56 protein-coding genes (1 of these 56 cut by a window edge) are annotated in these 56,548 nt (G+C 71.9%); 45 read left to right on the plus strand and 11 right to left on the minus strand.

Annotated features, from left to right (window positions below):
• Positions 1-299: 299 nt before the first annotated feature.
• Positions 300-1,529 carry a DUF349 domain-containing protein gene (locus tag VMF51_RS04790; RefSeq protein WP_325473262.1) on the minus strand — a complete coding sequence of 410 codons (1,230 nt, stop codon included), beginning with the start codon at positions 1,527-1,529 and terminating at the stop codon, positions 300-302.
• Between the two features lie 143 nt (positions 1,530-1,672).
• On the opposite strand from VMF51_RS04790, the gene VMF51_RS04795 reads away from it, so the two are divergent.
• The 30 genes from VMF51_RS04795 to VMF51_RS04940 all read left to right on the plus strand — a co-directional run bounded on the left by VMF51_RS04795 (position 1,673) and on the right by VMF51_RS04940 (position 32,363).
• Positions 1,673-2,383 carry an MBL fold metallo-hydrolase gene (locus VMF51_RS04795; protein ID WP_325473263.1) on the plus strand — a complete coding sequence of 237 codons (711 nt, stop codon included), beginning with the start codon at positions 1,673-1,675 and terminating at the stop codon, positions 2,381-2,383.
• Between the two features lies 1 nt (position 2,384).
• Positions 2,385-3,758, plus strand: a complete 1,374-nt coding sequence (gene hisS, locus VMF51_RS04800) for a histidine--tRNA ligase (protein WP_325473264.1) — start codon at positions 2,385-2,387, stop codon at positions 3,756-3,758.
• Complete coding sequence (aspS, locus tag VMF51_RS04805; protein ID WP_325473265.1) at positions 3,755-5,527, plus strand: aspartate--tRNA ligase; 1,773 nt, start codon at positions 3,755-3,757, stop codon at positions 5,525-5,527. Before hisS ends, aspS begins: the two co-directional genes overlap by 4 nt.
• Positions 5,528-5,677: 150 nt before the next feature.
• Entirely contained in the window at positions 5,678-6,703 is a 1,026-nt protein-coding gene (locus VMF51_RS04810; protein WP_325473266.1) for an ABC transporter permease, read from the plus strand.
• A 76-nt stretch (positions 6,704-6,779) separates the two neighbouring features.
• Entirely contained in the window at positions 6,780-8,528 is a 1,749-nt protein-coding gene (locus tag VMF51_RS04815; protein WP_325473267.1) for an ABC transporter substrate-binding protein, read from the plus strand.
• Between the two features lie 106 nt (positions 8,529-8,634).
• Positions 8,635-9,642, plus strand: a complete 1,008-nt coding sequence (locus VMF51_RS04820) for an ABC transporter permease (RefSeq protein WP_325473268.1) — start codon at positions 8,635-8,637, stop codon at positions 9,640-9,642.
• 47 nt (positions 9,643-9,689) lie between these two features.
• A complete protein-coding gene (locus VMF51_RS04825; RefSeq protein WP_325473269.1) occupies positions 9,690-10,748 on the plus strand; it encodes an ABC transporter ATP-binding protein in 1,059 nt (352 codons plus the stop codon).
• A 44-nt stretch (positions 10,749-10,792) separates the two neighbouring features.
• Positions 10,793-11,983, plus strand: coding sequence for a dipeptide ABC transporter ATP-binding protein (locus tag VMF51_RS04830; RefSeq protein WP_325473321.1), 1,191 nt, complete (start codon positions 10,793-10,795; stop codon positions 11,981-11,983).
• A gap of 377 nt (positions 11,984-12,360) precedes the next feature.
• On the plus strand, positions 12,361-13,722 hold the full coding sequence (locus tag VMF51_RS04835) for a replication-associated recombination protein A (protein WP_325473270.1): 1,362 nt from the start codon (positions 12,361-12,363) through the stop codon (positions 13,720-13,722).
• An 80-nt stretch (positions 13,723-13,802) separates the two neighbouring features.
• Positions 13,803-14,060 (plus strand): hypothetical protein, encoded by a 258-nt coding sequence (locus VMF51_RS04840; protein WP_325473271.1) that lies wholly within the window; start codon positions 13,803-13,805, stop codon positions 14,058-14,060.
• 25 nt (positions 14,061-14,085) lie between these two features.
• The gene (locus VMF51_RS04845) at positions 14,086-14,565 is read left to right on the plus strand and encodes a hypothetical protein (protein WP_325473272.1); all 480 of its coding nucleotides are present in this window, start codon (positions 14,086-14,088) and stop codon (positions 14,563-14,565) included.
• Positions 14,562-14,852: a DUF6167 family protein gene (locus VMF51_RS04850; RefSeq protein WP_325473273.1), complete on the plus strand. Its 291-nt coding sequence runs from the start codon at positions 14,562-14,564 to the stop codon at positions 14,850-14,852. The genes VMF51_RS04845 and VMF51_RS04850 overlap by 4 nt, the downstream gene beginning before the upstream one ends.
• A complete protein-coding gene (gene alaS / locus VMF51_RS04855; RefSeq protein ID WP_325473274.1) occupies positions 14,852-17,527 on the plus strand; it encodes an alanine--tRNA ligase in 2,676 nt (891 codons plus the stop codon). Before VMF51_RS04850 ends, alaS begins: the two co-directional genes overlap by 1 nt.
• A gap of 5 nt (positions 17,528-17,532) precedes the next feature.
• The gene (gene ruvX, locus VMF51_RS04860; RefSeq protein WP_325473275.1) at positions 17,533-17,991 is read left to right on the plus strand and encodes a Holliday junction resolvase RuvX; all 459 of its coding nucleotides are present in this window, start codon (positions 17,533-17,535) and stop codon (positions 17,989-17,991) included.
• The gene (mltG, locus tag VMF51_RS04865) at positions 17,988-19,199 is read left to right on the plus strand and encodes an endolytic transglycosylase MltG (protein ID WP_325473276.1); all 1,212 of its coding nucleotides are present in this window, start codon (positions 17,988-17,990) and stop codon (positions 19,197-19,199) included. The genes ruvX and mltG overlap by 4 nt, the downstream gene beginning before the upstream one ends.
• Before the next feature lie 5 nt (positions 19,200-19,204).
• Positions 19,205-20,017: a shikimate dehydrogenase gene (locus VMF51_RS04870; RefSeq protein ID WP_325473277.1), complete on the plus strand. Its 813-nt coding sequence runs from the start codon at positions 19,205-19,207 to the stop codon at positions 20,015-20,017.
• Positions 20,014-20,730 (plus strand): A24 family peptidase, encoded by a 717-nt coding sequence (locus tag VMF51_RS04875; RefSeq protein ID WP_325473278.1) that lies wholly within the window; start codon positions 20,014-20,016, stop codon positions 20,728-20,730. The genes VMF51_RS04870 and VMF51_RS04875 overlap by 4 nt, the downstream gene beginning before the upstream one ends.
• 40 nt (positions 20,731-20,770) lie before the next feature.
• The gene (gene aroC / locus VMF51_RS04880) at positions 20,771-21,949 is read left to right on the plus strand and encodes a chorismate synthase (protein WP_325473279.1); all 1,179 of its coding nucleotides are present in this window, start codon (positions 20,771-20,773) and stop codon (positions 21,947-21,949) included.
• Between the two features lie 38 nt (positions 21,950-21,987).
• Positions 21,988-22,458 carry a shikimate kinase gene (locus tag VMF51_RS04885; protein ID WP_414689442.1) on the plus strand — a complete coding sequence of 157 codons (471 nt, stop codon included), beginning with the start codon at positions 21,988-21,990 and terminating at the stop codon, positions 22,456-22,458.
• Positions 22,455-23,573: a 3-dehydroquinate synthase gene (gene aroB / locus VMF51_RS04890; RefSeq protein ID WP_325473281.1), complete on the plus strand. Its 1,119-nt coding sequence runs from the start codon at positions 22,455-22,457 to the stop codon at positions 23,571-23,573. The genes VMF51_RS04885 and aroB overlap by 4 nt, the downstream gene beginning before the upstream one ends.
• Positions 23,570-24,013: a type II 3-dehydroquinate dehydratase gene (locus VMF51_RS04895; RefSeq protein WP_325473282.1), complete on the plus strand. Its 444-nt coding sequence runs from the start codon at positions 23,570-23,572 to the stop codon at positions 24,011-24,013. Before aroB ends, VMF51_RS04895 begins: the two co-directional genes overlap by 4 nt.
• A 72-nt stretch (positions 24,014-24,085) precedes the next feature.
• Positions 24,086-24,649, plus strand: a complete 564-nt coding sequence (gene efp, locus VMF51_RS04900; protein WP_325473283.1) for an elongation factor P — start codon at positions 24,086-24,088, stop codon at positions 24,647-24,649.
• Positions 24,649-25,053 (plus strand): transcription antitermination factor NusB, encoded by a 405-nt coding sequence (nusB, locus tag VMF51_RS04905; RefSeq protein ID WP_325473284.1) that lies wholly within the window; start codon positions 24,649-24,651, stop codon positions 25,051-25,053. Before efp ends, nusB begins: the two co-directional genes overlap by 1 nt.
• Positions 25,054-25,086: 33 nt before the next feature.
• The gene (locus VMF51_RS04910) at positions 25,087-25,875 is read left to right on the plus strand and encodes a DUF1206 domain-containing protein (protein ID WP_325473285.1); all 789 of its coding nucleotides are present in this window, start codon (positions 25,087-25,089) and stop codon (positions 25,873-25,875) included.
• Positions 25,876-25,891: 16 nt separating this feature from the next.
• Positions 25,892-27,253 (plus strand): NAD(P)/FAD-dependent oxidoreductase, encoded by a 1,362-nt coding sequence (locus VMF51_RS04915; RefSeq protein WP_325473286.1) that lies wholly within the window; start codon positions 25,892-25,894, stop codon positions 27,251-27,253.
• Positions 27,254-27,313: 60 nt separating this feature from the next.
• On the plus strand, positions 27,314-28,477 hold the full coding sequence (locus tag VMF51_RS04920) for a hypothetical protein (protein WP_325473287.1): 1,164 nt from the start codon (positions 27,314-27,316) through the stop codon (positions 28,475-28,477).
• A gap of 104 nt (positions 28,478-28,581) precedes the next feature.
• Positions 28,582-29,598 carry an NADPH:quinone reductase gene (locus VMF51_RS04925; RefSeq protein WP_325473288.1) on the plus strand — a complete coding sequence of 339 codons (1,017 nt, stop codon included), beginning with the start codon at positions 28,582-28,584 and terminating at the stop codon, positions 29,596-29,598.
• Positions 29,599-29,718: 120 nt separating this feature from the next.
• Positions 29,719-30,369, plus strand: a complete 651-nt coding sequence (locus VMF51_RS04930; RefSeq protein WP_325473289.1) for a SatD family protein — start codon at positions 29,719-29,721, stop codon at positions 30,367-30,369.
• Positions 30,366-31,109, plus strand: a complete 744-nt coding sequence (locus VMF51_RS04935) for a hypothetical protein (protein WP_325473290.1) — start codon at positions 30,366-30,368, stop codon at positions 31,107-31,109. The genes VMF51_RS04930 and VMF51_RS04935 overlap by 4 nt, the downstream gene beginning before the upstream one ends.
• A 39-nt stretch (positions 31,110-31,148) precedes the next feature.
• The gene (locus VMF51_RS04940) at positions 31,149-32,363 is read left to right on the plus strand and encodes a DUF480 domain-containing protein (RefSeq protein ID WP_325473291.1); all 1,215 of its coding nucleotides are present in this window, start codon (positions 31,149-31,151) and stop codon (positions 32,361-32,363) included.
• A gap of 13 nt (positions 32,364-32,376) precedes the next feature.
• Here VMF51_RS04940 and VMF51_RS04945 read toward each other — a convergent pair whose 3' ends face one another.
• Positions 32,377-33,225 carry a MaoC family dehydratase gene (locus tag VMF51_RS04945; protein WP_325473292.1) on the minus strand — a complete coding sequence of 283 codons (849 nt, stop codon included), beginning with the start codon at positions 33,223-33,225 and terminating at the stop codon, positions 32,377-32,379.
• On the minus strand, positions 33,225-34,892 hold the full coding sequence (gene kstD / locus VMF51_RS04950; RefSeq protein WP_325473293.1) for a 3-oxosteroid 1-dehydrogenase: 1,668 nt from the start codon (positions 34,890-34,892) through the stop codon (positions 33,225-33,227). The genes VMF51_RS04945 and kstD overlap by 1 nt, the downstream gene beginning before the upstream one ends.
• Before the next feature lie 34 nt (positions 34,893-34,926).
• Between kstD and VMF51_RS04955 the strand changes: the two genes are divergently transcribed.
• The 9 genes from VMF51_RS04955 (at position 34,927) to VMF51_RS04995 (ending at position 42,987) form a co-directional block, all read left to right on the plus strand.
• The gene (locus tag VMF51_RS04955; RefSeq protein WP_325473294.1) at positions 34,927-35,736 is read left to right on the plus strand and encodes a 2-keto-4-pentenoate hydratase; all 810 of its coding nucleotides are present in this window, start codon (positions 34,927-34,929) and stop codon (positions 35,734-35,736) included.
• Between the two features lie 4 nt (positions 35,737-35,740).
• Positions 35,741-36,655 (plus strand): acetaldehyde dehydrogenase (acetylating), encoded by a 915-nt coding sequence (locus VMF51_RS04960; RefSeq protein WP_325473295.1) that lies wholly within the window; start codon positions 35,741-35,743, stop codon positions 36,653-36,655.
• Position 36,656: 1 nt separating this feature from the next.
• Positions 36,657-37,739 carry a 4-hydroxy-2-oxovalerate aldolase gene (gene dmpG, locus VMF51_RS04965; RefSeq protein WP_325473296.1) on the plus strand — a complete coding sequence of 361 codons (1,083 nt, stop codon included), beginning with the start codon at positions 36,657-36,659 and terminating at the stop codon, positions 37,737-37,739.
• Positions 37,740-37,860: 121 nt separating this feature from the next.
• Positions 37,861-38,538 carry an IclR family transcriptional regulator gene (locus VMF51_RS04970; RefSeq protein ID WP_325473297.1) on the plus strand — a complete coding sequence of 226 codons (678 nt, stop codon included), beginning with the start codon at positions 37,861-37,863 and terminating at the stop codon, positions 38,536-38,538.
• A 131-nt stretch (positions 38,539-38,669) separates the two neighbouring features.
• Complete coding sequence (hsaA, locus tag VMF51_RS04975; protein ID WP_325473298.1) at positions 38,670-39,836, plus strand: 3-hydroxy-9,10-secoandrosta-1,3,5(10)-triene-9,17-dione monooxygenase oxygenase subunit; 1,167 nt, start codon at positions 38,670-38,672, stop codon at positions 39,834-39,836.
• Positions 39,836-40,744, plus strand: coding sequence for a 4,5:9,10-diseco-3-hydroxy-5,9,17-trioxoandrosta-1(10),2-diene-4-oate hydrolase (gene hsaD, locus VMF51_RS04980; RefSeq protein ID WP_325473299.1), 909 nt, complete (start codon positions 39,836-39,838; stop codon positions 40,742-40,744). The genes hsaA and hsaD overlap by 1 nt, the downstream gene beginning before the upstream one ends.
• Positions 40,741-41,640, plus strand: a complete 900-nt coding sequence (gene hsaC / locus VMF51_RS04985; RefSeq protein WP_325473300.1) for an iron-dependent extradiol dioxygenase HsaC — start codon at positions 40,741-40,743, stop codon at positions 41,638-41,640. Before hsaD ends, hsaC begins: the two co-directional genes overlap by 4 nt.
• 11 nt (positions 41,641-41,651) lie before the next feature.
• Positions 41,652-42,323 carry a flavin reductase family protein gene (locus VMF51_RS04990; protein WP_325473301.1) on the plus strand — a complete coding sequence of 224 codons (672 nt, stop codon included), beginning with the start codon at positions 41,652-41,654 and terminating at the stop codon, positions 42,321-42,323.
• A gap of 55 nt (positions 42,324-42,378) precedes the next feature.
• A complete protein-coding gene (locus tag VMF51_RS04995) occupies positions 42,379-42,987 on the plus strand; it encodes a GrpB family protein (RefSeq protein ID WP_325473302.1) in 609 nt (202 codons plus the stop codon).
• A gap of 66 nt (positions 42,988-43,053) precedes the next feature.
• Here VMF51_RS04995 and VMF51_RS05000 read toward each other — a convergent pair whose 3' ends face one another.
• The gene (locus tag VMF51_RS05000) at positions 43,054-44,187 is read right to left on the minus strand and encodes an NAD(P)/FAD-dependent oxidoreductase (RefSeq protein WP_325473303.1); all 1,134 of its coding nucleotides are present in this window, start codon (positions 44,185-44,187) and stop codon (positions 43,054-43,056) included.
• Positions 44,188-44,505: 318 nt separating this feature from the next.
• The gene (locus tag VMF51_RS05005; protein ID WP_325473304.1) at positions 44,506-45,528 is read right to left on the minus strand and encodes an alcohol dehydrogenase catalytic domain-containing protein; all 1,023 of its coding nucleotides are present in this window, start codon (positions 45,526-45,528) and stop codon (positions 44,506-44,508) included.
• A 53-nt stretch (positions 45,529-45,581) separates the two neighbouring features.
• Here VMF51_RS05005 and VMF51_RS05010 point away from each other — a divergent pair, with 53 nt between their 5' ends.
• From VMF51_RS05010 to VMF51_RS05020, 3 genes are read left to right on the plus strand one after another with little or no spacing between them, the layout of a single operon-like run.
• Positions 45,582-47,513 (plus strand): NAD(P)/FAD-dependent oxidoreductase, encoded by a 1,932-nt coding sequence (locus tag VMF51_RS05010; RefSeq protein ID WP_325473305.1) that lies wholly within the window; start codon positions 45,582-45,584, stop codon positions 47,511-47,513.
• Positions 47,510-48,079, plus strand: coding sequence for a TetR/AcrR family transcriptional regulator (locus VMF51_RS05015; protein WP_325473306.1), 570 nt, complete (start codon positions 47,510-47,512; stop codon positions 48,077-48,079). The genes VMF51_RS05010 and VMF51_RS05015 overlap by 4 nt, the downstream gene beginning before the upstream one ends.
• Before the next feature lie 17 nt (positions 48,080-48,096).
• Positions 48,097-49,032: an alpha/beta hydrolase gene (locus VMF51_RS05020; protein ID WP_325473307.1), complete on the plus strand. Its 936-nt coding sequence runs from the start codon at positions 48,097-48,099 to the stop codon at positions 49,030-49,032.
• Here VMF51_RS05020 and VMF51_RS05025 read toward each other — a convergent pair.
• A complete protein-coding gene (locus tag VMF51_RS05025) occupies positions 49,023-49,373 on the minus strand; it encodes a hypothetical protein (RefSeq protein ID WP_325473308.1) in 351 nt (116 codons plus the stop codon). The genes VMF51_RS05020 and VMF51_RS05025 overlap by 10 nt on opposite strands.
• Positions 49,374-49,478: 105 nt before the next feature.
• Here VMF51_RS05025 and VMF51_RS05030 point away from each other — a divergent pair, with 105 nt between their 5' ends.
• A complete protein-coding gene (locus VMF51_RS05030) occupies positions 49,479-50,465 on the plus strand; it encodes a GNAT family N-acetyltransferase (protein ID WP_325473309.1) in 987 nt (328 codons plus the stop codon).
• A gap of 8 nt (positions 50,466-50,473) precedes the next feature.
• On the opposite strand, the gene VMF51_RS05035 is transcribed toward VMF51_RS05030, so the two are convergent.
• From VMF51_RS05035 to VMF51_RS05050, 4 genes are read right to left on the minus strand one after another with little or no spacing between them, the layout of a single operon-like run.
• Positions 50,474-51,556 (minus strand): NAD(P)H-dependent flavin oxidoreductase, encoded by a 1,083-nt coding sequence (locus VMF51_RS05035; protein ID WP_325473310.1) that lies wholly within the window; start codon positions 51,554-51,556, stop codon positions 50,474-50,476.
• On the minus strand, positions 51,553-52,323 hold the full coding sequence (locus VMF51_RS05040; RefSeq protein ID WP_325473311.1) for a CoA-transferase: 771 nt from the start codon (positions 52,321-52,323) through the stop codon (positions 51,553-51,555). Before VMF51_RS05040 ends, VMF51_RS05035 begins: the two co-directional genes overlap by 4 nt.
• Positions 52,320-53,213, minus strand: a complete 894-nt coding sequence (locus VMF51_RS05045; RefSeq protein ID WP_325473312.1) for a CoA transferase subunit A — start codon at positions 53,211-53,213, stop codon at positions 52,320-52,322. Before VMF51_RS05045 ends, VMF51_RS05040 begins: the two co-directional genes overlap by 4 nt.
• Positions 53,210-53,977, minus strand: a complete 768-nt coding sequence (locus tag VMF51_RS05050) for an enoyl-CoA hydratase family protein (RefSeq protein WP_325473313.1) — start codon at positions 53,975-53,977, stop codon at positions 53,210-53,212. The genes VMF51_RS05045 and VMF51_RS05050 overlap by 4 nt, the downstream gene beginning before the upstream one ends.
• A gap of 275 nt (positions 53,978-54,252) precedes the next feature.
• On the opposite strand from VMF51_RS05050, the gene VMF51_RS05055 reads away from it, so the two are divergent.
• Positions 54,253-55,134: an SDR family oxidoreductase gene (locus VMF51_RS05055; RefSeq protein WP_325473314.1), complete on the plus strand. Its 882-nt coding sequence runs from the start codon at positions 54,253-54,255 to the stop codon at positions 55,132-55,134.
• 29 nt (positions 55,135-55,163) lie between these two features.
• On the opposite strand, the gene VMF51_RS05060 is transcribed toward VMF51_RS05055, so the two are convergent.
• Entirely contained in the window at positions 55,164-56,327 is a 1,164-nt protein-coding gene (locus VMF51_RS05060) for a steroid 3-ketoacyl-CoA thiolase (RefSeq protein WP_325473315.1), read from the minus strand.
• 179 nt (positions 56,328-56,506) lie between these two features.
• Here VMF51_RS05060 and VMF51_RS05065 point away from each other — a divergent pair, with 179 nt between their 5' ends.
• On the plus strand, positions 56,507-56,548 hold the 5' portion of the coding sequence (locus tag VMF51_RS05065; RefSeq protein WP_325473322.1) for a cytochrome P450. Its footprint extends 1,140 nt past the window's final position; the window shows 42 of its 1,182 coding nt (coding positions 1-42); its start codon is at positions 56,507-56,509; its stop codon lies beyond the right edge, outside the window.

Here is a 56,548-nt window from a genome sequence, read left to right on the forward strand (position 1 = left end):
GGATGCTCGAACGAGTCGCGATCGAAATGAACAACCGACCCCGCAAAACCCTCGGCTGGAAGAACCCAGCCGAAGCCCTCGACGAACTACTCTCCCAACACGACATCAACCCCGGTGTTGCACCGACCGGTTGAATCCGCCTGGCGCGCCTCACACCTCAACCAGCGTGGGTGAAGCGGACGCTGGTTGAGGTGCGAAGGACGGAGTCCTGAGCCTCGAAACCCGGTGAGTGGAGAGTCGGCCCTGGTCGGGCTCGGCGTTGGCGCGCCTGGCGCCTCGACCAGCGTCGAGGCGGCGTCTCAGCCCGAGAAGTCCGCCGAGGCGCGCTTGGCCATCTCGAGGAAGGACCGGCGGGACTCGAGGTTCTCCTCGAGCTCGCGGACCTTCTTGTCGTTCCCGGCGGCGCGGGCCTTCTCGAGATCGGCCTCGACCTTGGCGATGGCCTGCTCGAGTTTGGTGACCATGTCGTCGGCGCGGGCGGACTTCTCGGGGTCCGACTTGCGCCAGGCCTCCTCCTCGACCTCGCGGATGGCCTGCTCGACCTTGCGGATGCGGCCCTCGAGCTCCTTCATCCGGTCGCGCGGGACCTTGCCGGCGGCGTCCCAACGGTCGGCGAGGTCGCGGAAGGCGCGCTTGGCGGCCTCGACGTCCTGGACGGGCAGCAGAGCCTCGGCCTCGACGAGGAGCGCCTCCTTGACCTCGGCGTTCGCGGCGAACTCCTGGTCGAGAGCGGCGTTGGCGGCGTCGCGCGCGCCGAAGAAGGCGTCCTGGGCACCGCGGAACCGCTTCCACAGGGCGTCGTCGACGTCCTTCGGAGCGGGGCCGGCGGCCTTCCACTGCTTCATCAGATCGCGGTAGCGGCCCGCGGTGGGACCCCACTCCGTGGAGTCCGCGAGGCCCTCGGCCTCGGTGGCGAGACGCTCCTTGACCGCCCGGGCACCCTCGCGCTGCTCGTTGAGCTCGGCGAAGTGCGCCTTGCGGTGCCGCGTGTACGCCGTACGCGCGGTCGAGAACCGCCGCCACAGGGCGTCGTCCGAGGCGCGGTCGATGCGGGGGAGCGCCTTCCACTGGTCGAGCAGGTCGCGCAGCTTGTTGGCGCCGTGGCGCCAGTCGGTGCCCTCGGCGATCTTCTCGGCCTGGGCGACCAGGTCCTCCTTGGCGGCCTTGGCCTCCGCGGAGCGCTGGGCGCGCTCCTCGCGGCGGGCGTCGCGCTGCCGGGCGATGATCGGGCCGAGCGCGTCGAGCCGGCCGGCGAGCGAGACCAGGTCACCGACGGCGTTCGCGTCGACGACCTGGGCCTTCACCGTCTTCACGGACTCGGCCGCCTCCTCGGGGGAGAGCACGCCCGAGTTGATGCGCTGCTCGAGCAGCTCCACCTCGAACGCGAGCGCGGCGTACCGCTCGGTGAAGAAGGCGAGGGCCTCGTCGGGAGTCCCCTCGGGGTACTGGCCGACCGGGCGCTCACCGTCGGCGGTTCGGACGTAGACGGTGCCGTCGTCGTCGACGCGGCCCCACTCATGGCTCGTCACTTGCTGATCCCTCTTCGCATTCGGGTCGCACGGGGCGGTAGGTGCAGGCGCCCACTCTAGTCACGGCATCGCCCGGAGGAGAGCAGGAATGCCCGCCGGGAACCGATGCGACACCCCGACGCGCTGCTCGGTAGTGTGGCCGGGTGTTGATCGCCGGCTTCCCCGCGGGTCCCTGGGGCACCAACTGCTACGTCGTCGCCACCGGCGCCGGGAGCGAGTGCGTGGTCGTCGACCCCGGCAAGGACAGCGCCGAGGGCGTGGCGCAGGTCGTCGCCGAGCACCGGCTCAAGCCGGTCTCCGTGCTGGTCACCCACGGTCACGTCGACCACATGTGGTGCGTGGCCCCGGTGGCCGGGACGTACGACGCCACCGCGTGGATCCACCCCAGCGACCGGCACCTGCTCTCCGACCCGATGGCGGGCATGTCCCGGGAGACGACCCAGATGATGCTGGGCGGCGACTACCGGTGGGCCGAGCCCGACGACGTCCGTGAGCTGGGCGACGACCAGGTGCTCGAGCTGGCAGGCCTGCGGTTCGTGGTCGACCACACCCCGGGCCATACCGAGGGGTCGGTCACCTTCCGCACGCCGTACGCCCAGGCCGACGTCAGCGAGGTCATGTTCTCCGGCGACCTCCTGTTCGCGGGCTCGATCGGGCGCACGGACCTGCCGGGCGGTGACCACGCCACGATGCTGCGCAGCCTCACCACCAAGGTGCTGCCCCTCGCCGACGACATCGTGGTGCTCCCCGGCCACGGCGAGCAGACGTCCATCGGTCGCGAGCGCGCGACCAACCCCTACCTGCTCGACCTCCTCGACCGAGGCGACGCAGGTCGAGTGACCCGAGGTCTCTGAGTTGAGCAAGCCCACCCCGCTGAGCGGGTTCCCCGAGCTGCTGCCCGAACAGCGGTTCGTCGAGCAGCAGGTCGTCGACACGCTGCGCCGTACCTTCGAGCTGCACGGCTTCGCGGGCATCGAGACCCGCGCGGTGGAGCCGCTCGACCAGCTGCTGCGCAAGGGGGACACCTCCAAGGAGGTCTACCTCCTGCGTCGCCTGCACGAGGAGTCGGCCGAGGGACACGCCGGCCTCGGGCTGCACTTCGACCTCACGGTGCCGTTCGCCCGCTACGTGCTGGAGAACGCCGGCAAGCTGGAGTTCCCCTTCCGCCGCTACCAGATCCAGAAGGTCTGGCGGGGCGAGCGTCCCCAGGAGGGCCGCTACCGCGAGTTCACCCAGGCCGACATCGACATCGTCGGTCGTGACGTGCTGCCGTTCCACCACGACGTCGAGGTCACCCGGGTCATGGTCGACGCGCTGTCGCGCCTGACCTTCCTGCCGGGCTTCCGGCTGCAGGTCAACAACCGCAAGCTGATCCAGGGCTTCTACGCCGGCCTCGGCATCGCGAGCGGCGACGCCACGGACGAGGTGATGCGCGTCGTCGACAAGCTCGACAAGCTCCCGGTCGATCGGGTCCGGTCGATGCTGGTCGAGGAGGCGGGCGTCGACGAGAAGACCGCCGACCGCGTGCTGTCGCTGGCCACCATCCGCGCCGCGGACGACTCCTTCGTCGAGGCCGTCCGCGCCCTCGGGGTCGAGCACGAGCTGCTCGACGAGGGTCTGGCCGAGCTCGCCGAGCTCGTCACGGCGTGCGCCGGCCTGGTGACCGACCGGGTGCGCGTCGAGGCCGACCTGTCGATCGCCCGCGGCCTGGACTACTACACCGGCACCGTGTTCGAGACCCGGCTCGACGGCTACGAGTCCCTGGGCTCCATCTGCTCCGGCGGCCGGTACGACGCCCTCGCCTCGGACGGGAGGACGACGTACCCGGGCGTGGGCATCTCGCTCGGCCTCAGCCGGGTCCTGGTGACGCTGGCGAGCCGCACCGGCCTGGCCGCCGACCGGAAGGTCCCGAGCGCCGTGCTGGTCGCGGTGACCGACGAGGCGTCCCGGTCCGACAGCGAGGCGGTCGCGACCGCGCTGCGCGAGCGCGGCATCCCCTGCGAGGTCTCGGCGAACGCCCAGAAGTTCGGCAAGCAGATCCGGTACGCCGAGCGCCGGGGCATCCCGTTCGTCTGGTTCGCCCAGGAGGATGGCACCCACCAGGCCAAGGACATCCGATCAGGAGAGCAGGTGGCCGCGGACCCGGCCGCCTGGAGCCCGCCCGAGGAGGACCTGCGCCCGCGGGTCCTCCGGAGCTCCACCACCGACGTACAGGAGAAGAAGCAGTGATCCGCACCCACGACGCCGGCACCCTGCGTGCCGAGCACGTCGGCCAGACCGTCACCCTCGCCGGCTGGGTGGCCAACCGGCGTGACCACGGCGGCGTGGCCTTCATCGACCTGCGCGAGGCCAGCGGCATCGTGCAGGTCGTCATCCGCGACGAGGAGGTCGCCCACCACCTGCGCGCGGAGTACTGCCTCCAGGTCACCGGCGAGGTGACCGCGCGCAAGGAGGGCAACGAGAACCCCAACCTCGCGACCGGCGCGATCGAGGTCGTGGCCACGGACGTCGAGGTGCTCAGCGCCGCCGCGCCCCTGCCGTTCCCGATCAGCGACCACGTGGACGTGGGGGAGGAGGCGCGACTGCGGCACCGCTACCTCGACCTGCGCCGCTCCGGCCCCAACGAGGCGATCCGGCTGCGCAGCAAGGTCAACAAGGCGGCGCGCGACGTCCTCGACCGCCACGACTTCGTCGAGATCGAGACGCCGACGCTGACCCGCAGCACGCCCGAGGGCGCGCGTGACTTCCTGGTGCCCGCCCGGCTGCAGCCGGGCAGCTGGTACGCCCTCCCGCAGAGCCCCCAGCTGTTCAAGCAGCTGCTGATGGTGGCCGGCATGGAGCGCTACTTCCAGATCGCCCGCTGCTACCGCGACGAGGACTTCCGCGCCGACCGGCAGCCGGAGTTCACCCAGCTCGACATCGAGATGAGCTTCGTCGAGCAGGACGACGTCATCGCGGTCGCCGAGGAGATCCTCACCGCCCTGTGGAAGCTCGTCGGGTACGACGTCCCCACGCCGCTGCCGCGGATGACGTACGCCGAGTCGATGGCCCGCTACGGCTCCGACAAGCCCGACCTGCGGATGGGTCAGGAGCTCGTCGACTGCACGGCGTACTTCCAGGACACGCCGTTCCGGGTCTTCCAGGCGCCGTACGTCGGCGCCGTGGTCATGCCCGGGGGAGCGGGCCAGCCGCGCAAGCAGCTCGACGCGTGGCAGGAGTGGGCCAAGCAGCGCGGCGCCCGCGGCCTGGCGTACGTCCTCGTCCAGGAGGACGGCGAGCTGACCGGCCCGGTGGCCAAGAACATCACCGACGAGGAGAAGGCCGGCCTGGCCGCCCACGTCGGCGCGAAGCCCGGCGACTGCGTCTTCTTCGGCGCCGGCCTGCCCAAGCCCAGCCGGGCGCTGCTGGGCGCCGCGCGCCTGGAGATCGGCCGTCGCTGCGGCCTGATCGACGAGGACGCCTGGAGCTTCCTGTGGGTCGTCGACGCGCCGCTCTTCGAGCCCGCCGACGACGCGACCGCCGCGGGCGACGTGGCGGTCGGCAGCGGCGCCTGGACGGCCGTGCACCACGCGTTCACCAGCCCCCAGGACCTCGACGCCTTCGACTCCGACCCCGGCAACGCGATCGCCTGGGCCTACGACATCGTCTGCAACGGCAACGAGATCGGAGGCGGGTCGATCCGTATCCACAACGAGGACGTGCAGAAGCGCGTCTTCGACGTGATGGGCATCGGCGCGGACGAGGCGGAGGAGAAGTTCGGCTTCCTCCTGGAGGCCTTCAAGTTCGGCGCGCCCCCGCACGGCGGCATCGCCTTCGGGTGGGACCGGATCGTCGCGCTGCTCGCCGGCACGGACTCGATCAGGGACGTCATCGCGTTCCCGAAGTCCGGTGGGGGCTTCGACCCGCTGACGGCCGCTCCTGCGCCCATCACGCCCCAGCAGCGCAAGGAGGCCGGGGTCGACGCCGTACCGGCGAAGGAAGTCCCGGCAGAGAACTGATCGACCGGACGGGTCGCCCCAGCCCGTCGAGACCAGATCGTTACTCGCGGGTGATCGCCCGGTCTGGTCCTGGTCACATAGAGTCGCGGGCGGCGCGCTCCCGGGGCGCGCCGCCGAAGCGATTCGGCACCACCACCTGATGGGGAGAGCATGTCGCTGCCGCCGGTTTCCGCTGAGACGCTCGGACACCTGAGCGACGAGGCCCCCGAGGTGGAGCAGGACTCGTCCGGCAAGGGTCCGGTCAAGAGCCAGTCCCCGCTCCGGATCGCACTCGGCCGCCTGCGGCGCGACAAGCTGGCGATGGTCTGCCTGGCCATCGTGCTCGTCTTCGTGCTGATCGCGATCTTCGCCGACCTGATCGCCAAGGCCTTCGGCGTCGAGACCGGCCCGGGCAACCCGGCCAAGCAGCTGGACTACCTCAACGGCGGGATGCCGTTCAAGGGTCCGCCGGACGGCCCCTTCGACCCCGAGCACCCGTTCGGCGTCGCGCCGAAGACCGCCGAGGACAACCTCGCGGTGTGGCTCTACGGCTGCCGCACCTCGCTGATGATCGCCTCGATCTCCACGATCGTCGCGGGTCTGCTCGGCATCGTGCTCGGCCTGCTGGCCGGCTTCGTCGGCGGCACGGTCGACAAGATCATCTCGTTCTTCACCGACGCGTTCCTGACGCTCCCGTACGTCCTGATCGGCCTGATCATCGCCCCGATCCTCAACGAGCGGTTCGCCCTCGAGCCGGATCGCTACGCCACCATGCAGGTCGTCTCGCTGGTCTTCATCCTGGCCGGCTTCGGCTGGATGTCGATGGCGCGCCTGGTGCGCGGTGAGGTGCTCTCGCTGCGCGAGCGCGAGTTCGTGCAGTCCGCCGAGGTGATCGGGATGCCCACGCACCGGATCATGTTCCGCGAGCTGCTGCCCAACCTGGTGGCCCCGATCGTCGTGGCGCTCTCGCTGATGCTGCCCGCGTTCATCGCCGCCGAGGCCGCGCTGGCGTTCCTCGGCGTCGGCATCACCCAGGGGGAGTCGTGGGGCCAGACGATCGGCCAGGCCACGGCGTACTTCGAGCTCTACCCCCAGTTCCTGTGGCAGCCGCTGCTCGGCATCGTGATCCTCGTCGTGAGCCTCAACCTGCTCGGCGACGCGATCCGCGACGCGGTGGACCCGAAGACCCGACGCTGAGGTCCCGGTCCCCATTCCCTAGATGTGGTCGCGAGCTTCGGGTTCGTGGCACGGATGAAGAGGAAGGCTAGACACGATGAAGCGAAGCAAGTCGCTTGCAGCGGTCGCCTGCGTTGCTCTCGTCTCGACGCTCGCCGCCTGCGGCGGCGACGACGACGGCGGGAACAACGAGTCGAGCGACCGCAATTTCCAGGAGGCCGGCTCCGGCTTCGGGAAGGTCCCGGACGCCACGGGTCCGGCCCCCGAGGTCGAGGGCGCCGCGACCGGAGGGGACATCACCGTCCTCATCCCGAGCGACATCGGCCCCCAGGATCTCGATCCGGCCAACGGCTGGTCCGTGCTGGGCAACTCGATCCAGCAGGCCCTGACCAACCGCTCCCTGACGCAGTACCGCCGCAACGCGGACGGTGACATGGAGCTGGTCCCCGACCTCGCCACCGACCTCGGCCGCCCGAACGACGACTTCACCGAGTGGACCTTCACGCTGCGCGACGACGTGAAGTGGGAGACCGGCGATCCGGTCACCGCGGAGGAGCTCAAGTACGGCATCGAGCGCACCTTCGACTCCGAGACCTTCACCGGCGGCCCCGGCCAGGTCTACTCGGTCGAGAACATCGACTGCGGTGAGGGCTACGCCGGCCCGACCAAGTCGGGCGACTGCCCCGGCATCACGGTCGACGGCCAGGACATCACCATCAAGATGACCCAGCCGTTCCCGGACATGGACTTCTGGGGCGCGTTCATGGCGATGGGCCCGATCCCGCTCGAGAACTCCGAGTTCCCGGCGTACGGCCGCAAGCCGCTCTCGACCGGTCCCTACATGATCGAGGAGTTCCGCCCCAGCGAGTCGCTGACCCTGGTCAAGAACCCCAACTGGGACCCGGCCACCGACCCGGCGCGTCACCAGTACGCCGACTCCTGGACCTTCAAGTTCGACCAGGACCAGGAGAAGGTCGACCAGATCCTCATGAGCGACAGCGCTGAGGGCCAGACCACGGTCTCCAACGGTCTCGGCGCCACCAACGTGACGAAGCTCGAGCAGGCCCTGGGCGACAACTTCATCCAGCAGACCGGTCAGTGCGTCAGCTACAAGAACCCGGACTACACCCAGATCACGGACATGGACGTCCGCAAGGCGATCGCCTACTCCTACGACTTCGACAACATCGTGCTGGCCGGCGGTCAGGTCCCGGGCGTCACCCGGATCCCCGCGAGCACGATCATGCCTCCCGGCATGTCGGGCCGGAAGGAGTACTTCCCGGACGGTGAGCAGTTCACCTTCCAGCCGGAGAAGGCCAAGGAGCTGCTGGCGAAGGCCGGCGCCGAGGGCTACAAGCTGACGATGATCTACGACGACTCCGACGCCGAGCTCAAGGCCGCGGCCGAGCAGGAGAAGAAGGGCTACGAGGCGGGTGGCTTCACCGTCGAGATGATCCCCTTCCAGGAGGACTACTACGACCTCTACGACGACGCGGACAGCCCGATCAACAAGAAGCTGAACCTGCGCAACTCCAACTGGTGCTCCGACTGGCCGTCGGCCTCCACCATGATCCCGCCGCTGGTCGTGACCGGTCAGCGCTACAACACGTCGTACTTCTCCGAGCAGGAGATCGACGACCGGATCAAGGAGATCCCGACGCTGCCGCAGGACGAGCAGCCGGCCGCCTGGGGCGACCTGGACGAGCAGATCGGCACGGAGTTCTTCCCGCTGATCCCGGTGTCCTACCGCAACGACCTGTACGGCGCGGGCTCGAAGATCGGCGGCTTCACCGGTGACGCCGCGATGAGCGCGATCAACTACAAGGATCTCTTCGTCACCCAGTGACGTCGATGACCCTGCTGTGAACCAGCAGGGGATGGGGGTCGGGTCCGCCCGGCCCCCATCCTCCTGCCCAATCCCGAATTCCTCGCCGTGAGAGGTGCTGGGCTCGATGCTCGCCTACATCATCAAGAGACTGCTCGCCGGAGTGGTCGTCATCATCCTCGTCTCGATGGCGATCTTCGCGCTGTTCTGGTACGGCCCGTCCAGCCCCGCGCGACCGATCTGCCTCCAGGAGACCTCGCAGCGCTGCACGCCTGAGCGCCTCGCGCAGTACGAGGAGCAGATGGGCTACAACAACGGCATCGTCAAGGAGTACGGCAAGTACGTCTCCGGCATCTTCACCGGGCGCGAGATGGAGATCGGCAGCACCACGATCGAGTGCGACGCTCCGTGCCTGGGCTTCTCGCACCGCTCCCGCGGACTCATCTGGGACGAGATGATCCAGCGGCTGCCGGCCACGATCTCGCTGGCCCTCGGCGGCGCGGCGCTCTACCTCATCATCGGCATCCCGGTCGGGGTGGCGGCCGCGCGCAGACGCGGCACCCTCGGCGACAAGACCCTGGTCACCACCTTCCTGTTCATCAGCTCGGTGCCCTACTACCTGCTCGCCCTGCTGGCCTGGCTCTACTTCACCCTGATCTGGGACGTCCCGATCCTCGGCTCGAGCGGCTACACGCCGCTGCTGGAGAATCCGTGGGCCTGGTTCACGGGCCTGCTCCTGCCCTGGCTGTGCCTCGGGTTCTGGGGCAGCACGCAGTACACCCGCTACACGCGCGGCGCGATGGTCGAGACGCTCGGTGAGGACTACATCCGCACCGCGAAGGCCAAGGGCCTGACGCCCAACAAGGTGGTCTACCGGCACGGCCTGCGCAGCGCGCTGGTCCCCGTCGTCACCATCTTCGGTATCGACCTCGGCCTGCTGCTGGCCGGCACGCTGTTCACCGAGCGGATCTTCGAGATCCAGGGCATCGGCCTGTGGGGTCTGCGCGGGGTCTACGCACTGGACCTGCCCGTGGTCTCGGCCACGGCCTTGTTCACGGCGATCATCATGGTGTCCTGCAATCTTGTCGTGGACATCGTCTACAGCGCGCTCGACCCGAGAGTCCGCCTCTCATGACCGCCAGTCCTCTCTCCAGCACCTCCGTCGAAAGGTCAGGCACCACCGTGTCCGACAGCGACCCGTACCTCGTCGTCGAGGATCTCTCCGTCGAGTTCCCCACGCCCGACGGCCCGCTCCGGGCGGTCAACGGCGTCAGCTACTCCGTGTCGCTCGGCAAGACCCTCGGCATCGTCGGCGAGTCCGGCTCCGGCAAGTCGGTCTCGAGCATGGCCGTCCTCGGCCTGCACGACCCGCAGCGCTCGAAGGTCGCCGGCTCGATCCGGGTCGGCGGTCAGGAGATCGTCGGACTCGCCGAGCCCGCCATGCGCAAGCTGCGCGGCAACACCGTCTCGATGATCTTCCAGGACGCGCTGGCCGCCCTGCACCCGTTCTACCGGGTCGGCGTCCAGCTGGCCGAGGCGTACATGGTCCACCACCCCGACGCCTCCAAGCGCGACGCCCGGCGCCGGGCGATCGAGATGCTCGACCGGGTCGGCATCCCGCAGCCCGACAGCCGCGTCGACGACTACCCGCACCAGTTCTCCGGCGGCATGCGGCAGCGCGCGATGATCGCGATGGGCCTGATCAACGACCCGTCGCTGCTCATCGCCGACGAGCCCACCACCGCGCTCGACGTGACGGTCCAGGCGCAGATCCTGGACCTGCTGCAGGACCTGCAGCGCGAGTTCAACTCGGCCATCGTCATCATCACCCACGACCTCGGCGTGATCGCCGAGATGGCCGACGACGTGCTGGTCATGTACGCCGGCCGCGCCGTCGAGTACGGCACCACGAAGCAGCTGCTGACCCGTCCCGCGATGCCCTACACCTGGGGCCTGCTCTCCAGCGTCCCGGACGTCCAGGCCGACACCGACGCCCGCCTGATCCCGATCCCGGGCAACCCGCCGAGCCTGCTGGACCCGCCCACGGGATGCTCGTTCAACCCCCGGTGCGCGCATCGGGACAAGGTGCCGGGCGACCTGTGCCGCACGACCCTTCCCGAGCTGCTCCCGGTCGTCCCGGGCGCCGCCCACCTCAAGCGCTGCCACCTGGCCGACCCCGAGGCCGTCTACCTCGGCGAGGTCCTGCCCGAGATCGCTCCCGACCTGGTCGAGGAGGCCTGATGACTGACGAGACGACGACCCCCGACGAGGACCTCTTCCAGGAGATGGCCGAGTCGGGGCACACGGCCGCGAAGCTCGACCCGCAGGCGAAGCCCGTCCTCACGGTCGAGGACCTGCGGATGTACTTCCCGGTGCGGTCGGCCGGCCTCGTGCGCCGTACGGTCGGGCACGTCCAGGCGGTCGACGGCATCTCCTTCCAGGTGCCGGAGGGCGGCTCCCTCGGCCTGGTGGGGGAGTCCGGGTGCGGCAAGTCCACGACCGGTCGCCTCATCACGCGGCTGTACAAGCCCACGTCGGGCTCGATGCAGTTCGGCGACCAGGACCTGGCGACGCTGAGCAAGCGCGAGCTGAAGCCGGTACGCCGCGACGTGCAGATGATCTTCCAGGACCCCTACACGTCGCTGAACCCGCGGCACACCGTCGGGTCCATCATCGGCGCGCCGCTGTCGGTGCACGACGTGGTCCCGAAGGACCAGATCGTGCCGCGGGTCAAGGAGCTGCTCGAGGTCGTCGGACTCAACCCGGAGCACTACAACCGCTACCCGAACGAGTTCTCCGGCGGCCAGCGCCAGCGCATCGGCATCGCGCGCGCCCTGACCCTGAACCCGCGCCTGCTCGTCGCCGACGAGCCGGTGTCCGCGCTCGACGTGTCGATCCAGGCGCAGGTGATCAACCTGCTCCAGGACCTGCAGCGTGAGTTCAACATCGCGTTCCTCTTCATCGCCCACGACCTGGCGGTGGTCCGGCACTTCTGCCCCGAGGTCGCGGTGATGTACCTCGGCAAGATCGTCGAGATCGCCGACCGGGAGACGCTGTACAGCCGCCCGCACCACCCCTACACCCAGGCCCTGCTCTCGGCCGTGCCCGACGTGAAGCAGGCAGCCGTCGGCGGTCGTCGGGAGCGGATCCGGCTGGAGGGCGACGTACCGAGCCCGATCAACCCGCCGTCCGGCTGCCGGTTCCGGACCCGGTGCCACCTCGCGCAGGAGATCTGCGCGAAGGTCGAGCCGCCGCTGCTGCAGATCGGGCCGCGCCACAAGGTCGCCTGCCACTTCGCCGGCGAGCTGGGCCAGGCGCCCCAGAAGCCGGTCACCACCGGCCTGCTCGGCGTCGACGACCGCGGCAACCCGGACCCGTCCGCCTCCTCCGAGCCCGCCGACGTCGACCTGATGACCGGCTCGGGCTACGAGGACCGTTGGTTCGACGTGCAGAGCCGCACCGTCGTACGCCCCTGACCTCCGCCGGTCGAGGCGGTCGTGCGGCAAGACGGGTTTCGAGGCTCAGGACTTCGTCCTTCGCACCTCAACCAGCGGTTGACGCTGGTTGAGGTGCGAGGAGCGCCAGCGACGAGCCTCGAAACCCCGCGAGCCGAGAAGCAGCGTGGGGTCGGTGATCGAGGCGGTCGTGGGGCACGACGGGTTTCGAGGCTCAGGACTTCGTCCTTCGCACCTCAACCAGCGTCGCGCGCAGGACTTCGTCTTTCACAACTCAACCGGCGTCGGTGACGGCTGACGCTGGTTGAGGTGCGAGGAGCGCTAGCGACGAGCCTCGAAACCCCGTGAGCCGAGAAGCAGCGTCAGGACCGGGGGAGCACCCCCGTAAGGTCTGATTCGTGGACGGACTCTTCGACGTGCCCCGGTCCGGGGGCGGCGGCTCGCTGGCGGCGAACACGCACGCCTCGGCGCCGCTCGCGGTGCGGATGCGGCCGCGCACGCTCGACGAGCTGGTGGGCCAGGAGCAGCTGCGCGCGCCGGGCGCGCCGCTGCGCCAGCTGATCGAGAACGACCAGTCGATGTCCCTGTTGCTGTGGGGACCGCCGGGGACCGGCAAGACGACGATCGCCTCGATCGTCAGCCAGCAGACCGACCGCCGCTTCGTCGAGGTCTCGGCGGTCTCGGCTGGCGTGAAGGAGGTCCGGGCGGCGATCGACTCCGCGCGGGCGGAGCTGGTCGCGACCGGTCGGGAGACCGTGCTGTTCGTCGACGAGGTGCACCGGTTCTCCAAGGCCCAGCAGGACGCCCTGCTCCCCGGGGTCGAGAACCGCTGGGTGACGCTGGTGGCCGCGACGACGGAGAACCCCTTCTTCTCGGTGATCTCGCCGCTGCTCTCGCGCAGCCTGCTGCTGCGCCTGGAGTCGCTGACCGACGACGACGTACGCGCCGTGGTGGCGCAGGCGCTGGTCGACGAGCGCGGCCTCGACGGACGGTTCACGGTCGACGACGACGCGCTCGACCACCTCGTGCGCCTCGCCGGCGGGGACGCGCGCCGCTCGCTCACCTATCTCGAGGCGGCCACGGGCGCCGCGGTCTCGACAAGCTCGACCAGCGGAGAAGGCCCGATCGTCGTCGACCTGGCCACCGCTGAGCTCGCGGTCGACCAGGCGGCGGTCCGCTACGACCGGCAGGGCGACCAGCACTACGACGTGACCAGCGCCTTCATCAAGTCGGTGCGCGGCTCCGACGCGGACGCGGCCCTGCACTACCTGGCCCGGATGATGGAGGCGGGGGAGGACCCGCGCTTCATCGCCCGCCGGCTGATGATCCTGGCCAGCGAGGACATCGGCCTGGCCGATCCCACGGCGATCCAGACCGCCGTCGCCGCGGCCCAAGTGGTCCAGCTGATCGGCATGCCCGAGGCGCAGCTGACCCTCGCGCACGCCACCATCGCGCTGGCCGTGGCTCCGAAGTCCAACGCGGTGACGACCGCCATCGGCGCGGCCATGGCGGACGTGAAGGCCGGCAAGATCGGCCCGGTGCCGAGCCACCTGCGCGACGCCCACTACGGCGGCGCGAAGAAGCTCGGCCACGGCAAGGGCTACCAGTACAGCCACGACGCGCCGTACGGCATCGCCGAGCAGCAGTACGCGCCGGACGTCGTCGCGGACGCGGCGTACTACCAGCCGACCGCGCTCGGCGCCGAGGGTGCGGTCAAGGAGCGCTGGGAGCGGGTACGCCGGCTGATCCGTGGCCGCTAGCCACCGGTTGCCTGAGGATCGTGCGGTCGGTCTCGGCGCCGAGGATCGACGCGTTGCTGCGCACGCTGAGGATCGAACAGTTGCTCAGCCGGCTGAGGATCGAGCAGTTGCTGCGCTCCGAGAGCATCGACCCGGACGAGAGCACCGACGCGATCGACCCGACCGAGAGCACCGAGCCCAGCGAGCCGACCGAGAGCACCGAACCCACGCTGCCGATGGACAGCACCGACCCCTCGGAGCAGATCGAGAGGAAGGAGTTCTTCGAGCGCCAGGAGAGCATCGGCCGGTCCTTCCGGGTCGGGGTGCGGTGTCGCGCGACCAGGCTAGAGGGCCGGTAGCCCCGAGGCGATAGGCTCGACTGTCATGACGGACTGGATCGCGCCCGCCGCCGCGGTGCTCCTTGCGCTGGTGGCGCTCGGGCTCGCCGTGGCGCTGCTGCGCGTCCGCTCCCGGGCCGAGCAGGCGGTGGCCACGGTCCGGGCCGAGTCCGCCGAGCTGCGCGAGCGTCTCGACCGGCTGGAGCGGGACACCGCCACGCCGGTACCGAGCGAGCGCGAGTACGTCATCACGAAGCTCGGCGAGGAGGAGCCGGTCGAGCGGCAGCCCGCGCCGATGGTCGAGGGCCGGCTCTTCGCCGACCTCGTGGTCCGCGAGAGCGTGGTGCACGCCGCCTCCCTCGCCCACGGCGTACGACGCGCCCTGGCGCCGGCGACCCGCAACCGGATCCGCTTCGAGATGCGCCAGGAGCTGAAGCGGGCCCGCAAGCAGCGCAAGGCCGACCTACGTGAGGCCAAGCGCCTGTGGGCCGACCACCAGCGCGCCCAGGAGGGCAGCGCAGCATGAACCGCGGCCTCTGGTTCGTCGCCGGGGCCGGGGCCGGGGTCTACGCGATGATCCGCGGACGCCGTGCCGCCGAGTCCCTCACCGCCGAGGGGCTCCAGGACCGCTGGAGCGCCCTGACCCACGGTGCCCGGCTGCTGCGCGACGAGGTCGCCCAGGGCAAGGCCGAGGCCGAGGTCGACCTGCGTGCGCGGCTCGGGCTCGTCCCCGCCACCACCCCGGAGCTCGAGGCTCCGTCCACTCCCACGATCAACGAGATCAGCAGCACCGAGCAGGAAGGCACCCACTGATGGACACCGCGGAGATCCGACGGAGGTTCGTCGCTCACTTCGAGCGCGCCGGCCACACCCCCGTACCGTCCGCGTCGCTGCTCCTCGACGACCCGAACCTGCTGTTCGTCAACGCGGGCATGGTGCCGTTCAAGCCGTACTTCCTCGGCCAGGAGACCCCGCCGTACACCCGGGCGACCAGCGTGCAGAAGTGCGTGCGGACGCCCGACATCGAGGACGTCGGCAAGACCACCCGGCACGGCACGTTCTTCGAGATGTGCGGCAACTTCTCCTTCGGCGACTACTTCAAGGAGGGCGCCATCGAGCTCGCCTGGGAGCTGGTCACCAGGTCCCAGGCCGACGGCGGCTTCGGCCTGGACGAGTCGGTCCTCTACCCGTCCGTGCTGGACGGGGACGACGAGGCCGTCACGCTGTGGAAGAAGGTCACCGGTCTGCCCGACGACCGGATCGTGCGGCTGCCTCCCAAGGAGAACTACTGGTCCATGGGCGTGCCCGGGCCGGGTGGTCCGTGCTCGGAGCTGCTGATCGACCGTGGGCCGGCGTACGGCGCCGACGGTGACTGGGACGCGGGTGACCGCTACCTGGAGTTCTGGAACCTCGTCTTCATGCAGGACGAGCTGTCCGCCGTGCGCAGCAAGTCCGACTTCGACATCGCCGGCGAGTTGCCGAAGAAGAACATCGACACCGGCATGGGCCTGGAGCGGGTCGCGTACCTGCTCCAGGGCAAGGACAACATGTACGAGACCGACGTGATGTTCCCGGTCATCGAGAAGGCCATGGCCCTCACCGGCAAGAAGTACGGCGCGAACCACGAGGACGACGTCCGCTTCCGCGTCGTCGCCGACCACGTGCGCAGCTCGATGATGCTGATCGGCGACGGCGTCATGCCCGGCAACGAGGCCCGCGGGTACGTCCTGCGCCGGCTGCTGCGCCGCGCGGTGCGCTCCATGCGCCTGCTCGGGTACGGCGACCCCGCGCTGCCCGAGCTGATGCCGGTCTCGCGCGACAAGATGGCCGAGACGTACACCGACCTGCGCACCGACTGGGAGCGGATCGCCCGGGTGGCGTACGCCGAGGAGGAGACGTTCCGCAAGACCCTCCAGGCGGGCACCCAGATCTTCGACCTGGCCGCGACCGAGGTGAAGAAGGCGGGCTCGACCCGGCTGACGGGGGACAAGGCGTTCGCCCTGCACGACACCTACGGCTTCCCGATCGACCTGACCCTGGAGATGGCTTCCGAGGCCGGGCTGAGCGTCGACGAGGAGGGCTTCCGCGCCCTGATGGCCGAGCAGCGCCAGCGGGCCAAGGACGACGCGCGGGCCAAGAAGGGCCAGCACGCCGACACCGGCGTCTACCGCGCGGTGCTCGACGAGCACGGCCCGACCGACTGGCTCGCCTACGAGACCCTGCAGACCGAGTCCCGCACCCTGGCGCTGCTCCAGCAGGGCGCGCCGGTCGGCACCCTGGGTGCCGGTGAGGTCGGCGAGCTGGTCCTCGACCGCACACCGTTCTACGCCGAGTCCGGCGGCCAGGCCGCGGACGCGGGCGTCATCGAGTTCGACGGCGGCCGGCTGGAGGTGCTCGACGTCCAGCGGCCGGTCCGTGGGCTCGTGGTCCACCAGGTCCGCGTGGTCGACGGCGAGTTCACCCCGGGTGGCACGCTGCACGCCCAGGTCGACCCGGAGTGGCGCACGGGCGCCCGGCAGGCGCACTCCGGCACCCACGTCGTGCACGCCGCGCTCCGCGAGGTGCTCGGCCCCACGGCGCTGCAGTCCGGCTCCTACAACCGGCCCGGCTACCTGCGTCTCGACTTCGGCTGGACCCAGGGCCTGACCCCGGGCCAGCTGCACGACATCGAGGACGTCTCGAACAACGCCCTGCGCGCCGACCTGCCGGTCGGCTGGCAGTACATGACGCTGCCCGAGGCCAAGGACTGGGGCGCGATCGCGCTCTTCGGGGAGACGTACGACGACTCGAAGGTGCGGGTCGTGGAGATCGGCGGCCCGTGGTCGCGCGAGCTGTGCGGCGGCACCCACGTCGACCACTCCTCCCAGATCGGCACGATCGTGGTGACGGGGGAGTCCTCGGTCGGCTCCGGCAACCGGCGCCTCGAGGCGTTCACCGGCGTCGAGGGCTTCCGCTACCTCGCCCGCGAGCGTGACGTCGTCGGCCAGCTCACCGGTCTGCTGAAGACGCAGCCCGACGACCTCGTCGGGCGGGTGTCCGACCTGGTCGAGCGGCTGCGCGCCGCCGAGAAGGAGATCGAGAAGGCCCGGCTGTCGCAGCTGCTCGCCGGTGGTGCGCAGCTGGCGGCCGGGGCGAGCGTCGTCGGCGGGGTCCACGTCGTGGCGCACCGCGTCGACGGCGCGGGCGGCGGTGACGTCCGCACGCTCGCGATGGACGTCCGCTCCAAGCTGCCCGCGGGCGCGCCGGGCGTCGTCGTGGTCATCGGTGCCGCCGACGGCAAGGTGTCCGTCGTTGCAGCGACGACCGAGTCGGCGCGCGACCTGGGTCTCTCCGCCAACGACCTGGTCCGCGCGGTCGGTCCGTTCGTCGGTGGCAAGGGCGGCGGCAAGGCCGACGTCGCGCAGGGCGGTGGCACCGACGCGTCGCGGCTCGACGAGGCGCTGGCGGCCGTGCACGCGGAGGTCGCGCGAGCGACCGGGCAGGCCTGATCGGGTTGCGGACCGGCGTACGGATCGGCATCGACCCGGGCGACGCTCGGATCGGCGTGGCGCGCAGCGACCCCTCGGGCTTCCTCGCCACCCCCGTCGAGACCGTACGCCGCGGCCGCGGCGACCTCGGCCGGGTCGCGGCGATCGTGACCGAGCACGAGGCGGTCGAGGTCGTCCTGGGGCTGCCCCGGTCGCTGTCCGGCCGCGAGGGACCCGCCGCCGTCAAGACCCGCGAGTTCGCCTCCCGGCTCGCCCGGTCGGTGGCACCGGTGCCGGTGCGGCTGGTCGACGAGCGGCTCACCACCGTGTCCGCGGAGGCTATGCTGCGCGATCGTGGCCGGAAGGGGTCCGACCGGCGTTCCGTGGTCGACCAGGCCGCGGCGGTGCTGATCCTTCAGCACGCACTGGACACCGAGCGCGCGACCGGGACCGCGCCGGGTGAGATCGTCGAGGAGACGCGATGAGCGACGAGTACGAGCCCGGAACCACCGACGACTCGGGGATCCTGCCCCGGGTGGTCGAGGAGGAGCGTCCCGCCCGCCCGGTCCCGACCAACGGCGGGGCCCGGCGGGCGAAGAAGAAGAGGGGCCGCGGCCTCTCGGGGTGCCTGGCCGTGCTGGTCGCGTTCGCCGTGATCGCCGGTCTGCTCTACGTCGGCGTGACCGCCGGCCTCGACAAGCTCAACGAGACCTTCGCCGACCCCGAGGACTACCCCGGTCCGGGCCGCGGCAGCGTCACCTTCCAGGTGGCCGAGGGCGAGAACGGCTCGGCGATCTGCCGCAACCTCGAGGCCGAGGGCGTCGTCGCCTCGGTCGACGCCTGCATCGGTGCCGTCAACGGCAACCCGCAGGCCGGTGGCATCCAGGTGGGCTACTACGAGCTGCAGAAGGAGATGGCCTCCGCGGACGCCGTCGCGCAGCTGGTGGACCCCGCCAACCTCGTCACCAGCACGGTCACCATCCGCGAGGGCCTGCGCCTCACCGAGGTGGTCAAGGCCCTCGCCGAGGGCACCGACTTCCCGGAGCGCGCCTTCAACCGGGCGCTGGAGAACCCCGAGGAGCTCGGGCTGCCGGAGTACGCCGACGGCAACGCGGAGGGCTACCTGTTCCCGGCGACGTACGCCTTCGGGCCGGAGGACCAGCCCGTCGACATGCTGCGCAAGATGGTCGACCGGTGGTCGCAGGCGGCCGAGAGCGCCGACCTCGAGGCGTCGGCCGAGCGGCTCGGCTACACCCCGCACGAGCTGATGACGATCGCCAGCCTGATCGAGGCGGAGGGCCGCGGCGACGACATGCCGAAGATCTCGCGGGTCATCTACAACCGGATCGAGAACCCGGGCACGGCCGGCACGATCGGCAAGCTGCAGATCGACGCGACGGTCAACTACGCCGCCGGCAACACGCTGGGCGCCGTCCCGACCACCGCGGACCTGGAGATCGACTCGCCGTACAACACCTACCAGGTCGTCGGCCTGCCCCCGGGGCCGATCGAGGCGCCCGGCGACGCGGCGATCGCGGCGGCGGCCCACCCGGCCGACGGCGACTGGTACTACTACGTCACGGTCAACCTGGCGACGGGCGAGACGAAGTTCGCCGAGACGCCCGAGCAGTTCCAGACCTACAAGAACGAGCTGCGGGCGTACTGCGCGAACGAGTCGGAAGGTGCCTGCTGAGCGCGATGAGGTGCGCCGTCCTGGGCGACCCGATCGCCCACTCGCTCTCGCCCGCCCTGCACCGCGCCGGATACGCCGCCGTCGGCCTCGCCGACTGGTCGTACGACGCGGTGCGGGTGCCGGCGGGCGGGTTCGGTGCGTTCGTGGAGTCGCTGGACCAGCAGTGGCGCGGGCTGTCCGTCACCGCTCCGCTGAAGCGTGAGGTGCTCGGGGCCGCCACCGAGGTCACCGAGCGCGCGCGGCTCGTGGGTGCGGCCAACACCCTGGTGATCGGCCCGGAGGGACGGCTCGCCGACAACACCGACCTCCCGGGCGCCGTCGCCGCGGTCCGCGAGCGGTACGACGGCCCGGTCACCGCGGCGACGGTGCTCGGCGCCGGTGCCACGGCGGCCTCGTCCGGTCTCGCACTCGTCGAGCTGGGGGCCCGCAGCGTCACCCTGCTGGCTCGCTCGCCCGAGCGCGCGGCCGAGTCGGTGGCCGTGATCGCGGCCCACCCGAGCGGCCCGCGGGTCGAGGTCGGCTCGCTGGCCGCCGACCCGGTGGTCGGCGAGGTCGTGGTCTCGACGGTCCCGGCGGCCGCCCAGACCGACGACCTGGTCGCCCGGTGCGGCGACGCGGCCGTCCTCTTCGAGGCGCTCTACGACCCGTGGCCGACGCCGTTGGCGGCCGCGGCCGACGGTCGTCCGCTGGTCGGGGGACTGGACCTCCTGGTCCACCAGGCGGCGCTCCAGTTCACGATGTTCACGGACGTCGCGGCGCCGCTGGAGCAGATGCGCGCGGCGGGCGAGCGCGCGCTGGCGGAGCGGTCGGCGGGATGAGTCCCGCGGCCGCGGCCGTCGTCGCGACCCTCCTCGGTCTCCTGCTCGGCGCCCTGGTGCCCTCCGTCATCGCGCGGATCCCCGAGCCGGTCGAGGATCGGGATCCCGAGGACGGGGAGAAGGTCCCGTACGCCGAGGTCGCCGCGCGGCCCGGTCTGGCCGTGCGGACCGCGCTCCTGGGCGGCGTCGCCGGTGGGCTGCTCGGGTACGCCGTCGGCGGGGACCCGGCGCTGGTCGGGCTGCTGTTCCTGGTGCCGGTGTGCCTCGCGCTGGCCGTCGTCGACCTGCGCACCCGCCTGCTGCCGCGGGTGGTCGTCCTGCCCGCGACGGGCGTGCTCGTGCTGCTGGCGGTCGTCGAGGCGCTGGTGACCGGGGACCACGAGGACCTGCTGCGGGCGGCGATCGGACTGGTGGTGGCCCGGTCCTTCTACTGGCTGCTGTGGTTCCTGCACTCGGCCGGGATGGGCTTCGGCGACGTCCGGCTCGCCGCGCTGCTCGGCTTCGCGCTCGCGTACCTGGGCTGGGCGGAGTTCGCGATCGGCATGTACGCCGGCTTCATCGTCTTCGCGCTGCCCGGCCTGCTGCTGGCGATCGTGCGGCGCGACCGGTCGCTGCTGCGGACGGCGTACCCCTTCGGGCCGGCGATGATCGGCGGCGCGCTGCTCGGGGTGCTCGTCGGGCCGGCCCTGCTCTCCGGTCTCGCGCTGGCCTGACCGGCGTCGGTCGCCGGCGCGGTCGTGAAAGACTGGGGCCATGCTGCGTTGGCTCACCGCGGGCGAGTCCCACGGCCCGTCCCTGGTCGCGATCCTCGAGGGGCTCCCGGCCCACGTCCGGGTGACGAGCGAGGACGTCCAGGAGTCCCTGTCCCGGCGACGCCTCGGCTACGGCCGCGGCGCCCGGATGAAGTTCGAGCAGGACGAGGTCACGATCACCGGCGGCGTGCGCCACGGCGTCACGCAGGGCGGCCCGGTCGCCATCCAGGTGGGGAACACCGAGTGGCCGAAGTGGGAGACGGTCATGTCGGCCGACCCCGTCGACCCGTCGCTGCTGAAGACCACGGGCCGCAACGCGGCCCTCACCCGCCCGCGCCCGGGCCACGCCGACCTCGCGGGCATGCAGAAGTACGACTTCGAGGAGGCCCGCCCGATCCTCGAGCGCGCCTCGGCCCGCGAGACGGCCGCCCGGGTCGCGCTCGGCCGGGTGGCGAGCAACTTCCTCGAGCAGGCGCTCGGTGCCCGCATCGTCTCCCACGTGATCGAGCTCGGCGGCGTCCGCGCCCCGGCCGGCGTGCTGCCCGAGGCCGACGACGTCGCGCGCCTCGACGCCGACCCGGTGCGCTGCCTCGACGCCGACGCCAGCAAGCAGATGGTCGAGCGGATCGACCAGGCCCACGACGACGGCGACACCCTCGGCGGCGTCGTCGAGGTCGTCGTGCACGGACTCCCGCCGGGGCTCGGGTCCCACGTGCACTGGGACCGGCGCCTCGACTCGCGCCTGGCCGGCGCCCTGATGGGCATCCAGGCGATCAAGGGCGTCGAGGTCGGCGACGGCTTCGAGCTCGCGGCCACCCCGGGCTCGCTCGCCCACGACGAGATCGTCCCCACGCCCGACGGGATCCGCCGCGTCAGCGGCCGCTCCGGCGGCATCGAGGGCGGGATGACCACCGGCGAGGTCATGCGCGTGCGCGCCGCGATGAAGCCGATCGCCACCGTGCCGCGGGCGCTGCGCACCGTGGACGTCGCGACCGGTGAGGAGGCGGTGGCCCACCACCAGCGCTCCGACGTCTGCGCCGTTCCCGCCGCCGGCATCGTCGCCGAGGCGATGGTCGCGCTGGTGCTCGCCGACGCCGTCACCGAGAAGTTCGGCGGCGACTCCGTGGGCGAGACCCGACGCAACGCCGAGTCCTACCTCGACAACCTCCGCTTCAGGTGAGCCCGGCCACGAGTCCGCGGGTCGTCCTGGTCGGCCCGATGGGTGCCGGGAAGACCACGGTGGCCGAGCTGCTCGGGGAGACCTGGGGCGTGGGGGTGCGCGACACCGACCACGACGTCGAGGCGACGGCGGGCAAGCCGATCAGCGAGATCTTCGTCGACGACGGCGAGGAGCACTTCCGCGCGCTCGAGCGGGCGGCGGTGGCCACCGCCCTCGCGGAGCACGACGGCGTGCTGGCCCTCGGCGGGGGTGCCGTCCTCGACCCCGGCACCCGCGAGCTGCTCGTCGGGCACCGCGTGGTCTTCCTGCGGGTCGGCCTCTCCGACGCCGTCAAGCGGGTCGGGCTCGGCGTGGGCCGTCCGCTGCTGCTCGGGAACGTCCGCTCCCGGGTCAAGACCCTGCTCGACGAGCGCACGCCGATCTACGAGCAGGTCGCCACCCAGGTCGTCGACACCGACGGCAAGGACCCCGCGGACGTGGCCCGCGAGATCGAGGAGGCCCTGCGATGAGCGGGAGCACGAGCGAGAGCACCGTCCTGCACGTCGGCGGCGCGGCGCCGTACGACGTCGTCGTCGGGCACGACCTGGCCGGCCGGCTGCCCGGCATCCTCGGCCCCGACGTCCAGCGCGTCGCCCTCCTGTACGCCGGCACCCTGGGCCACCTCGCGGACAAGATCCTGGCCGCGCTGGTCGACCACTACGACGTCCTCGCGCTCGGCCTGCCGGACGGCGAGGACACCAAGACCGCCTCGGTCGCGAACGACTGCTGGGAGGCGCTGGGGGAGAGGGGCTTCACCCGCTCCGACGCCGTCGTCACCGTCGGCGGCGGCGCCACCACCGACCTGGGCGGCTTCGTGGCCGCATCCTGGTTGCGCGGGGTCCGCGTCGTGCACGTCCCGACCACGCTGCTCGGCATGGTCGACGCCGCGGTCGGCGGCAAGACCGGCATCAACACCGGCGCCGGCAAGAACCTGGTCGGTGCGTTCCACGAGCCGGCCGGGGTGCTCTGCGACCTGGCCACCCTGCGCACCCTGCCCCGCGAGGAGCTCGTCGCCGGGCTCGGCGAGGTCATCAAGTGCGGCTTCATCGCCGACCCGGTGATCCTCGACCTCGTCGAGGGGACCGAGCCCGACGCGCTCACCGCCGACTCCCCGGTCCTGCGCGAGCTGGTCGAGCGCGCGATCCGGGTGAAGATCGACGTCGTGGTCGAGGACCTCAAGGAGACCGGAGGCTGCGACGGCCACCCGGGGCGCGAGGCCCTCAACTACGGCCACACCCTGGCCCACGCGATCGAGCGGGCCGAGGACTACGGGATCCGGCACGGCGAGGCCGTCGCGATCGGTTGCGTCTTCGTGGCCGAGCTGGCCCGTCGCGCCGGCCTGATCGACGAGGCGCTGGCCGAGCGGCACCGCTCCGCGTTCGGCCGGGTCGGACTTCCGACGTCGTACGACGCCGCCTCGTTCGAGGACCTGCACGCCACCATGAAGGTGGACAAGAAGTCCCGCGGCTCGCAGCTGCGCTTCGTCGTGCTCGGCGCACTCGCCCGGCCTCAGGTGCTCGCCGGCCCCTCCGAGGACGACCTGCGCGCGTCGTACGCCGCGCTCGCCGCCGGCGGTGCCGCATGAGGGTCCTGGTGCTCAACGGCCCCAACCTCGGCCGCCTCGGGCGCCGGCAGCCGGAGATCTACGGCCACACCACCCACGCCGAGCTCGCCGAGCAGTGTGTCGCGTGGGGCCGCGAGCTCGGCCTGGAGGTCGAGGTCCGCCAGACCAACCACGAGGGCGTCCTGCTCGACTGGCTCAACGACGCCGCCGACGACGGCGACGCGGTCGTGCTGAACGCCGCCGCGTGGACGCACTACTCGTACGCGATCTTCGACGCGTGCGCCCAGCTGACCGGCCCGCTCGTGGAGGTGCACATCTCCGACCCGCACCAGCGACCCGAGGAGTTCCGGCACACGTCCGTGGTGACGCCGCACGCGGTCGAGGTGATCGCCGGCCACGGCATCGACGGCTACCGGAGGGCGCTGGTGGCCATTTCGTCCGCCGAGCCGCCCCGACGCTAGAATCATCGGCTGTCGCCCACGCACCGCGCCGGCGACGTCCCCGCCACCTGACCCGAAGGCTGACACGCGCGCATGGCAACGACGAACGACCTGAAGAACGGCATGGTTCTCAACATCGACGGTCAGCTCTGGGCCGTGACCGAGTTCCAGCACGTCAAGCCCGGCAAGGGCCCGGCGTTCGTGCGCACCAAGCTCCGCAACGTCGAGTCGGGCAAGAACGTCGACAAGACCTTCAACGCCGGCACCAAGGTCGAGACCGCCACGGTCGACCGTCGCACCATGCAGTACCTCTACAACGACGGCACCAGCTTCGTCTTCATGGACACCGGCACCTACGAGCAGCTCGAGGTCGCTCCGGAGATCCTCGGCGACGGCGCCAACTTCCTCCTGGAGAACCAGGAGGCCATCGTGGCCACCAACGAGGGCCGCGTCCTGTTCGTCGAGCTCCCCGCGTCGGTCGAGCTCGAGATCACCTTCACCGAGCCGGGCCTCGCCGGCGACTCGGCCACCGGCCGCACCAAGCCCGCCACGCTGGAGACCGGCCACGAGATCCAGGTCCCGCTCTTCGTGAACCAGGGCGAGAAGGTCAAGGTCGACACCCGCGACTCGTCGTACCTCGGGCGGGTCAAGAGCTAGTGAGCGCCCGTTCCAAGGCCCGCAAGCGGGCGCTGGACATCCTCTTCGCCTCGGACCTGCGGGGTGAGTCGGCGGTCGACGCGCTGGAGCGCGCGATCGCCGACGACGAGGGACCGACCAACGAGTACACCGCCGTCCTGGTCCGCGGCGTCGTCGAGCAGCAGGCCCGGCTGGACGAGCTGCTGACGGCGTACTCCGAGGGTTGGACGCTGGCCCGGATGCCCGCCGTCGACCGCAACGTGCTGCGCCTTGGCCTCTGGGAGCTGCTCTACGCCGACGACGTGCCCGACGCGGTCGCCGTCAGCGAGGCGATGGCGCTGGTGCGCGACCTGTCGACCGACGACTCGCCGCAGTTCGTCAACGGCGTCCTCGGCAACCTGCAGCGAAACAAGGCCTCCCTGTAGCGAAGAGCCGCTCATCCGGGTACCTGTCCGGGCATGGACATCACGCACCAGGCCGAGCGGGCCGGCCGCCAGGCCCACCACAGCGAATGGATGGATCACGCGGTCCGCGCCGGACTGGTCGCCTACGGCATCGTCCACCTGCTGATCGCCTGGCTGGCCCTGCAGCTGGCCTTCGGTGACCGCGAGGGCTCGCCGTCGAGTTCGGGCGCGCTCCACCAGCTCGCCGAGCAGCCCTTCGGCAAGGCGCTGGTCTGGCTGGTCGCGATCGGCCTGTTCCTGCTCGTGATCTGGCGCGTGCTCGAGGCGGTCGTCGACCGCTCGGTCAGCGCCGCCGGCAAGGCCGTGCTGTACGGCGCCCTCGGCGTGAGCGCGGTCCGGGTCGCGACCGGCTCCGGTGGGGGGAGCGGTGACGGCACCGACACCTGGACCGCGAAGCTCATGGACCTGCCCGGGGGGCAGGCCCTCGTCGTCGCGGTCGGCGTCGGCATCATCGCCTACGGCGGCTACGAGATCGTGAAGGCGTGGACCGAGAAGTTCGCGAAGGAGCTCGACGCCGAGGGCAAGAGCGGGAGCACCGGGTCGGCGTACCTGCTCTTCGGCAAGATCGGGTACGTCGCCAAGGGCATCGCCGTCGGCATCGTCGGCGCCCTGTTCGTCTACGCGGGCGTCACCCACGAGGCCGACAAGTCCGGCGGGCTCGACCAGGCGCTCTACGAGGTGCTCGACCAGCCGTTCGGGCCGTTCCTGGTCGGCGCGATCGCCATCGGGATCGGCTGCTTCGGGCTGTTCTGCTTCGCCCGCGCACGCCACCTCGCGCGCTGACCCTAGAGTCTCTGCCATGGCTGAGAAGCAGGTGGACGTCGTCGTCGTCGGACTCGGACCCGGTGGGGAGTACGCCGCCCAGAAGCTGGCCGAGGCGGGGCTGCGGGTGGTCGGCGTCGAGCGAGCCCTGGTGGGCGGCGAGTGCCCCTTCTACGGCTGCATCCCCTCGAAGATGATGATCCGGGCGGCGGACTCGCTGGCCGAGGCCCGGCGCGCGGTCACCCTCGCCGGCGAGGTGCGGGTCGTGCCCGACTGGACCCTGGTCGCGACCCGGATCGACAAGCAGGCCACGAACCACTGGAACGACGAGTCGCACACGACGCGTCTGGAGGAGGCGGGCGTCGAGATCGTCCGCGGCCACGGCCGACTCGACGGCACCGGCCGGGTCACCGTCGACGGCACGACGTACGTCGCCGCTCGAGGCGTCGTCCTCAACGCGGGCACCGAGCCGGCCACGCTGCCGATCGACGGTCTGGCCGGCACGCCGTACTGGACCAACCGCGAGGTGATGCGGCTGACCGAGCTGCCCGCCAGCCTGGTCGTGATCGGCGGCGGCCCGATCGGCGCGGAGCTGGCCCAGGCGTTCAGCCGGTTCGGGGTGCGAGTGACCGTGCTGGAGGCGGCTGACCGGCTCCTCGGCCCGGCCGAGCCCGAGGCCTCCGCCGTGATCGCCGAGGTCTTCGAACGCGAGGGGATCGAGGTCGTCACCGGGGCGAACATCTCCCGGGTCAGCCACGACGGGACCTTCCACGTCGAGGTCGACGGGCGCACCATCGACGCCGAGCAGCTGCTGGTCGCCGCGGGGCGGCGTACCAACCTCGCGGACCTGGGGCTGGAGACGGTGGGCCTCGACCCGCAGGCGAGGGTCGTCGAGGTGGACGAGCACCTGCGGGCGGGCGAGCGGCTCTGGGCGGTCGGCGACATCACCGGCAAGGGCCAGTTCACCCACGTCTCCATGTACCAGGGTGAGCGGGTGGTCCGCGACATCCTGGGCCGGGACGGGGCGGTGGCGGACTACCGGGCGCTGAGCTGGGTCACCTTCACCGACCCCGAGGTGGCCGTCGTCGGGATGACCGAGCGGCAGGCGCGCGAGGCCGGCCTCAACGTCGTGACCGGGCACGCCGACATCCCGGAGTCGAGCCGGGGCTGGATCCACCAGGCTGGAAGCGACGGCATCGTGAAGGTCGTCGCCGACGCCGACCGCGGGATCCTCGTCGGGGCGTGCGTGGCGAGCCCGGCCGGCGGCGAGGTGATCGGACTGCTCGCGACCGCCGTGCACGCGGAGGTCCCGGTCGCCACCTTGAAGGGGATGCACTTCGCCTACCCCACCTTCCACCGCACCATCGAGTCCGCGCTGGACGACCTCGGCGACGTGTGAGGGACGCCCGGAGCGGGCAAGGGTGAGCGCAGCACCAGCACCCGGACGGAGCCCACGCCGATGACCCAGCAGCCCCACGACCCGGCCTGGGGACGGCCCGCACCGGATCTCGCCGACACCAACGACCGTCTCTACACCCCCGAGGACCTCGCGGCGTACGCCGCCGGCCAGGCGCCCCCGGACCGCCCGACGGCGGTGCCGCCCCCGCCGGCGTACCCGCCGCCCGCGAGCCCGCCCGCGGCGGCTCCTCCGGCCGCGGAGGACGAGGATGCCGAGGACCCGCGGCGGTTCATGACCGCGACCGACTTCCTCGACCGGCGCGCCGGCGACGCCGACCCCGGCCCCGCGACCTGGGGCTGGCGGGGCCGCGCGCGGCGCTGGTCGGGCGGCCTGGTGAAGCCGCGGATGGGGGCCGAGGAGCTGGAGCACGTCCAGGACCGGCGCACCATCCAGCGAGACTTCGAGGGACCGCGCACCATCGCGTTCATCAACCCCAAGGGCGGGGCGGCGAAGACGACGAGCGTGCTCGCCGCGGGCTTCACGTTCGGCACGGTCCGCGGCGGCGGGGTCGTCGCCTGGGACAACAACGAGACGCGGGGGACGCTCGGGATCCGGGGCACCCGGAGCACGCACCGCAACACGACCCGGGAGCTGCTGGAGGACCTCGGTCGGTTCAACGACGTCTACCAGTCCCGGATCGGCGACCTCGGGGCCTTCGTGCGCTCGCAGGGCGACGCGCACTTCGACGTCCTGGCCTCCGACGAGCGGCCCGACGTGACCGGCATGATCCACGCCGACGACTTCAACGCCGTGCACCGGCTGCTGGAGCGGTTCTACCGTCTCGTCCTCGTCGACACCGGGAACAACATGCGAGCGGAGAACTGGCTGGCCGCCGCCGACGCCGCCGACCTGCTGGTGGTCACCAGCACGATCCGCGAGGACACCGGCTACAGCGGGCTGTGGATGCTGGACGCCCTGCAGGACGCGGGCTACCAGAACCTGAAGTACAAGACCGTGACCGTGCTCTCCGACCCCTCGGACCAGGTCGACGACAAGCTCGCCCGGGACCTGGTCGACGTCTACGAGCAGCGCACCCGGGCGGTCTACCGGGTGCCGTACGACCCGGCGCTGGTCTCCGGCTCGGTGGTGCCCTACGACCAGCTGTCGGCGGGCACCCGGCGGCAGTGGCTGCGGGCGTGCGCGGGGATGGCCTCGGCGCTCTGAGCCCGACCGGCGCCGGCCGGATCGCCGGTGCGAGCATGGGAGCTCCTCCGGTTGGTCACTCGGAGGGACGGCGTATCCCGGAACCGAAAGAGGCGAACACGAACATGCGTGCGGTGACGTACAGCGAGCCCGGCCCCTCCAGCGTACTGCGGGTGGTCGACCGGGACCTGCCGGAGCCGGGTCCCGGGGAGGTCCGGGTGCGGATGGTGCGCGGCGGGGTGAACCCGACCGACTGGAAGTTCCGGGCGAACGGGATGAACGGCACGTACGACGAGGTCGCGCCCGGCCAGGACGGCTCGGGCGTCATCGACGCGGTCGGCCCGGACGTCGCGGGCTTCGCCGAAGGGGACCGGGTCTGGCTGGTGCTGGCCCAGTCCGGCCGCTGGCTGGGGACCGCGGCCGAGTACACCGTCCAGCCGGTCGAGCGGGTCGTGCACCTGCCCGTCGGGGCGTCGTACGACCTCGGTGCATCGCTCGGCGTGCCCGCCGTGACGGCGCACCGCGCCCTGACCGCCGGCGAGGACGTCACCCGGCTCTCACCGGGCGCGATGTCGGGGATGACGGTCCTGGTCGCGGGGGGAGCGGGGGCGGTCGGCAACGCGGCGATCCAGCTCGCCCGCTGGGCCGGCGCGACCGTGCTGACGACGATCAGCAGCGACGAGAAGGCCGCGCTGGCGGTGGCCGCCGGAGCGCACCAGACGGTGAACTACCGGGTCGCCGACGCCGCGGCCGAGATCCGTGCCCTGTGTCCCGAGGGCGTCGACCTCGTCGTCGAGGTCGCCCTGGCCCAGAACGTCGCGCTCGACGCCGAGGTGCTGCGCAACCGCGGGACGATCGCCTACTACGCCGACAACGGCGGTGCCGAGGCGACCGTGCCGGTCCGCGGCACCTTCGCGAAGAACCTGCGACTGCAGGGCCTGCTGCTCTACACCCTCGGCGCCGACCTGCTCGAGGCCGCCACCGTCGACGTCAACGCCGCCGTCTCCAACGGCGCCCTCCGCGTCGGCGAGGACGCCGGCGTCCCGCTCCACCACTTCCCGCTCGACGAGCTCGCCGCCGCCCACGACGCCGTGGAGTCCGGCGCGGTCGGCAAGGTCCTCCTCGACATCTCCGAGGACTGACCGCCGAGTCGGCAGAAGTTGCGCGCCGAGTCGGCAGAACTTGCGCGCGGCCTCGGAGCTGCTCGATCCGCGAATGAAGGAAATGCCTTCAGTTTGACAGAATGAAGCTATGCTCTTCATATGGCGGAGGTGAAGCCCGAGCCGGTCGTCGTCATCGGTGACGTGGTCGGATCGCGAAGGTCGGGGGACCGGTCGCGGCTGCACGACCTGCTGAGTACGGCGCTCGCCGAGGTGAACCGGCGCTGGGACGCCGACCTGCGGATCACCGTCGGCGACGAGTACCAGGGCGCGCTGCCGAGCATCGGCGCCGCGACGGCCGCGGTGCTCGCGCTGCGGGTCGCCCTGCTTCCGGAGCACGATGTCCGCCACGGGATCGGGCGCGGCGAGGTCCGCATCCTCGACCCTCGGACGGGCGTCCAGGACGGTCCCGGCTGGTGGGCGGCGCGCGCGGCGATCGACGCGGTCCACGACCTCGCCGGCCGGCCCGCCACGCGCGGGGCGAGGACGGCGTACCGGGACGCCGAGGAGGACGAGGATCTTCGGCTCGGTATGCCGGTGGCTCTCCGGTCGGCGCTGCTCGCGCGGGACGAGCTCGTGGGAGGCCTCGACGAGCGGTCACTGTCGGTGCTGCGTGGTCTGCTGACCGGACGCACCCAACGAGAGATCGCCGCGGAGCTCGGCCTGTCCGAGTCGGCGGTGTCCCAGCGGGTGCGACGCGACGGCATCGGGGTGGTGCTGCAGACGACGGGGTGGTTGGAGGACCTGGAGTGAGCTGGCTCGGGCTGCTGCTGATCGGCCTGGGCATCTCCGATCTCGTCTGCTCCCTGCTGCGGCGCCCGCGGATCGCCGAGCTGGCCGGCGCGATGTCCGTGCTCGCCCTCGGGCCGGTCGCCGGGCTGACCTCGGCGGTGGAGCTCGCCTCGGTCGCTGTCGTGGCCGGGATCGTCGTCGTCTGGGGGCGGAGCGTCAGCTACGCCTTCGGTTCCGGTCCGCCCGCGCTGCCGCTGACCGTCCTGGGCGTCGCGCTGGGTGCCGCCGTGATCGCGTCCGGCGCCGCTCCCGCGGCCGGCGGACTCCTCGGCGACTGGCTCGGGAGCGCCGGACTGGACGCGTTGGCCGATCTCGACCCGGACCGCGCGCTCCTGCTGGCGGGTGCCGTCCTCGTCCAGCTCTCGACGGGCAACGTCGTGGTGCGACTCGTGCTGGCGGCCAGTGGCACCTCCAACCCGGTCCGGATGGGGCGCGACGCGCCGGAGCCGGCGCTGAAGGGTGGACGGCTCCTCGGCCCGATGGAGCGGCTGATCATCCTCGGGCTCGGCCTGGCCGGCGAGGTGACCGCCGCCGGCATCGTGATCGCCGCCAAGGGACTGCTCCGCTTTCCCGAGCTCCAGGCCACGCGCCGGGAGCAGCCACGGGGGCCGGGGATCCATGCGGTCACCGAGTACTTCCTGGTGGGCAGCTTCGTCAGCTGGCTCGTCTCCCTCGCGTCGCTGGCTCTCCTGGCCGCCTGACCGCTCGACCACCCGGGGGCCATCGCTAGGCTGACCGCCGTGAGCGACGACCTCCCCGTCCTGGACGCCGAGGAGCAGCGGGTGCTCGGCGCGCTGCTCGAGAAGCAGCGGACCGTGCCCGCGTCGTACCCCCTCTCCCTGAGCGGGCTCCGTACGGCGTGCAACCAGACCAGCAGCCGCGAGCCCGTCGTCGAGTACGACGAGCGGACGGTCGAGCAGGCCGGCCGCCGGTTGAAGGAGAAGGGGCTGCTGCGGATCGTCTGGTCCGACACCGGTCGCCGGACGCTGAAGTACCACCAGGTGCTCGACGAGGCGCTCGGCCTCGGCGACGAGGAGCGCGCGCTGCTGACCGTGCTGCTGCTCCGGGGGCCGAACACGCCCGGCGAGCTGCGCACGCGCACCGAGCGGCTGCACCCGTTCGCCGACCGCGGCGCCGTCGAGGGCTGCCTCGCGGTGATGGCGGAGCGCGGCCTCGTCCAGGTGCTGCCCCGCCAGCCCGGCCAGCACGACCCCCGCTGGGTGCACCTGCTGGGCGAGGTGGCCACTCCGGCCGGGGCCGCGACGAGGGCGCCGTCCGTCGACCGCGAGTCGCCGGTCGCCGACGGAGCCGACGCCCGGGACGACCGGGTGCGGGCGACGTACGCCGCCGTCTCCGAGACGTACGCCGACCGGCTGTCCGACGAGCTCGACGCGCTGCCGCTTGAGCGGTGGCTCCTGGACCGGGTGGCCGCGCACGCCGACGGCGGACCGGTCGTGGAGGTCGGGAGCGGGCCGGGGCACGTGACCGCCCACCTCGCCGCGCGAGGTGCCGACGCGCGGGGGATCGACCTGACGCCGGAGATGGTCGAGCAGGCGCGGCGACGGCACCCCGGAGTGCGGTACGACGTCGGCGACCTGCGTCGGCTGATGCGTCCCGAGACCGCGCCGGGCTGGCGGGCGGTGCTCGCGTGGTACTCCCTCATCCACCTGGCCGAGTCCGAGCTGCCCGCCGCGCTGATGGCGCTGCTGCGCCCGATCGACGCGGGCGGTTGGCTGGTGCTGGCGATGCAGGCCGGCGACGAGGTCACCCGGGTGACCAGCTGGTTCGACGAGGAGGTCCCGCCGCTCGACTTCGTGCGTAACGACCCGGCCACGATCGTCGCGCTCGTCGAGGCGGCGGGCCTGGTCGACGTCGAGTGGTACCTGCGCGGCCCCGTCGCCGACCGCGGCGAGACCACGCAGCGGCTCTACGTGCTGGGCCGGGTGCCGGACTAGGTCCGACGGGCACTCAGGCCGTCGTCAGCACCACGTCGCCGAGCACGGGCGCGCCGTCGCGCTCGCCGCCCGCGACGGTGGCCGAGCCGAGGATCCGGCCGTCCTCGCGCCAGCCGCGCACCCGGATCGTCTCGCCAGGGAACACCACGCCCGCGAACTTCACCCCGAAGCCCGCGACGGCACTCGCGTCGCCGTCGAGGAGCTGCTCGGTGAGGGTGCGCAGCACGATGCCGTAGGAGCACAGACCGTGCAGGATTGGCGCCGGGAAGCCGGCGCCCCGCGCGAACTCCGGGTCGGCGTGCAGCGGGTTGCGGTCCCCGCAGAGCCGGTAGAGCAGCGCCTGCTGCGGCAGCACGTCGTACGTCGTGTCCGCATCGGCCGCGCGCTCGGGAAGCACGACGGGCTCGGACGTCCCGCGGTCCCCGCCCCAGCCGCCCTCGCCCCGGACGAAGATCGACGAGCGGGTGGTCCACAGCTCCTCGCCGTCGGGGGAGGTGGCGACGCCCTCCTGCCAGATCACCGCGGCCTTGCCCTTGTCCCAGACGTCGCTGATCCGGGTCGAGACCCGGGCCGAGCCCGAGGTCGGGATCGCGCCGGTCACGCTGATCGACTGCGACCCGTGCACCACCTGCGCGAGGTTGATGTCGCACCCGGGCAGGTCGAGCGGCGGCGGGTCGCTGGCGTGGAAGGTCGGGGCCACCACGCCGAACGAGGGCAGCACCTGCAGCCCGGCGCTCTCCAGCGTGTACGACAGGTCGCTCGCGCCGATCGCCAGGTGGTAGAGCAGCACGTCGCTCTCGGACCACGAGAACTCGGTCGAGCCGAGGTCGGCGCCGATGGCCTTGTCGGGGTCGATGGGCATCAGGCGCCTCCCTGCGCGATGGACTCGGCGGCAAGATAGCCGAAGACGAGGGCGGGTCCGATGGTCCCCCCGGGGCCGGGATAGGTGTGGCCCATGACCGCGGAGGACACGTTGCCGGCGGCGTACAGCCCCGGGATCGTGGAGCCGTCGGGACGCAGCACCCGGGCGTGCTCGTCGGTGACCAGGCCGCCCTTGGTGCCGAGGTCGCCGGGGACGATCTTGACGGCGTAGAACGGTCCCTGGTCGATGGTGTGCAGCGACGGGTTCGGCTTGACCGTGGGGTCGGAGTAGTACTTGTCGTACGCGCTCTCGCCGCGGTGGAAGTCCTGGTCGACGCCGGTGCGGGCGTAGCCGTTGAAGCGGTCGACGGTGGCCCGCAGCGTCTCGGCGGGCACGCTGATCTCCGCCGCGAGCTCCTCGATGGTTGCCGCCTTGCGCACCACGCCCTCCTTGTACCAACGGCCCGGGAAGGGCTGGCGCGGCATCAGGCCGGCGAAGACGTAGCGGTTGCGGTAGCGCTGGTCGATCACCATCCACGACGGCACGTGGCCGACGCCGGTCGCCTCGCCGCCGTACATCGCGTGCACGGCCTCGACGTACGGCAGCGCCTCGTTCATGTAGCGCTTGCCGACCTGGTTGACGATGATCGAGCCGGGCAGGTTGCGCTCGGCCAGGCAGAACCAGGGCCGGCCGGGGAGCGGGATCGTCGGCCCCCACCAGCCGTCGTCCATCAGGTCGGTCTCCGCTCCCGCGGTGATCCCCGCGAGGAGGCCGCCGCCGGTGTTGAACTGCGAGCCGGTCGTCCACTCGGCGGAGGTGGGCTGGGGGAGGTACTTCTCCCGCAGCTCGCCGTTGCGCTCGAAGCCGCCGCTGCCCAGGATGACCCCGCGCCGCGCGCGGACGACGTGCTCCTGGCCGCCCTGACGGACCCGGACGCCCACCACCCGGCCGTCCTCGAGGGCGACGTCGGCGAGCTCGGTCTCGTAGTGCACGGGGACGCCGGCGTCGGCCAGGCCCTGGCGGAGACCGATCGCGATCGCGTTGCCCATGGCGTACATCCGTCGCCGCAGCAGCCCGCTGAGGATGCGGCGCAGCGTCACCTTGACCATCGTGATCGGGCCGCGCAGGGTGCGCATGCCGAGGCTGATCTTCCGGAAGTCGGCCTGCGTGACGATCATGTTCGCCGGCGCCTTGGTGTACGGCGGGTGCAGTCGGTCGAGCTCGTCGCCGAGGAACCGCGCGTCGAGCGGGATCGGCTCGACGGTGCGTCCCTTCGGCCGGCCACCCGGCTGCTCGGGGTGGTAGTCGGCGTAGTCGGGCACCCAGGTGAAGCGGACCGGCGTGTGCTCGCGGATGAAGTCCATGACCTCGGCGCCGCGGTCGACGTACGTGTCGCGGCGGACCTTGGGGACCACGTCGCCGACGATCGAGTCCAGGTAGAGCTTGGAGTTCTCCAGCGGGTCGTCCTGACCCGCCTGCTTCAGGGCGTAGTTCCCGGGGATCCAGACACCGCCGCCGCTGCGGGCGGTGGAGCCTCCGAAGTACGCGCTCTTCTCGAGGAGCACGGTGTCGAGACCGTGCTTGGCGGCGGCGAGCGCGGCGGACATCCCGGCAGCGCCGGCTCCGACCACGACGACGTCGACGGCCTCGGGCAGGGGGGTCGTCATAGCGCGAAACTGTAACAGGTTCTACTCTGGTCCCGTGATCGATCAGGATGCGGTCCAGGCCGCTGTCACGCGCCTGGCCGAGGCCCAGGCCACCCGCGTGCCCTGCCCACCCGTCCGCGACCTCATCGGCACCGACGACCTGCCGGCGGCGTACGCCGTGCAGCAGGGTCTGGTGCGCGCCCGCCTGGTCGGCGACGTCACGGTGGTGGGCCGCAAGATCGGCGCGACGTCCGAGGCCGTGCAGCGCCAGCTGGGGGTCGACCAGCCCGACTTCGGCTACCTGCTCAGCGACATGGACGTCAGTGCCGGGGCCGACGGCGGCGGCCCCGTCTCGATGCGCACGCTCGTGCAGCCGCGCGTGGAGGGCGAGGTGGCGTTCGTGCTGGCGCACGACCTCGACCCCGCCGACGAGGCCGACCTGACCCTCGATGCGGTCCGGGGCGCCGTCGAGGTCGCGCTGCCCGCGCTGGAGATCGTCGACTCGCGGATCGCCGACTGGGACATCGGGTTCACCGACACCGTCGCCGACAACGCCTCCAGTGGGCTGTTCGTCGTCGGCCGCGACGGCCGCACCCTCGACGAGCTGGAACCCCGCGACGTCACCATGTCGCTGACCATCAACGGCGAGGAGCGCTCGTCGGGCACCGGCGCCGCCTGCCTCGGCGACCCGCTCGAGGCGCTGCGCTGGCTCGCCGTGCAGGCCCGGCGCTTCGGCGACCCGCTGCGCGCCGGCCACCTGATCCTGTCCGGGGCCCTCGGCCCGTTCGTGCCGTTCGCCCCGGGTGACCGGGTCGAGGCGACCATCAGCGGCTTCGCGCCGCTCCGCGTCACTTTCGAGGAGTGAGCACATGGCAAAGCTGACCGCAGCGATCGTCGGGCCGGGGAACATCGGCTCCGACCTGATGTACAAGCTGCTCCGCTCCGACGTGGTCGAACCGCGCTGGATGATCGGCGTCGACCCCGCCAGCGAGGGCCTGCGGCTCGCGCGGGAGAAGGGGCTGGAGTCGACCCACGAGGGCGTCGACTGGCTGCTCAAGCAGGACCAGCTCCCCGACCTGATCTTCGAGGCGACCTCGGCGTACGTGCACCGCGAGTACGCCCCGCGCTACGAGGAGGCCGGCATCCGGGCGGTCGACCTGACCCCCGCGGCGGTCGGGCCCGCCGTGATCCCGCCGGTCAACGGCCAGGAGCACGTCGGCGCGATGAACGTCAACATGATCACCTGCGGTGGTCAGGCGACCATCCCGATGGTGGCCGCGGTCTCGCGGGCCGTCACGACGTACGGCGGGGTCTCGTACGCCGAGATCGTGGCCTCGGTCTCGAGCATGTCCGCCGGCCCCGGCACCCGCGCCAACATCGACGAGTTCACCCGCACCACCGCGGCGGGCGTGGAGACGATCGGCGGTGCCGAGCGCGGCAAGGCGATCATCATCCTCAACCCCGCCGAGCCGCCGATGATCATGCGCGACACGATCTACTGCGCGGTCTCGCCGGACGCCGACCGCGACGCGATCGTGCAGTCGGTCGTCGCGATGGAGAAGGCCGTGCAGGAGTACGTCCCCGGCTACCGGCTGCTCCAGGAGCCGCAGCTCGACGAGCCGTCGGCCGCGACCCAGGGGCAGCTGAAGGTGTCGATCTTCGTCGAGGTGGAGGGCGCCGGCGACTACCTGCCGCCGTACGCCGGCAACCTCGACATCATGACCGCCGCCGCCGCGCAGGTGGGGGAGAACATCGCCCGATCGATCCTCGCCGGGAAGGCCTGACATGAGCGACCTGAACACCCTGACCCGCACCTGGTCCCAGACCGACCCGGGCAGCGGGCTGGATCTCCGCCTCACCGACACCTGCCTGCGCGACGGCTCGCACCACAAGCGGCACCAGTTCACCGCGACCGAGGTGCACGACATCGTCGAGGCCCTCGACGAGTCCGGGGTGCCGGTCATCGAGGTCACCCACGGCGACGGCCTCGGCGGCTCGTCGTTCAACTACGGCTTCTCCCGGACGCCGGAGCAGGAGCTCATCCGGATCGCGGCCGAGACGGCGAAGCGGGCCAGGATCGCGTTCCTGATGCTGCCCGGCGTCGGCACCAAGGACGACATCCGCGCCGCCCAGGACAACGGCGGCCAGATCTGCCGGATCGCGACGCACTGCACCGAGGCCGACACCTCGATCCAGCACTTCGGCCTGGCCCGCGAGCTCGGCCTGGAGACGGTCGGCTTCCTGATGATGAGCCACACCCAGCCGCCCGAGGTGCTGGCCAAGCAGGCCCGGATCATGGTCGACGCCGGGAACCAGTGCGTGTACGTCGTCGACTCCGCCGGTGCGCTCGTCATGGAGCAGACCGCCGACAGGGTCGCCGCCGTGGTGGCCGAGATCGGCCACGAGGCCACGGTGGGCTTCCACGGCCACGAGAACCTCGGTCTCGGCGTCTCCAACACGGTCATCGCCGCCAGGGCCGGCGCGACCCAGATCGACGGGTCGGTGCGCCGCTTCGGCGCCGGCGCCGGCAACACGCCGCTGGAGGCGTTCGTCGGTGTCTGCGACAAGCTCGGGTGGAAGACCGGCATCGACTTCCTGACCATCGTCGACGCGTCCGAGGACGTCATCAAGCCGGCGATGCCCGAGGAGTGCCAGCTCGACCGGATGACGCTGATGATGGGCTACGCCGGCGTCTACTCGTCGTTCCTCAAGCACGCCGGCAACGCGGCGGAGCGGTACGGCGTCTCCGGAGCGAAGATCCTGCTGGAGGCCGGTCGGCGCAAGCTGATCGGCGGCCAGGAGGACCAGCTCGTCGACATCGCCCTGATGCTGAAGGCCGAGCAGGACAAGGCGGCCGCCAACAGCTGAGTACGTCGCGCGACCCGCGGGTCCGCGCGAACCTCTGGCTCCCGATCCCCGGGGGCGCTACTGTGCGCAAAACTAGAATGCGTTCCAGTTTCGGGACTGGTGCTGTGAGGAGAGGGGTCGCATGACCGCGGTACCACAGGAGATGCTGCCGACGATGCTGGGGCGAGCGACCCTCATCCTCGACGTGTTCGAGGATCCCGAGCGGCGACTCACCCTGGGACAGGTCGCGGTGCAGACCGGGCTGCCGCGCTCGACCGCGCACCGGATCCTGGACCAGCTCGTCGGCCTGGACTGGCTCACGCACACCGACGGCGGCTACCTCCTCGGCCGGCGTGGCCGGACCTGGGGGCGTCCCGGCCGGCCGCGGGCCGACCTGCAGGAGGTCGCCGCACCGGAGCTCGCGCGACTCGCCGGCTGCGGGGGAGCGGTGCACCTCGGCCGGCTGGACGGCGGCGACGTGGTGCTCCTCGCCGGCCGCGGCGACGGTGCGGGCCGCGTCGGCACCCGACGTCGGGCCGAGCGCTCCGCGCTGGGGCGCGCCGCGCTCGCCACGCTGACCCCGGAGGAGGTCGACGACCGCGTCAGCGGCGCCGACCTCGCCCAGCTGTACGCCGAGCTGCACCGCGCCCGCCGTACCCAGCTGGTGTGCCGCGACGTCGGCGGCGGTCTGGTCGCCGTCGCGTCGCCGGTCGCCGCCGGTGCGGCTCTCGAGCTCGTGGTGCCCGCCGGTCGCGCCGACCGGCTCGGTCCGCTGGCCCGCGCCGCCGCCTGCCGGGTGCGCGAGGCGCTCGGCGCCTGACCTCCGCTGCCGCCGGGGATCCGCTGTCGGATCCCCGGCGGCAGCTGCGTTCGGGCCTCGACCGGGCGCCCGCTTCACCAAAACGAGAACGTGTTCTAGTATTCCCCTGTCCCACCACGACAGGAGATGTCATGTCCCAGGCTGTTCTCGACGGAGTTCGTGACCTGCTTCCCACCTTCCGGGAGCGCGCCGACGAGGCCGAGCGCCTCCGCGTGGTGCCCGAGGCGTCGATCAAGGAGCTCGAGGACACCGGCTTCTTCCGGCTGCTCCAGCCGAAGCGCTTCGACGGCTTCGAGGCCGACCCGGTGACCTTCTACACCGCGGTGCGCGACATCGCCTCGGCGTGCGGCTCGACGGGGTGGGTCTCGAGCGTCGTCGGCGTGCACCCCTGGCAGGTCGCGCTGTTCGCCGACGAGGCCCAGCAGGCCGTGTGGGGCCAGGACACCTCGACCCGGCTGAGCTCGTCGTACGCCCCGACCGGCAAGGCGACCGTGACCGACGGCGGCTACACGCTCTCGGGCAAGTGGAGCTTCTCCTCCGGCTGCGACCACTGCCAATGGGTGCTGCTCGGCGGCCTCGTGTTCAACGCCGAGGGGCAGGTCGTCGACTTCAAGACGTTCATGGTCCCGCGCGAGAAGTACACGATCGTCGACGTCTGGAACGTCGTCGGCCTCGCCGGCACCGGCTCCAACGACATCGTCGTCGACGACGTGTTCATCCCCGAGGCGTTCACGCTGTCGATGAGCGAGACCGGCCAGTGCCGCGGCCCCGGGCAGGAGCAGAACACCTCCGACCTCTACAAGCTGCCGTTCCACTCGATCTTCACCGGGACCATCACCACGCCGATCATCGGCATGGCCCGCGGCGCGTACGCCGAGCACGTGGAGATGCAGCAGAAGCGCACGCGCGCGGCGTACCTCGGCGAGAAGGCGTCGCTCGACCCGTTCGCCGCCGTGCGGATCGCCAAGGCGTCGTCCGAGATCGACGCCGCCTGGGCGCTGCTGACCAACAACATCCGCGAGGAGATGGACCACGTCGCCCGTGGCGAGAAGATCCCGCTCGGCGTGCGGCTGAAGGTCCGCCGCGACCAGGTCCTCGGCTCCCAGCGCGCCCTCGACGCGATCGACGTCCTCTTCGAGGCGTCGGGCGGTCGGGCACTGGCCACCGGCACGTACCTGCAGCGGGCCTGGCGCGACGCCCACGCCGGCCGGGTGCACGCCGCCAACGACCCCGAGCGGGCGCTGCAGATGTACGGCGCCCACGAGTTCGGCCACAAGGTCGACCCGGGGATGTACTGATGGCCGACCTCTCCCAGGAGGCGACGCGCCGGTCCGCGAAGGCCCGCGACATCACCCTGAACTACTACGAGGCCGGCGAGTCCGGCCCCACGGGCGGCGGGCTGCCGCTGGTGATGCTGCACGGCGGCGGGCCGGGCGCGTCGGCGTGGTCCAACTTCGGCCGGGCGCTGCCGCACTTCGCGTCGCATTTCCGGACGCTGCTGGTCGACCAGCCCGGCTTCGGCGGGTCCGACAAGCCGGCGGTGGTCGGCAACTTCTACCGCCACGCCGCCGACCACGTCGTCGCCCTGCTCGACGAGCTCGGCATCGAGCGGGTGCACCTGCTCGGTAACAGCCTCGGCGGCGGTACGGCGATGCGCCTCGCCCTGACCTATCCCGACCGGGTCGGGCGGCTGATCCTGATGGGGCCCGGTGGGCTCTCGCTGAACCTGTTCCACGCCGACCCGACCGAGGGCGTGCAGCGGCTGATGGACTTCGGGGCGAACCCGACCCGGGAAGCACTGCGCGCGTTCATCTCCACGATGGTCGTCGACCAGTCGCTGGTGACCGACGAGCTGGTCGAGGAGCGGTTCGCCGACGCGACGGCCCCCGGCGCGCAGGAGGCGATGCGCTCGATGGGCATGTCCTTCTGGAACCCGGAGACCGCCGAGGACGGCATGCTCTGGCGCGAGGCGCACCGACTGCGCAAGCACACGCTGCTGACCTGGGGCCGCGAGGACCGGGTCAACCCGCTCGACGGGGCGATGGTCGCGCTGAAGCTCATCCCGAAGGCGTCCCTGCACGTCTTCCCGAATTGTGGGCACTGGGCACAGATCGAGGCCGCGGAGGAGTTCGCCGAGGTCGCGACCGCGTTCCTGGCCCGCCACACCCAATCTCGACAGGCTCGATCACCGGAGGCTTCGCAGTGACGATCGACATCAAGTCCATGGGGTACGTCCGGGTCGCCTCCACGGACCTGACGCAGTGGGACACCTTCGCCGGGAAGGTGCTCGGCCTGGCCAAGGGCCGCGGTCCGAACCCCGAGCACCAGTACTGGCGCATCGACGAGGTGTCGGCGCGCCTGGTCGTCGTCCCCTCCGACGTCGACCAGCTCGACTGCGTCGGCTGGGAGCTCGCCGACCACCGGGCGCTGCAGGACGCGCGCGAGCACCTGGAGAAGGCCGGCGTCGCCTACGAGCAAGGCACCCGCGAGGAGCTCGACGAGCGCCGGGTGCAGGAGCTGGTGCGCTTCCGCGACCCGTGGGACAACGTCTTCGAGCTGTTCCACGGCATCACCTACGAGTCCCGCCCCGTCGTGACGCCGTACGCCGCGACCTTCGTGACGGGCGACCAGGGGATGGGCCACATCGTGCTGCCCGTGCTCGACGACGTGGAGGCGCTGCGCTTCTACACCGACGTCCTGGGCTTCCGGCTGCGCGACTCGATGAGCATGCCCGGCGAGTTCGTCGGCAAGGAGCCCGGCTCGAAGATCTGGCTGCGGTTCCTCGGGGTGAACCCGCGCCACCACTCGCTGGCGTTCCTGCCGATGCCGAACCCGTCCAAGTGCGTCCACATCATGCTGGAGGTCGACCGGCTCGACGACGTCGGCCGGGCGCTGGAGCGGGTCCGCAAGCACGGCGCGCCCCTGTCGGCGACCCTCGGACGGCACATGAACGACGAGATGGTGTCGTTCTACGTCCGCTCGCCCGGCGGCTTCGACGTGGAGTTCGGCACCGAGGGGATGACCGTCGACGACGCCCGGTGGGTGGCTCGCGAGTCGACCGCGGTGTCGTACTGGGGTCACGACTTCGGCGGCGGTCAGTAGGGGAGGGACGGATGGCGAGGGTCGAGACCGTGAGCTCGGGGGCCAGCGCGGAGATCCCGGACGTCCCCGACATCCCCGACGGGATGTCCCCGGACGCGCGCGAGACGTGGCCCAGCCCGGAGCTGATCAGCTCCTGGCTCGGCGACGCCGGCTACGACTTCGAGCTGCGCCCCGGCGAGGACGTCGAGGTCGCCGAGGACCCGGAGGCCCAGGCTGCCGCCCGGCGCTTCCGCGACGTGCTCGGCCGATTCGCCTCGGGCGTCACGGTCGTCACCTCGATCAGCGGCGGCGAGCCCGTCGGGATGACCTGCCAGTCGTTCTCGAGCGTGTCCCTCGACCCGCCGCTGGTGCTGTTCATCCCCGCGAAGACCTCCCGCGCCTGGCCGCTGATCCAGCGCTCCGGACGGTTCTGCGTGAACTTCCTGGCCGCCGAGCAGGCCGAGCTGTCCAACACGATGGCCAGCCGCGGCATCGACAAGTTCGCCGGCGTCGACTGGACCCCGTCCGAGAACACCGGCTCCCCGGTCCTGGCCGGCACCCTCGCCCACGTCGACTGCACCATCCACGCCGTCCACGAGGCCGGCGACCACTACGTCGTCATCGGACGGGTCCTCGACCTGGCCACCTCCGACTCCACCGACCCCCTGCTGTTCTTCCAGGGCAAGTACCGGACCACCTCCTGACCCTGGCCCGCTCGCCGAGAAAGTGACGGGTCGCGCCACGACTAGGCTCGCCGGCATGGACACCCACCCCCTCTGGCGGCCGTACGACGTCCCGAGCGAGGAGGAGATCGCGCAGGCGCGGGTGCGGGCCCACGTGCCGGAGCAGATCGAGGTGGTGCCGCCGGACCCGGCCTGGCCGGCGCGGTACGACGAGGTCCGGCGGCTGGTCGAGCAGGCGCTGGGGGAGCGCGTGCAGGAGATCGTCCACATCGGCTCGACCTCGGTGCCCGGGCTGCACGCGAAGCCGGTCATCGACGTCAGCGTCACGGTGGCCGACACCGAGCGCGAGGAGGACTACCTGCCTGCGCTGGCGGCCGCGGGGTTCGTGTTGACCGTGCGCGAGCCCGAGCACCGTTGCCTCCGGCTCGCGGACCCTCGGACCAACCTGCACGTCTGGAACCCCGGCGCCGCCGAGCCGCGGCGTCACGTGGCGTTTCGCGACTGGCTCACCGGGCATGCCGACGACCTCGCGGCGTACTCCGACCTGAAGTGCTCGCTCGCGGGCGAGGGCTTCACCGACGTGATGCTCTACAACAACCGCAAGGCGGGGTTGATCTACGACATCTACGAGCGGATCTTCGCGGCCGACCCAGAGCATCCGCACACCCCGCAGCCGCGGGCCTGAGCAGGACGCCGCCGACCCGTCGATCCTGCGACGACACGCCGCGAGAGACGCCGAGAAAGTGACGGGTCAGAGGTTCCACTCCCGGCCGAACCACCGACCGATGCGCGAGGCGCCGAAGTCGGCCTTGTCGGCGGCGAGCTCGCGCGAGGGGCCGACCAGGTCACCGGCGGGGGCCTGGCCGCTGAGGAACGTCACGTCCACCTTGGCCACCTGGTCGTCGCCGAACTCCAGGTAGCAGATCCCGCGGCCGTCGTACGACACGTCCGAGGCGGCGCCGCGGGCCCGCGCGACGAGCTGCGCCGCCACGACCGCGGCCTGGCCCTCCGCGAAGACGCCCGCCTTGGGGGTGCCGACGCTGGTGACGTCGCCGACGGCGTACACGTCCTCGAAGCGGGTGCGCAGGGTCAGCGGGTCGACGGGGATCCAGCCGTCCTCGGTGAGCCCGGCGTCGACGACCACGGCGGGCGCGCGGTGGACGGGTACGCCGAGGAACAGGTCGAACGGCAGGGACGAGCCGTCCCCGAGGATCGCCCTGCCCGGCTCGAGGGAGCGGACGAGAGCGCCGGGGCGCCAGGAGATCCCGCGCTCGGCGAACTCGCGCAGCAGTGCCTGCGAGGCGGCCGGCGACGGCGGGATCGGTACGCCGAGCGGCATCACCAGCGAGACCGACGAACTCGCGCGCAGGTCGCGTCGCCGCAGCAGGTCGTGGACGAGCAGCGCCGTCTCGCTCGGCGCCGGCGGGCACTTGAACGGCGTCGAGGTGACCGCGACGACCACGTCGCCGCCGGGGAAGTCGGCGAGCACGTCCCGCAGGGCGAACGCCCCGTCCACCGTGTAGAACTCGTGACCGTGCTCGACCAGCCCCGGGGTCGCGTCGGGGTGCAGGTCGGCTCCCAGAGCGACCACCAGCACGTCGGCCTCGAAGGAGCCGGCATCGGTCTCGACCCGTCTCGCCTCCGGGTCGATCGACTCGACGGTCGCTCGCACGAAACGCAGACCGGGGCGCGCGAGGTCGTCGTACGAGTGCCGGACGTGCTCGGCGGGCGCACGGCCGAACATCACGTCGAGCTTGGAGAAGCCGAACACGAACCCGTCGGCGCGGTCGACGAGCACGACGTCGGCGTCGGGGCCGAGCTCGCGGCACAGGGTCGTGGCCAGCTCGAGGCCGCCGAAGCCGGCGCCGAGGATCAGGAAGCGCATGGGCGGAACCTAGCGGCTGCCCGAGCGGGGGGATAGGCCAGATTCGGGTACGCCGAAACCGCGGGTCGAGCCGTCAACCCTGCGACGACACGCCGCGAGAACCGCCGAGAAAGTGACGGGTCGCGCAGAGGGTCAGATCCGGACGCGGGTCGGGTTGGCCAGCATGCCCTCGGGGAAGGCCTCGGAGGTCGTGTCGGCCTGAGCGGTCTCGGTCACCTCGATGTCGGTCATGGGCAGAACCTATCGACCACGAGGTCACCGGTTGGTTACGGGTCCTCCACGCGAGATGAACGTTCGGCAACGATCCCCGGGAAACCCTCAGGGACGCATCAGGACCTTCACGCAGTCGGCGGTCCGGGCGGCGACGGCGGCGTACGCCGCGGCGGCGTCCGTGAGCGCGAACTCGTGGGTGAAGATCCCCGTGGTGTCGATCCGCCCGTTCCCGATGAGTGGGACGAGCGAGGGCCAGGTGCCCTGGATCGGGGCGGTCGTCATCCGCAGGGTCACGCTGCGGAAGAGCTCCCCCAGGATCGGCAGCGGGTACGGCGCCAGGTCGTGCACGCCGATCACGGAGACCGTGCCGCCGGCGCGCACGGCGCCGAAGGCGTCGTCGAGCGTGGCGTCGAGGGCGACCGCGTCGATGACCGCCTCGGCCCCGCGGCCGCCCGTCGCCTCGAGCACGGCCTCGACGGTCGGGCTGTCGATCGCGATCCCGCCCGCGGCGACCGCCCGGTCGCGGCGACCGGCCACCGGGTCGGCCACGAGCACCTGCCCCGCACCGAGGGCGTACGCCGCGCGGACGGCGCACTGCCCGACCGCGCCCAGGCCGATCACGACCACGGTCGCGCCCGGCGCGAAGTCGGCCCGCTGGGCGCCGGCCCAGCCCGTGGCGAGGTTGTCGGTCAGCAGCAGCGCGGCCTCGTCGCTCATCCCCTCCGGGACGGCGAGCAGCTGGAAGTCGGCCGCCGGCACCGCGAGCAGGTCGCTCTGCGCCCCACCCAGCTCGCCCGCGCCGAAGACCTTGCCCCCCTGCACGCAGGTCACCGGGTCGCCCAGTGCGCACCTGTCGCAGGCGCCGCAGCCGGCGACCGACGAGATCAGGACCCGGTCGCCGACCGCGTACCGGCGTACGTCGGGTCCGACCTCGACGACCCGGCCGACGGCCTCGTGACCGACCGCGACCGGGTAGAGGGGCAGGTCCCCGTCGTAGAAGTGCAGGTCGGACCCGCAGATGGAGGTGGCTTCGACCTGGACGATCGCGCCGTCCGGTCCGGGCAGGGTCGGGTCCGGGCGGGTCTCGACGGTGACGGAGCCCGGGCCCTCGATGACGACGGTTCGCATGGCCGGACGCTAGGGGCGGTAGACAGATCCGCACAAGTGTGTACCAATGCCGCATGCGGAATCCCCACGCCGGCCGGCGGTTCACGGTCGAGGAGATGAGCGACGAGGCGATCGCCGCCGCGCTCGAGGACGTCTCGGTGCCCACGCTGCTCCTCTCGTGCGTGCACATGAGCGACGATCCCGCCGTCCGCGAGCGGATCCTCACCGGGCCGCTGCGCCCCCAGGGCCTGTTCCTCAACGAGGTCCAGGGCTTCATGGCGCCCGAGGCGCAGGCCGAGGCCCGGGCCTTCGCCCTCACGGTGATCCGCGACTGGCGCGACCGCGGCTGCCCCGAGCCCGAGCCGGTCGGCCCGGAGCTGCTGAAGCGGATGATGGACTGGGTCGCCTGTGAGGACGTGGGCGCGGAGTACGTCCCGATGCTGCTGGAGGAGATGGAGCTCGACGGTGCCGACGAGCGTGCCGCGACCCGGCCCGCCGATCCGTCCACGGCCGCCGACCTGCCCGTGGTGGTCATCGGCTGCGGCATGTCCGGCCTGCTCGCGGCCATCCGGCTGCAGGAGGCCGGGTTCCCCTACACCGTGGTCGAGAAGAACCCCGGCGTCGGCGGGACCTGGTGGGAGAACACCTACCCGGGCGCCCGGGTCGACGTCGGCAACCACTTCTACTGCTACTCGTTCGAGGGCTCGGACCACTGGACGGAGTTCTTCTCCCGCCAGCCCGAGCTGCAGGGCTACTTCCAGCGCGTCCTCGAGAAGTACGACGTGGGCCGCCACGTCCGCTGGTCGACCGAGGTCACGGGCGCGACCTGGGACGACGCGTCCGGCACCTGGTCGGTCGCGCTCGACACCGGCGAGACGCTGACGGCGCGTGCCGTGATCTCCGCGGTCGGCATGCTCAACCGCCCGGCGGTGCCCGACGTACCCGGGCGGTTCGACGGTCCCTCGTTCCACACGGCGCGCTGGAACCACGACGTCGACCTCGCCGGCAAGGACGTGGTGATGGTCGGTGCGGGCGCCACCGGCTTCCAGGTGGCTCCGGCGATCGCCGAGCAGGTCGGCCGCCTCACCGTCCTCCAACGCAGCGCGCAGTGGATGTTCCCGAACCCGAACTACCACGCCGAGGTCGGGCCGGGGGTGCGCTGGGCGCTGCGGCACCTGCCGTTCTACGCACGCTGGTACCGCTTCCTGATCTTCTACCCCGGCTGCGACACCGGCCTCGTCGCGGCGCGGGTCGACCCCGGGTGGGAGCCGCAGGAGCGCTCGGTCAGCGAGGCCAACGACCTCGCCCGGATGATGTTCACCGACTGGATCGAGAGTCAGGTCCCCGACGATCCCGAGCTGTTGGCGAAGGTGCTGCCCGACTACCCACCCACCGGCAAGCGCACGCTGCAGGACAACGGCAGCTGGCTGCGCACCCTGCAGCGCAGCGACGTCGAGCTGGTCCGCGCCGGGGTCGAGCGGCTGGAGCCGGACGGCGTCGTCGACTCCGAGGGCCGGTTCCACCGGGCCGACGTACTCGTCTGGGCCACCGGCTTCCGGGCGAACGACTTCCTGCTGCCGATGCGGATCACGGGCCGCGACGGGATCGACCTGCGGGAGCACTGGGGCAGCCGTCCCCGTGCCTACCTCGGCATGACGGTGCCCGGATTCCCCAACTTCTTCTGCCTCTACGGGCCGGGCACCAACCTCGCCAGCGGCGGCAGCCTGATCATCAACTCCGAGATGGAGGTCCGCTACGTCGTGCAGTGCCTGACCGCGCTCGCCGACGGCGGGCTGCGCTCGCTGGAGCCGCGCCGGGAGCGGTACGACGAGTGGTACGACCGCTGCCAGGCCGAGCTGCGCGCCACCGTCTGGGCCTCGCCGCACATCGAGCACAACTACTACACGAACGACGACGGCGAGGTGCACGTGCTGAGCCCCTGGCGGATCGTGGACTTCTGGGCCTGGACCCGCACGGCCGACCTGGCCGACTTCGTGCTGCGATGAGCCGGAGCACCAGGGACCGGCTGCTCGACGCGGCTGAGGAGTGCCTGCGCCGCGACGGCATCCGGCGTACGACGGCCGCAGGCGTCGCGGAGGTGGCGGGCGTGTCGCGGGCCGGGCTCTACAAGCACTTCCCCGACAAGGCGACCCTGCTCTCTGCCGCCCTGATCCGCCGGGACGAGGCGTTCTGGGCCGAGGCCCACGAGCGGGTGGGCAGCGCCGACGGGATGGCCGCCAAGGTGGCCGAGGCCGTCGTGATGTCGCGCGACTCGCCGCTCGGGCCGCTGGCCCTGGAGCTGAGGGAGCGCGAGCCGGATGCGTTCGCGTCGGTCATGGGCACCTTCACCGACGACATCGTCCCGGGCCTCGCGGGCTTCTGGGAGCACCACCTGGAGCTGGCCCGGGAGACCGGCGAGGTCCGTGCCGACCTCGACCTCGCGGGCGCCGCCGAGTGGATCCTGCGCGTCGTCATCTCGCTGGTCGCGGTCCCGGGCGTGGCCGTCGACGTCGACGACCGCGCGTCGGTGCGCGACTACCTGCAGACCTACCTCGTCCCTGCCCTGACCTGAGCCACCCGAGGAGACCCATGGACCCCGCCGACTTCCCGACCCTCGACCCGGACCTGGCGGGCATCGTCGCGCTGCTGCCGGACATGACGGAGTCGCTGGCCGACCTCGCGGGCGCCCGCGCGATGCTCGACGGCTTCGTGCCCGAGGGGCCGGTCCCGGGTGAGGAGCTGGTCGAGACCAGCGAGCAGCCCATCGGTGAGGCGGCGCGGGTGCGGTTCTACCGCCCCCGGCGCGCGACGGGCGAGCTCCCCGGTCTGCTGTACCTGCACGGCGGCGGCTTCTGCCTCGGTGGTCTGGAGCTGGAGCACGGGCTGGCGGTCGAGCTGTGCCACACCCTCGGGGCGGTCGTGGCCAGCGTCGACTACCGGCTGGCGCCCGAGCACCCGTACCCCGCCGGGCTGGACGACTGCTACGCCGCGCTCCAGCTGCTCGCCGCCCGCGACGACGTCGACGCCGCGCGGGTCGCCGTCCACGGTCAGAGCGCCGGGGGTGGTCTGGCCGCGGCGACCGCGCTGCTCGCCCGGGACCGGGGCGGGCCCGCGCTGTGCTTCCAGGCGCTCGGCATCCCCGAGCTCGACGACCGGCTCGACACCCCGTCGATGCGGACCTTCACCGCCACGCCCATGTGGAGCCGGCCGCAGGCGGCGCTGTCCTGGCAGTACTACCTCGGCTCCGGGGAGGCCGACCGGTACGCCGCCCCCGCCCGCGCCGAGGACCTCAGCGGGCTCCCGCCGGCGTACGTCGTCACCTGTGAGCTGGACCCGCTGCGTGACGAGGGCATCGGGTACGCCCTGCGGCTGTTGCAGGCCGGGGTCTCGGTCGAGCTGCACTCGTTCCCGGGAACCGTGCACGGGTCGGCCATCGCGCGGGAGGCGGCCGTGGTCAAGCGGATGGACGCGGAGCTCGTCGACGCGCTGCGCCGGGCGCTGGCGCCGGAGCAGGCTCAGCCGTAGCAGATGTAGAGGCCGACCACGGTGGGGATCAGCCCGAGCAGCAGCCAGGGCGTCGCGATCGGTCGGCGGTGGATGATCAGCGCGACCGCCACGGCGATCACGCCGAAGGCGCCGGCGATCACGTTGAGCCCGATCCGGGCCGGGTCGTTGTTCTCGTTGACGAACGCGGCCGAGACCACGAGTCCCGCGGAGAGGTGCAGGATCGTGGTGGCGAGGAGCACCGACAGGACCCACTTCTGCACGCCCTCGATGGCCTTGCTGCCGGGCGGCGGCGGAGCCGGACGAGGGTTGTCGGGGTCCATCAGGTGCCGGCGACGGCGCGGCGCCTGCTGCTGAGTCATGCCCCGAGCCTACGCCGCACCGGGCCGCGGAACGGCATCCGCCCACCCCCGGAGACGACCGGAAAACGGATGCGGCGACCGGGGTGCGGGGCGCATGCTCGACGGATGATCCTGGACCAGGTCGACCCCGGCGACGCGGCCGCGGTCGACGACTACGTGACGGTCACGAACGCCGTCCGCGCCGCCGACTCGCCCTGGGAGCACCCGCTGACGCCGCACGAGGCGGTCGGCCAGCTCACCCATGGTTGGGACGGCGAGCCGTCGGTCGGGTTCGTCGGGCGCGTGGGCGGATCGCCGGTGGCGGCGGGGGAGTACGCCGTCAGCGAGTACGACAACCGACACGTCGCCTGGGTGGAGGTGAACGTCGCTCCCGGCCACCGACGACGGGGGTACGGCAGTGCCGTGCTCGCTGCCCTCCGTGACCGGGCACGAGCTGAGGGCCGCACGTCGCTGGGGATCGGGGGGTGGGAGTCCCGGGCAGCGGTCGCGTTCGCGACCCGCCACGGGCTCGAGCAGAAGTCGGTCGAGGTCAACCGCCGCCAGTGGCTCGCCGACCTCGACCGCGACGTGCTGGCCGCCGCGCACGCCGAAGCGCTCGCGCACGCGGGCGACTACGAGCTGCTCCGGATCGCCGGCTGCAGCCCGCCCGACCTGCTCCCGGCACTCGCGGTGATGACCGCGGCGATCAACGACGCCCCGACCGACGACCTCGACATCGAGGACAGCGTCTTCCCACCCGAGCGGATCGCGGCGTACGACGCCGCCCAGGCCGCGCGCGGGCACCGGATGTACCGCCTCGTGGCCCGACGCCGTGCGGACGGAGAGCTCGCCGGCCAGTCCGTGGTCGCGGTCGAGGGTGAGCGCCCGGCGCTCGCGGAGCAGCACGACACGTCGGTGGTCGCGGCCCACCGCGGGCACCGGCTCGGGCAGCTCCTGAAGACCGACATGCTGCGCTGGCTGGCCGAGGCCGAGCCGCAGGTCGAGACGATCGACACGTGGAACGCGGAGTCCAACGCGCGGATGATCGACGTCAACGAGCGGCTCGGCTACCGGGTCGTCGGCCGGGGCCTGGTCTTCCAGGGCTCGATCTAGACCTCGACCTAGATCAGGTACGACGCCCCGCGGCGCAGCTCCTCGACGGCTCTCGTGACGACGCGGTCGATCAGCTCCTCGCAGCTCGGCAGGTCGTCGAGCACGCCGACGACCTGGCCGGAGGCGAGGACGCCCGCGCTGGTGTCGCCGTCGACCAGGCCGGACTTGAGCATCGTCGGGGTGTTGGCGGCGAGGGCCATCTGGGCCAGCGAGCGGCCCTGGCTCTTCTTCATCTCCCGGCCGTCCTTGGCCAGCTCGAGCCAGGACATGCCGCTGGACCGCTTGAACTCCAGGGTCCGGCGCAGGGTCGGCCCGAGCCGCTTGACCGCGCTGGTCTCCTCGATCTCCTCGACCAGCCGGGTGCGCAGCATCCGGTGCGGCATCCCGTCCACCTTCGCCGTGACCACGGTGCCGTCGAGGCCGTAGGTGAGGTACAGCTCCTTGACCGCGTCCGGAACGGCCGAGTCGCGGGTCAGCAGGAAGCGGGTGCCCATGCCGATGCCGGCGGCGCCGTACGACAGGGCGGCCGCGAGGCCACGGCCGTCGAAGAATCCGCCGGCGGCGATGACGGGAATCTCACTCCCCACACTTCTCAGGCTGTCGAGCACCGTCGGCAGCAGCAGCGTGGTCGGCACGGCGCCGGTGTGCCCGCCGCCCTCGCCGCCCTGGATCATCACGGCGTCGGCGCCCCAGGAGGCGACCTTGACCGCGTGCTTGGGGGCGCCGACCGACGGGATCACGACGATGTCGTGCTCCTTCAGGCGCGCGATGAGCTCCGGCTTCGGAGCCAGCGCGAACGACGCCACCTTCACGCCGTGGTCGATCAGCAGCTGGCAGCGGGCCTGGGCGTCGCCGGCGTCGGCGCGCAGGTTGACGCCGAACGGCCGGTCGGTGCGGCCCTTGACCTCGACGATCGCCTTCTCGAGCTCGTCGATGGTCATGGTGGCGCTGGCCAGGATGCCGAGGCCGCCGGCGTTCGCCGTACCGCTGACGAGCCGGGGACCGGCGACCCAGCCCATGCCGGTCTGGACGACGGGGTGCCGGATCCCGACCAGTTCGGTCAGGGGCGTGCGGAGCAGCTGGTCGATCACGACGCGGCCTCCGGCTCCGGGACCTCCTTGAAGCGCAGGCCCTTCGGGTCCAGCACCTCGCGGATGAGGATCAGCTCCTCCAGGGTCGGCTCCCGCGTCGTCGGCACGTCGGCCGGCACGTCGAGGGTGAACCCGGTGGCCTCGCGGACCTCGTCGACCGTGACCCCGGGGTGCACGCTCAGCAGCCGCATCGTGTCGCCGGGACCGCCGATGTCGAACACCCCGAGGTTGCTGACCACCCGGTGGATGTCGTTGAAGCGGGTCGCCGCGGGGCCCGCCTCCTTGGCCAGCGCGGGACCGACGCCGGAGACGACGTCCACCCGCTCGACGAAGACGCGCGGGGAGTGCCGGGGGACCCAGTACGACGTCCGGTTGTTCACCGTGTTGCCGGGGGCGCCGCGCGAGCCGAGCAGCTGCCGCGTCGGCTTCGCGAAGTCGCCGATCGCCGAGATGTTCTGGTTGCCGTGGCGGTCGACCTGGGTCGCGCCCATCATCACGTGCCGCCGGCCGTGGGCGACGACGTCGAAGACCTTGCGGAACGGGATCCAGCCCTCGACCACGTCCGCCTTGGCGAACAGCGGCGGGACGCCCGCGAGGAACAGCGACTCACCGTCGGAGATCACCAGGTCGGGGTTGCTGGTCAGCTTGGCCAGCCGCACCCCCAGCATCGGCAGCAGCCCCATCGGGCTGCCGAAGATCTCGCCGTCGTCCTTGAACGCGTCCGCGATCGCTGCGGCGCACACGTCTGCTCGGGTCACGTCGCTCACTTGCCGGCCTCCTGGGCGAAGGCCGCGACCGCGGCCTGGTAGGACTCCTCGTCACCGTCGAGGAAGCGGGCGCTGAACTCCGCCCAGTCCTCGTCGGTGCCCGACGCGGCCTTCACGTAGGCCCGCTGGAACTTCTCGTCACGCTCGTAGTCGGGCGTACAGGTGGTGAAGTGCGCGCCGTTCGGGGTCTCCACGACCCCGTCGACCAGCATCCGGCTGAGCAGCAGCCGCTGCACCGGGGTGTCGACGGTCAGCCCGGCGGTGTCGACGATCTGCTCGACGCTGAGGTACGTCTTGTCAGCGGCCATCGCGAAGAGGTCGTCGAAGTACGGGTCCGGTCCGAGGTACGACGCGTTGCCGTGCCGGTCGGCGCGGTTGAGGTGCACCAGCGCGACGTCGAGCCGGAGGGCGGGGACCGCGACCAGCTCCTCGTGACCGTGACCCTCGTCGTACGGGCTGGTGACGGTCCTCAGGTCGGGGTTGTTGACGAGGATGTCGGAGCCCAGACCCGTGCGCATCGGCAGGAACGGCAGCCGCTGGGCCGCCGCGCGCAGGCCGGTCTGGAACATCCCCTCGTCGAGCTCGACGATCTCGGGGATGGTGCCCTCCTGGCGCGCCTTCTGGAAGTTCGGCTCCAGCGGCACGGAGTCGAGGGAGACGAAGGCGTAGACGAGCTTGCGCACCTTGCCCGCCCGGGTCAGCAGGCCGACGTCGGCGCCGCCCCAGGTCACCAGGGTCAGGTCGGTGAGGTCGCTGCGCAGGATCGCCCGCACCAGCGCCATCGGCTTGCGCCGCGGGCCCCAGCCGCCGATGCCGATGGTCATGCCGCTCTCGAGGGAGCCGACGACCTCGGCGATGGTCATCTGCTTGTCGCGTGGTCCGGTGCTCACTGGTGGGTCCTCTCCCCAGCCTTGTGGGTGCCCGCGAAGGCGTCCCGCAGCTCGTCGCTCACGCCCGAGAGGTTGAGCTCGAAGGTGAAGCCCTGCTCGAAGCGGTAGCTCTTGTTCACGTCGATCGGGTCGATCCCGTTCAGCGCCTCCTTGGCGGCGCGGATCACCCGGGTGTCCTTGGCGGCGATCTCGCCGGCGACCTTCAGGGCGGCGTCGTCGAGCTGGTCGCGGGGGACCACCTCCAGGACGCTGCCGTGCTGGACGAGCTCGCTGGCCTTGATGGTGCGGGCGGTGAAGTACAGCGTGCGCATCAGGTGCTGGGGGACCAGGCGGGCCATGTGCGTGGCCGCGCCGAGCGCGCCCTGGTTGACCTCGGGGACGCCGAAGAAGGCGTCGTCGCTGGCGACCACGCAGTCGGCGTTGCCGACCAGGCCGACCCCGCCGCCGAGGCAGAAGCCGTTGACGGCCGCGACCACCGGCACCGCGCACTCGTAGATCGCCTTGAAGGCGGCGTAGCAGCCCTTGTTGGCGCCCATCAGCGCGTCGAAGCCCGTGGTGTTCTGCATCTCCTTGATGTCGACGCCGGCGTTGAAGCCGCGGCCCTCGGCCCGCAGCACGACCACCTTGGTCGCCATGTCCCGGGAGGCCTCGTCCATCGCCGCGGCGACGTCGAACCAGCCCTGGACGGTGAGCGCGTTGACCGGGGGGTGCGCCATGGTCACGACGCGAATGCCGTCGTCCCGCAGCTCGGAGGTGATCGCCATAGGTCCCAACCTAACATTTGCTTGGTTTACGTGCAGCATGTCGAGTGCTCTGAAAAGTGCGAAGGATGGTGGTGCCCAGTCACGGGCGATGCGCCGGGTGCGAGCCCGGGCAAGGTACGCCGCGCCGCGGGGACGGGCCGTCCGAGTCCAGGTGAGCGGGATCGGGCGAAGCGTCCCGCTCCGTCGGACGGGGCTACCCGGGGAGCGGCGAAACGTGGTGGCGTTGCCCGCGGCGGGGCACTCGCCCGCCTCCTGGTCGGTTCGGAAGGAAACTCATGAGCAAGCTCCTCGAGGGTCGCGTCGCGATCGTGACCGGTGCGGGCCGCGGGATCGGCCGGGCGCACGCGCTCGAGCTGGCCGCCCAGGGCGCGGCCGTGGTCGTCAACGACTACGGCGTCTCGCTCGCCGGCGAGGACACGGGGGAGACGCCCGCCGAGTCGGTCGTGGGCGAGATCGAGGCCGCGGGCGGCCGGGCGGTCGTGAACACGGCCGACGTCGCCGACTTCGAGCAGGCCGCCGCGATGGTGCAGCAGGCGATCGACGCCTTCGGCGGGCTCGACATCCTGGTCAACAACGCCGGGTTCGTGCGCGACCGGATGCTGGTCAACACCTCCGAGGAGGAGTGGGACGCCGTCATCCGGGTGCACCTCAAGGGCCACTTCGCCCCGCTCCGGCACGCCGGCGCCTACTGGCGCGCGGAGTCGAAGGCGGGACGCGAGCGCGCCGCCCGGGTGGTCAACACCTCGTCCGGCGCCGGCCTGCAGGGCTCGGTCGGCCAGGGGACCTACTCCGCCGCCAAGGCCGGGATCGCCGGGCTCACGCTCGTCGCCGCCCAGGAGCTGGGCCGCTACGGCGTCACCGTCAACGCGATCGCCCCCGTCGCCCGCACCCGGATGACCGAGGGCGCCTTCGACACCTCGGGCATGGCGCTGCCCGAGGACAACTCGCCGATCGTGGCCTGGCTCGCCTCCGTCGAGGCCGGTGACGTCACCGGTCGGGTCATTGAGATCGAGGGCGGCAAGATCACGGTCGAGAACGGCTGGGCGCACGGTCCGGCCCACGACCTGGGTGCCCGCTGGTCCGCTCCGGAGGTCGGGCCGGCGCTGCGTGCCCTGCTCGCCAAGGCGCCGGCGCCGGAGCCGGTCTACGGGGCCTGAGCCGGCATCCGGCGCCTGGTCGGGCGCCCTCACATCCGCTCGATGACCGTCCCGGTCGCCATCGCACCGCCGGCGCACATGGAGATGAGTGCGGTGGAGGCGTCGCGGCGCTCGAGCTCGTGCAGGGCGGTGGTGATCAGCCGGGTGCCGGTGGAGCCGACGGGGTGACCGAGGGCGATGGCGCCGCCGTTGACGTTGACCCGGTCCAGGTCCACCCCGTGCTGGCCGGCCCAGGACAGGACGACCGAGGCGAAGGCCTCGTTGACCTCGAAGAGGTCGAAGTCGGAGATGGCCATGCCGGTGCGCTCGAGGACGCGGGTGGTCGCGTCGATGGGGCCGTCGAGGTGGTAGTACGGGTCCGACCCGACCAGGCAGTGGGTGACGATCCGGGCCCGCGGCTTCAGTCCGAGGGCGTCGGCCTTGTCGGAGTCCATGAGCAGGACGGCGGAGGCGCCGTCGGAGATCTGTGAGGACGTGCCCGCGGTGTGCAGGCCGTCGGGGAGCACCGTGCGCAGGCCGGAGAGTCCGTCGAGCGTGGTGTCCCGCAGGCCCTGGTCGGTGTCGACCGTGCGGGTCGCCCCGGTCGGCTGGCCGTGCTCGTCGAGCACGGGGGCCTCGATCGACGCGATCTCGCGCTTGAAGCGGCCCTCGTCGACGGCGACGCGCGCCTTCTGCTGCGAGGCGAGGCCGAAGGCGTCCAGGTCGGCCCGGGTCAGGCCGCGGTTGCGGGCGATCCGGTCGGCCGCCTCGAACTGGTTCGGCATGTCGATCGACCAGTCGTCGGGACGCGGGTCGCCCATGCCGGCCGGCACGTTGGCGCCGAGGGGGATCCGGGACATCGACTCGACCCCGCAGGCGATGCCCACGTCGATCGACCCGCCGGCGATCATGTCGTGGACCAGGTGGGCGGAGACCTGGCCGGAGCCGCACTGGGCGTCGACGGCGGTGGCGCCGGTGCGCTGCGCGAGGCCGGCGTGGAGCCAGGCGCGGCGGACCATGTCGTTGGACTGCTCCCCGGCCTGGGTCACGCAGCCGCCGACCACCTGGTCGACGAGCTCCGGGTCGACCCCGGCCCGGCGCAGCACCTCCGACTGGGCGAATCCGAGGAGCACGGCGGGGTGCACGCCGGCGAGCCAGCCCTTGCGCTTGCCCAGGGGAGTGCGGACGGCGTCGACGATCACAGGAGTGCCCATGGCGCAGAAAGTAGAACAGGTTCTCGTTCCTCGACAAGTCTCCTTGGCAGGACGTACCGAGAGTATGTAACGTGGACCACTAGAACCTGTTCCAGATCAGAAGGGCTGTCAGGGTGACCACCACTGCCTCCACGCCGAGCTCCGTACCGCTCGATTTCGATCCGACGGATCCCGACGTGATGCGCGAGCGCGTGCCCCACGAGGAGCTGCTCGCCCTGCGC

Source organism: Nocardioides sp. (genome assembly GCF_035503875.1).
GTDB lineage: Bacteria > Actinomycetota > Actinomycetes > Propionibacteriales > Nocardioidaceae > Nocardioides.

Bases quoted from the DNA above. Each gene is read 5' to 3' on its own strand.
- VMF51_RS05000 (WP_325473303.1), bottom strand. From the start codon at position 44,187: ATGCGCTTCCTGATCCTCGGCGCCGGCTTCGGCGGCCTCGAGCTGGCC.
- VMF51_RS04845 (WP_325473272.1), top strand. From the start codon at position 14,086: ATGACGGACTGGATCGCGCCCGCCGCCGCGGTGCTCCTTGCGCTGGTG.
- VMF51_RS05020 (WP_325473307.1), top strand. From the start codon at position 48,097: ATGGACCCCGCCGACTTCCCGACCCTCGACCCGGACCTGGCGGGCATC.
- VMF51_RS05055 (WP_325473314.1), top strand. From the start codon at position 54,253: ATGAGCAAGCTCCTCGAGGGTCGCGTCGCGATCGTGACCGGTGCGGGC.
- kstD (WP_325473293.1), bottom strand. From the start codon at position 34,892: ATGACGACCCCCCTGCCCGAGGCCGTCGACGTCGTCGTGGTCGGAGCC.
- VMF51_RS04915 (WP_325473286.1), top strand. From the start codon at position 25,892: ATGGCTGAGAAGCAGGTGGACGTCGTCGTCGTCGGACTCGGACCCGGT.
- VMF51_RS04885 (WP_414689442.1), top strand. From the start codon at position 21,988: ATGGGTGCCGGGAAGACCACGGTGGCCGAGCTGCTCGGGGAGACCTGG.
- VMF51_RS04995 (WP_325473302.1), top strand. From the start codon at position 42,379: ATGGACACCCACCCCCTCTGGCGGCCGTACGACGTCCCGAGCGAGGAG.
- hsaD (WP_325473299.1), top strand. From the start codon at position 39,836: ATGGCCGACCTCTCCCAGGAGGCGACGCGCCGGTCCGCGAAGGCCCGC.
- VMF51_RS05050 (WP_325473313.1), bottom strand. From the start codon at position 53,977: ATGGCGATCACCTCCGAGCTGCGGGACGACGGCATTCGCGTCGTGACC.
- VMF51_RS04925 (WP_325473288.1), top strand. From the start codon at position 28,582: ATGCGTGCGGTGACGTACAGCGAGCCCGGCCCCTCCAGCGTACTGCGG.
- VMF51_RS04810 (WP_325473266.1), top strand. From the start codon at position 5,678: ATGTCGCTGCCGCCGGTTTCCGCTGAGACGCTCGGACACCTGAGCGAC.
- VMF51_RS04815 (WP_325473267.1), top strand. From the start codon at position 6,780: ATGAAGCGAAGCAAGTCGCTTGCAGCGGTCGCCTGCGTTGCTCTCGTC.
- VMF51_RS05025 (WP_325473308.1), bottom strand. From the start codon at position 49,373: ATGACTCAGCAGCAGGCGCCGCGCCGTCGCCGGCACCTGATGGACCCC.
- VMF51_RS04930 (WP_325473289.1), top strand. From the start codon at position 29,719: ATGGCGGAGGTGAAGCCCGAGCCGGTCGTCGTCATCGGTGACGTGGTC.
- VMF51_RS04910 (WP_325473285.1), top strand. From the start codon at position 25,087: ATGGACATCACGCACCAGGCCGAGCGGGCCGGCCGCCAGGCCCACCAC.
- aroC (WP_325473279.1), top strand. From the start codon at position 20,771: ATGCTGCGTTGGCTCACCGCGGGCGAGTCCCACGGCCCGTCCCTGGTC.
- VMF51_RS04875 (WP_325473278.1), top strand. From the start codon at position 20,014: ATGAGTCCCGCGGCCGCGGCCGTCGTCGCGACCCTCCTCGGTCTCCTG.
- efp (WP_325473283.1), top strand. From the start codon at position 24,086: ATGGCAACGACGAACGACCTGAAGAACGGCATGGTTCTCAACATCGAC.
- VMF51_RS05015 (WP_325473306.1), top strand. From the start codon at position 47,510: ATGAGCCGGAGCACCAGGGACCGGCTGCTCGACGCGGCTGAGGAGTGC.
- VMF51_RS04820 (WP_325473268.1), top strand. From the start codon at position 8,635: ATGCTCGCCTACATCATCAAGAGACTGCTCGCCGGAGTGGTCGTCATC.
- dmpG (WP_325473296.1), top strand. From the start codon at position 36,657: ATGAGCGACCTGAACACCCTGACCCGCACCTGGTCCCAGACCGACCCG.
- VMF51_RS05030 (WP_325473309.1), top strand. From the start codon at position 49,479: ATGATCCTGGACCAGGTCGACCCCGGCGACGCGGCCGCGGTCGACGAC.
- aroB (WP_325473281.1), top strand. From the start codon at position 22,455: ATGAGCGGGAGCACGAGCGAGAGCACCGTCCTGCACGTCGGCGGCGCG.
- VMF51_RS04970 (WP_325473297.1), top strand. From the start codon at position 37,861: ATGACCGCGGTACCACAGGAGATGCTGCCGACGATGCTGGGGCGAGCG.
- VMF51_RS04920 (WP_325473287.1), top strand. From the start codon at position 27,314: ATGACCCAGCAGCCCCACGACCCGGCCTGGGGACGGCCCGCACCGGAT.
- mltG (WP_325473276.1), top strand. From the start codon at position 17,988: ATGAGCGACGAGTACGAGCCCGGAACCACCGACGACTCGGGGATCCTG.
- VMF51_RS05005 (WP_325473304.1), bottom strand. From the start codon at position 45,528: ATGCGAACCGTCGTCATCGAGGGCCCGGGCTCCGTCACCGTCGAGACC.
- VMF51_RS04830 (WP_325473321.1), top strand. From the start codon at position 10,793: ATGGCCGAGTCGGGGCACACGGCCGCGAAGCTCGACCCGCAGGCGAAG.
- VMF51_RS05010 (WP_325473305.1), top strand. From the start codon at position 45,582: ATGCGGAATCCCCACGCCGGCCGGCGGTTCACGGTCGAGGAGATGAGC.
- hsaA (WP_325473298.1), top strand. From the start codon at position 38,670: ATGTCCCAGGCTGTTCTCGACGGAGTTCGTGACCTGCTTCCCACCTTC.
- VMF51_RS04945 (WP_325473292.1), bottom strand. From the start codon at position 33,225: ATGCCCATCGACCCCGACAAGGCCATCGGCGCCGACCTCGGCTCGACC.
- VMF51_RS04870 (WP_325473277.1), top strand. From the start codon at position 19,205: ATGAGGTGCGCCGTCCTGGGCGACCCGATCGCCCACTCGCTCTCGCCC.
- VMF51_RS04990 (WP_325473301.1), top strand. From the start codon at position 41,652: ATGGCGAGGGTCGAGACCGTGAGCTCGGGGGCCAGCGCGGAGATCCCG.
- VMF51_RS04850 (WP_325473273.1), top strand. From the start codon at position 14,562: ATGAACCGCGGCCTCTGGTTCGTCGCCGGGGCCGGGGCCGGGGTCTAC.
- alaS (WP_325473274.1), top strand. From the start codon at position 14,852: ATGGACACCGCGGAGATCCGACGGAGGTTCGTCGCTCACTTCGAGCGC.
- VMF51_RS04960 (WP_325473295.1), top strand. From the start codon at position 35,741: ATGGCAAAGCTGACCGCAGCGATCGTCGGGCCGGGGAACATCGGCTCC.
- VMF51_RS05060 (WP_325473315.1), bottom strand. From the start codon at position 56,327: ATGGGCACTCCTGTGATCGTCGACGCCGTCCGCACTCCCCTGGGCAAG.
- VMF51_RS04895 (WP_325473282.1), top strand. From the start codon at position 23,570: ATGAGGGTCCTGGTGCTCAACGGCCCCAACCTCGGCCGCCTCGGGCGC.